We start from the raw sequence: 57,036 nt of genomic DNA on the forward strand, positions 1-57,036 counted from the left end.
GCGCTGCTGGCGGGCACCCGCTATCGCGGCGATTTCGAGGAACGGCTGAAGGCTGTCGTGACCGAGCTTGAGGATCACGAAGATGCGGTCCTGTTCATCGACGAGATCCACACGGTGATCGGCGCCGGGGCGACCTCCGGCGGTGCCATGGACGCCTCCAACCTCCTGAAGCCCGCGCTTCAGGGCGGCAAGCTGCGCTGCATGGGCTCCACCACTTACAAGGAGTTCCGCCAGCACTTCGAAAAGGACCGCGCGCTCAGCCGCCGGTTCCAGAAGATCGACGTGAACGAACCCTCCGTGGATGATACGGTGAAGATCCTCCAGGGCCTCAAGCCCTATTTCGAGGAACACCACAACATCCGCTACACCGCCGACGCGATCAAGACGGCGGTGGAGCTTTCCGCGCGCTACATCAACGACCGCAAGCTGCCCGACAAGGCCATCGACGTGATCGACGAGGCAGGCGCAGCCCAGCACCTGGTCGCGGAAAGCAAGCGCCGCAAGACCATCGGCACCAAGGAGATCGAGGCCGTCGTCGCCAAGATCGCCCGCATCCCCCCGAAGAACGTCACCAAGGACGATGCGGAGGTGCTCAAGGATCTGGAACGCACCCTCAAGCGCGTTGTCTTCGGTCAGGACATGGCGATCGAAAGCCTGTCCTCGGCAATCAAGCTGGCCCGTGCCGGCCTGCGCGAACCGGAAAAGCCGATCGGCAACTATCTCTTCGCCGGTCCGACCGGTGTCGGGAAAACCGAGGTCGCCAAGCAACTGGCCGACAGCCTCGGCGTGGAGCTGCTGCGCTTCGACATGTCCGAGTATATGGAGAAACACGCGGTCTCCCGCCTCATCGGCGCGCCTCCGGGCTATGTCGGCTTCGATCAGGGCGGTCTTCTGACCGACGGCGTCGACCAGCACCCGCATTGCGTGCTCCTGCTGGACGAGATCGAGAAGGCGCACCCGGACGTCTACAACATCCTGTTGCAGGTAATGGATAACGGCCAGCTGACCGACCATAACGGCCGGACGGTGAACTTCCGCAACGTGGTCCTGATCATGACCTCCAACGCGGGCGCGTCGGAACAGGCCAAGGCCGCCATCGGTTTCGGCCGCGACCGCCGCGAGGGCGAGGATACCGCCGCGATCGAGCGGACCTTCACCCCGGAATTCCGCAACCGTCTGGATGCGGTCATCTCCTTCGCGCCGCTCGGCAAGGACGTCATCCTGCAGGTCGTCGAAAAGTTCGTGCTGCAACTCGAAGCGCAGCTGATGGATCGCAACGTGACCATCGAACTGACCCGCCCGGCCGCGGAATGGCTCGCCGACAAGGGCTACGACGACAAGATGGGCGCACGCCCCCTGGGCCGCGTGATCCAGGAGAACATCAAGAAGCCGCTGGCGGAGGAACTGCTGTTTGGCAAACTCTCCAAGGGCGGGCTGGTCAAGGTTGGCGTCAAGGACGGCAAGATCGATCTGCGGATCGAAGGGCCGGATACCCCGCGCCTGTCCAGCAAGAAGCCACCGCTTCTGACCGCGGACTGATGACGAAACAGATCAACAGGGCGGGGCTGGTCCCCGCCCTTTTGCTGTCAGCACTTCCCCTGCCCAGTCAGGCAGAGCCAAGCCTCGCCCTGCCGATCGACTGCATCCCGGGCGAGACCTGCTATATCCAGAACTACATGGACCGCGATCCCGGGCCAGGCGCACGGGATTACACCTGCGCCGGGCTCAGCTACGACGGCCACAAGGGCACGGATTTTGCCCTACCCTCCCTCACTGCGATGATCGACGGCGTCGAGGTCCGCGCCGCCGCCGCCGGGACAGTGCGCGGCGTTCGCGACGGCATGATCGACCGCTTCTATACACCTGCCGAGGACGAAAGGATCGACGGTCGCGACTGCGGCAATGGGGTGGTTCTGGATCACGGGGATGGCTGGGAAAGCCAGTATTGCCATATGCGCCAGGGCTCGCTGCGCGTCTCCTCGGGACAAAGGGTCGAGGCAGGCACCCCGCTTGGTCTTGTCGGCCTCTCCGGCCGCAGCCAGTTCCCGCATCTCCACATCTCTCTCCGCCACAAGGGGCAGCCGGTCGATCCGTTCACGCCCCGGGCAGACGCCACCACCTGCGGCACCGGGGATGGGGCCACGCTCTGGGCCGATGTCCTGCCCTATCAGCCGGGCGCCGTCCTCTCCGCCGGGTTCGCGACCGAGGTGCCGGAATATGATGCGGTCAAGGCCGGTACGGCCGCGGCTCTGGAGATACCGCGCGACGCCCCCGCTCTGATCCTCTGGGGCTTTGCCTTCGGCGGGCAGACCGGGGACAGGATGACACTGATCGTGGACGGGCCCGAAGGCCGGGTCTTCGACGCCGACCCGGTGCTGGAGAAGGATCAGGCGATGTTCTTCCGTGCCGGGGGCAAGCGGTTGCGCACGCCACTGACGGCGGGGCTGTATTCCGGCACGGTGCTGCTGACCCGGGACGGCAGGGAAATCTCCCGCAAGACAGTTGAAATCGACATCCGATAGCGCCCCTCGGCAGGCGTTACCGTTCGGTGAATTTCAACTCGATCCGCCGGTTCGCCGCCCGCGCCTCCGGCGTATCGCCGGTTGCGATAGGCTGGTACTGACCGAACCCGTTCGCCGCCAGACGACCAGGCGGGAAGCCCAGGAAATCCGTCATGTAGCGCACGACCGACAGGGCGCGGCCCTGGCTCAGCTCCCAATTGTCGCGGAACTCCCCCTGACCGGACAGCGGCACGTCATCCGTATGCCCGTCCACCCGCAGCACCCAGTCGATCTCGTCCGGGATCTCGTCCGCCAGGGTGCGCAGCGTGGCCGCAATCGACGCGATCTGCGCCCGGCCCGCGTCCGACAGATCGGCAGACCCGGGATCGAAGAGCACTTCGGAGGAGAAGACGAAGCGGTCACCGACGATCTGCACCCCCTGCTGCCCGGCGAAGACATCGCGCAGCTGGCCAAAGAACTCCGACTTGTACTTCTGCAGCTGCTCGGCTTCGGCCTCCAACCGCTTGCGCTCCGCTTCCTCCAGTTGACGCCGCCGCCGTTCCTCTGCCGCCTTCTGCGCCAGCGCCTGGTTCAGATCGGAGCCAAGGGTCTGAATCTGCACCTGGTTCACCGCATCGCGGGCCTTGTAGTCGTCCAGCAGGGCCTGAAGTCGGGTCAACTGTGTCCGCATCTGCGCAATCTGCTGGTTCAGCAGCGCAGTCTGACGCTGCGCCGCTGCCGACACCGCCTGTTCATCTTCTAACTGACGGTTTGCCTGGCTCAGAAGCGCCGCGCGTTGCTCTGCCTCTGACAGGCTGTCCTCCAGGGAGCGCTCCGCCTCCAGCTTGGCCGCCAGCGCCGCCGCAAGGCGCCGTTTCAGTTCATCGCGGTCCACAGCCTCCGCATCACGGGTGGAAAGGGCCGCCTCCAGCCGCTCACGCAGCGAGGCGCTTTCCTGCTCCGCCGCCTCCCGCTCCGCCGCGCGCTCCTCGGCGGCGCGCGCCATCCGGGCTTCCAGCGCCGCGATCCGCTGCTCCAGCCCGCTGATCGCCGCCGCATCCGCTTCAGCTTTGCTGCGGCTTTCCTCCAGTTGCGCCTGCAGGGTCGCCTTGTCGGCGCGCAGATCCTCGGCCTCGGCCTCCACGCCCCGCGCTGCGGTCAGGCGCTCCTGCAGCGTCAGACGGTCGGATTCAGCCTCGGCCAAGGAGGCTTCCAATACCGTCACCCGCGCCAAAGCCGCCTCCAGATCCCCCGCCCGGCTGTCCAGATCTCCTTCCAGCTGCGCCACCTGTTCCCGCAGGAAAGCCTCGACGGAGGAGGCCTCTTCGGTCCGCGCCAGCGCCGCTGCCAGACGCAGGTCCAGATCTTCCTCGGCCTTCTCGGCCGCCGCCAACAGGGTCAGCGTTTCTTCGGCCTTCCGGCGCTGCTCCTCCAGCGCCAAGGTCATCGCGGTCAGCTCTGCATCCGCCGATTTCAGCTTCTCGCGCAGGGCTTCCGCCGCTGCCGCCTCCGCCAGCCGGGCCTGCTCTTCCTCGCTCAGCGAGGTTTCCAGCTCGGCCACCCGGTCACTTAGCAACCCGCGCTCCGCCGCGCCCTCCTCGGCCTGACGTTCCAGATCGGCGATCATCGCCTCCAGCGCCTCACGCCGCGCAGCTGCCAGACGGGCCTCTTCAACTCCGGCGTCGATCTCTTCCCGCGCCTGCGACAGGGCCAGTTGCAAGGCATCGCGATCCGACACCAGGGTATCCCGCTCCGCCGTCATCGCTTCCAGATCAGCCCGGGTCTCGGTCTGCTGCGCGAGCAGGGCGGTGACCTGTGCCTCGAAATCGGTGATCCGGGCCTGCGCCGCCTGCAGGGCTTCGTCCTGCTCTGCCCGCGCGATCGTCAGCGTGTCGATCAAAGACGCCTGCGCCGCGATTTCCGCCTGCGCGGCGTCGATGTCCGCCCGTGCCGCCTCTAGCGACCGGTTGCGTTCGCCCAATTCCTCATCCAGCCGGTCCGCCCGGTCCTGCGCCAGACCGAGCGCGCGGGACAGTTGCGACATCTCCACCGTCAGCTGGTCCAGCTCGGTCTCCTGGCCAGAGATGGTTTCACGCAGGATGAACTGCACCACCATGAAGATGGTCAGCACGAAGGTCAGCACCATCAGCAGGCCGGTGACCGCGTCCACATAGCCCGGCCAGATCGAGCCTTCGAACCGATTGCCCTTGCGCCGGGAGAGGGGCATGGATCAGCCCTCCTGCTCCGGCGGCGCGCCACGCATCCGGCGGACCATGGATTGTCCGCCGGACAAGCCGCCCGAACCGCCGCCCGCCGAAATCGCCCGGCCAAGCGCGGCGAGATCGGCGCGCAGTTCCGCCATGGTTTCCTGCCGACCGGCCGAGACCTCCTCCAGCAGGCGCAGCAGTTGCACGTCGATCGACCGCAGGCGCATCCGGCTTTCGGCGTCGATGCTTTCCTCCTGCGACAGGTCGTGCTGCATCTGCTTGACCAGCGCCTCTTGCCCCTGTGCCACGCGCATCATGGTTTCGTTCAGCGGCCCCTGATCACCCATCCGGTAGGCCAACCGCTCCATCGTATCCAGGACATTGGCCAACTTCTCGTCCAGCATCCCCCGGCTCAGATCCGACTGGGCAAAGGTGATCTGCAATGCCTCGATCTGGTCATTCATCGCTTCGACAATGCCGGACAGGACGTGGATATCAGTTCCGCCTTCGCCCTCGCCGGTCGACAGACCGAGGCGTGTGATCGACGACAGCCATTCCTCCAGTTCGCGGTAAAACCGGTTCTGGCCATGGCCGGCAAAAAGCTCCAGCAGACCCACGACCAGCGACCCCGTCAGCCCGAGAAGCGAGGAGCCGAAGGCCACGCCCATCCCGCCCAACTGGCTTTCCAGCCCGGTCATCAGCCGGTTGAAGACATCCAGTGTCTCCTCGCCCTCCTGTGGCGTCAGGCTGCGGATTGTGTCCACCACCGCCGGAATGGTCGTGGCAAGCCCGTAGAACGTCCCCAGAAGGCCCAGGAAAATCAGCAGGTTGACCAGATATCGGGTGATCTCCCGCGCTTCCTCGATCCGGGTCGCGACGGATTCCAGGATTGACGAGGACGAGGCCGACGACAGCTGCATCCGCTTGGACCGCGACCGCAACAGCGTTGCCAGCGGCGCCAGCAACTGCGGCGCGCGTCGCCCTTCGGCTTCGACCGTTCCGCGCGCGAAAGCCTCGATCCAGCGGACGGAGGCGACAAGCTGCGCCACCTGCCAGAAACAGCCGACGAGACCCGCCAGAAAGACAAAGCCGATCAGCCCGTTGAGGTAAGGGTTGGCCTCGAAAATGGGCAAGACACTGGGCGCCACAAAGACACCGGCCGTCACAGCCAGACCCAAAGCGATCAGCATCAGGATCACCTGGCGGACAGGTTGCGAAAACTGTGGCTCGGCCTCGCGGTCCGGCTGGTCCATTCGGACGGCTCCCGACACTTGGTTTGTAGGCGTCAGGCTAAGATGTTTAACATCTCAAGCCAAGCGATTATCCACAATGCGACGGACCATCCCGGAAAGCTGGTCCAGTTCCGCGTCGCCGATCCCCAGCTCTGCCAGATGGGACGCCGTCTGCCACAGGTAATCGCGGTTCGGGCCCTTGCCGCCAATGGCGCGGGCAATGATCTCCGCCTGGGTTTCGAGGCTCAGATCGCCGCAATACTGACGATGCTCGCGGTCGACCACATAGGCCAGCGCCTCCACCCGCCGACCGTCGGCCAGGCTCAGCGGCAGAACCTCTTCGCGGTAGGCCGAGGACACCAGTTCCCGCTCCCGCAGGGCCGCCAGGATCGGCGCTTCGCCCTCCGCCGGCAGTTTCAGCGCCATGCCCCGGCAGGCCACGCCCTGCGCGGCATCCAGCGCCAGGACCAGCCCCGGCTCCTCCTCGCTGCCGCGATGGTGGATCGAGGACATGCAAAACGCCCGCCGATACCCGCTCAGCGTGGCCAAAACGCGTTCGGCGGGGTTGAATTCCGGGTTCCAGACAAGTGATCCATATGCGAAGACCCATGTCGTCATGGCTCTGGTCCTTTCCTTTGCCCGCCCTATAACGAGCGTGCACGGACATCAAAAGGGGCTGCGTTTGAAACGTCTGTTTTTCATCGTGATTGCTGTTGCGCTGCTATGGTCCGGCTACTGGATCATCGGGGCCAGCGGCGTGAAATCCGGCCTCACCGCCTGGTTCGACGCCCGCCGGGCCGAAGGCTGGGTGGCGGAATACGACGACCTGGCCGTGCAGGGCTATCCCAACCGCTTTGACGCCACCTGGACGAACATGACCCTGGCCGATCCGGACACCGGCATCGCCTGGACCCTGCCGCGGTTCCAGCTTCTCGCCCTGTCTTACCAGCCCAACCATGTCATCGCCGCCTGGCCGTCCGAGATGCAGGTGGCCACCCCGCTCGACAAGCTGGACATCACCTCCGACCGGCTGCGCGCCTCCCTCCGCCTCAACCCCGGGACGGCGCTGGAGTTGGAGCGCATGGTCCTGGAAGGCCACGACATCGCCTTCAGCGGCGCTGACACCGGCAGCCTGGAAGAGCTGCACCTGGCTGCCGAACGGACGGGCGAGGCCAGCTATCGCCTGGGCCTCGACGGCCGCAACCTGTCGCCCCCCGCCCCGCTTCTGCAGGCCTGGCTGGGCAATCAGGCCCTGCCGGAAACGCTCCAGATGGCCCGGCTGGATGCCACGGTGGTCTTTGATCGGCCTTGGGATATCACCGCGCTCGAAGACAGCCGACCGCAACCTGTCGGCATCGACCTGACGAACATGCGGGCCGAATGGGGCGTGATGGAGCTTCAGGCCAAGGGCCGGGTGGAGATCGACGCACGCGGCCGACCCTCCGGCAAGGTGTCATTGCAGGCCGTGCACTGGCAGGACCTGCTGGAGATCGCCCGTGCCTCGGGCGCGCTGACCGACAGCGCCGCGGCGGCCACCCGCACGGTGCTGGATCTGGCGGCGAAATCGGCTGGCAACCCCAACTCCATCGACGTGGAACTGACCTTCGAAGACGGCCTGACCTATATCGGTTTTGTTCCGATCGGCCCGGCCCCCTACATCTACCTGCAATAGGCCCCCGGGCCTACTTGCAGTAGGTGCCCGACCGGTAGCGCGCCGTGTCAAAGTGGAAGTGATCGCGGTGAAAGCGGTTGGCATTGGGCCCCAGCACGGTTCCGAAGGGCCCGCAGGCCGCGCCATGCATGCTGCGCAGCGCCTTGGAGTGTTTCGACCCGCTCCAATCCTCCAGCACGGAAACCTTGGCCCCGTCGCGCAGCGTGAACCCGGCGATATCTATCGCCCGTCCCTTGCCGTGCTCGGAAATCCGCGCGCCCTTCTGATTGTTCCGCGTCCTGCAGGCGTAATGCGCGACGACGCGGATCTGGCTGACCCCGCCGCCGCGCCGCACCGCCGGTTTCAGGCCTCGGTCCACCCAATTCTTGAGCGCCCTGGCCGTCGTGCAATCCATGACCGCATGGGTCGACAAGGCAACTCCGCTGACCGAACGGACCCTGACGGCATTGTCGATCCCGCAGCCGCTGATTTTGCCCGGCACCCGACCGATGGAGACCCCCTGAATGGCATCATCACCACAGATGGCGCCCTTGGCACGTGCGGCGGCATTGGCGCGGGCCTGCCGTTCGACCTCAGTGCCGCGCGCCTTGGGCCGCAGCGCCCCCAGCAACCGAAGTGTCTTGCGCGGGGGTTCCTCCGGCGTGACACCATAGCTTTCGGGCCGGGCGGGCACATCGGAGGGGCGCACCACCTCGCCCACAACGCCCGCAGCGGGTGACGAAGCCTCCCCCCGCGCGACAGGGCGCAGCGAAGATTTCGGCGGCTCTGCCACGGCCTGGCCTGTCAGGACCAAACACAGGACGAGGACCGCCGCCCCTCTCACCGGGTGCCCTTGACCCGGCCGAAGTCCGGCGCATCCGTATCCTGCCCGGCTTCGATAATGCCGCGCCGGATCGCGCGGGTCCGGGTGAAATAGTCGAACAGCTGCTCCCCATCACCCGTCCGAATCGCCCGCTGCAGCGCGAACAGCTCCTCCGTGAAGCGCCCGAGGATCTCCAGCGTCGCATCCTTGTTGGTCAGGAAGACATCCCGCCACATCGTCGGATCGGAGGCCGCGATCCGGGTGAAATCCCGGAACCCGGCGGCGGAATACTTGATGACCTCGCTGTCGGTCACCCGGCGCAGGTCATCCGCCACACCGACCATCGTATAGGCGATGAGGTGCGGCGTATGCGACGTGACGGCAAGAACCAGATCATGGTGGTCGGGATCCATCACCTCCACATAGGCGCCCGTCCCTTCCCAGAGCGCGCGCAGCCTCTGCAAAGCCTCCGGTGCGGGCTCTGCAGGGGGCACGATCAGCAGCCAGCGGTTGTTGAAGAGTTCCGCAAATCCGCTTTCGGGGCCGGAATGCTCTGTCCCGGCCAGCGGGTGCGCAGGGATAAAATGCACGCCCTCAGGGATATGCGGCGCCACGGCCTCGATCACCGCGCGCTTGACCGACCCGACATCCGACACCGTCGCACCCGGCTTCAGATGCGGCGCCATTTCCGCCGCCACCGCCCCCATGGCCCCCACGGGCACACAGAGAACGACCAGATCGGCCCCCTGGACAGCTTCGGCCACGCTATCGCAGACCCGGTCACACAGGCCGATCCGCCGGGCAGTGTCACGCGTCGCCTCGGACCGGGCATATCCGGTAACCTCGCCCGCCAGTCCGGACCGCTTCATCGCCCAGTACATCGACGATGCGATCAGACCCAGCCCGATCAGCGCAACACGATCATAGACATGGCTCATCGCGCGCCCTCCTTGAAGCGACCAATGGCATGGGCCACCTGCCGACAGGCGCTTTCATCGCCGATGGTGATGCGCAGGCAATGCGCCAGCCCATAACCCGCCGTCTGCCGCACGATCAGCCCCTGGGATTTCAGATAGGCGTCGCAGGCCTGGGCCTCATCCGCATCGGCAAACCGCGCCAGGATGAAATTCGCGCAGGAGGTATCCGAGGGCACCCCATGTTCCGCCAGCGCTTCGGCCAGCCAGGCGCGCAGACGCGAATTGGCCTCCCGCGTGCGGGTCACATGCGCCTGATCCTTCATCGCAGCCTCGGCCACCGCAAGCTGGGTATTCGACAGGTTGAAGGGCTGACGGACACGGTTCAGCACGTCGATGATCTCCTGCTGGGCATAGCCCCATCCGATCCGCAGCCCACCCAATCCGTAGATCTTGGAAAAGGTCCGCGTCATCACGACATTCGGCTGACGATCCACCAGCCGCGCCCCGCCATCATAGCCTTCGACAAATTCGGCATAGGCCCCGTCCAGAACCAGAATGCACTGCTCCGGCAGACCCGACGCAAGCCGCGCCACCGCATTGCCGCCGATCATCGTGCCTGTCGGATTGGCCGGGTTGGCAATAAAGACGATGCGCGTCTTGTCGGTGCAGGCGTCCAGGATCGCATCCACATCCACGACCCGCTCCCGCTCCGCCACCTTGACTGGGGTTGCGCCGACCATCTTGGCGATGATCGGATACATTGAAAACCCGTGCTCGGTATAGATCACTTCGTCCCCAGGTCCGACATAGGCCTGGGCCACCAGGGTCAGGATCTCGTCCGACCCGACCCCGCAGATGATCCGCGCCGGGTCCAGCCCGTGCTGGGCGCCGATCGCCTCCCGCAGCTCCGCGTGGTCGGTGGAGGGATAGCGATGCAGGTCATAGACGGCGCGGCCATAGGCCTCGCGCGCGGCTTCGCCGGCGCCATAGGGGTTCTCGTTCGACGAGAGTTTCACCACCTCGCCCACGCCCTCGACCTTGGACGCCCCACCTACGTAGAGCTCGATATCCATGATCCCGGGCTGCGGCCTGATCTGATCGGTCATGTCGGTCACACCTCTATCCACGGGCCCTCATAGCTTGGCACGCGGGCCAAGACCAGAGCGCCCTGCGCCGCAGCCCTAACTGTGGCGCGGGCGCGCATTTGTCCGGTGTGCGCGCAAAAATGTCCCCCACTCGACGGACAGACAGGCGATCCCCCGCGAAACTCCCCCTATCCAAAACAAAGGAGACCCGGATGTACCTCGCCCTCGTAGACTTCCCCGTCACGGACCGGGACGCCGCCGCAACGATCCTGGCCCGCGATTGTGCCCAGGCCCGTGCCATGCCCGGCAACCTTGACTACCGCGCCCTGACCGATGCCGAAAACACTGATCGGGTGGTGATCCTGCACCGCTGGACCGACAAGGCGGGTTTTGACGCCTATGCCGCCTCCGACCTCTTCAAGGAGATGGGTGGCGCGCTGCGCGCCCTGATGTCCGGACCACCGGTCAGCCTGCGCCTGCGCGCCGAGGAGGACGCCACCATCACTGGCTGAGCCGACGCTGGACCAATGGCCCACGCGCGGTAGACTGACCGCGCGAACCCGGACGAAATTCGACGCCCATGACCGATCTGCCCCCACATGGCCCGAAGGCCATCGTGATCCACGGCGACTTTCCGGCCGGGGGGCCGATCCCCTTTTCCGACGACCGGCACTATTTGCTCTATGCCCGCGGCGGCCTGCTGAAACTGGAGGCCGAAGGCCGACGGTGGAGCCTGCCGCCCGCCCGCGCGGCCCTGATCGCCGCCGGTCAGCCCGTGACCTTCTGGTTGCCTGGCCCGGTGACCGCCCTCTCGGTCCTCTTCGACACCGGCTGGACCACCGCGCCGGACGACCCGTTGGCGGTCTTCGACCTCTCCCCCCTCGCCCGCGCGCTGCTGGACGAACTGCGCTCCTGCACCGAGGGCCCGCGCGACGATCACGACCTGAGACTTTTCGAAACCCTCTATCACACGATCCTGCGGCTGGCCCGCGCCCCGTCCCCAGCCTCGCGACCGACAGGGGAGAGCGATCTGGTGCGCCATGCCCTGGACCGGACCGAAGCGACCCTGGCCGAAGCACCCACCTTCGCCAATCTGGCGCAGCACCTGAATGTGACCGAACGCACCCTCGCCCGCCGCATTCACGCCGAAACCGGCATGACGTGGAGCGCGAACCTCCGCCTGATGCGTATCCTCTGCGCCATTGAGGGTCTGGTCACCACGCGCGACAGCGTCACCGACATCGCCTTTGCGACCGGCTACACCTCCCTCTCGGCCTTCAACGCCGCCTTTCGCGATCTGGTCGGGCTGACCCCGACCGAATACCGCGATAGTCTGCGCAACTGACCTTCAGGCCAGCCGTTCCAGCACGTTGCGAAAGGCCCAGGGATTGTCCTCGTCCAGATCTTCGGGGAACTGGGTCTGCCGGTCGGTCAGCGGCGTCCAGTCGGTGTAGTGCCCCTCCACCGGGCCGAGGTAGGGGGTCTGCACCTCCAGGCACCGCTTGTGGTCCATCTCATCCGTCTCGACGATCCCGGCCTGGGGGTTCTCCAGCGCCCAGACCATGCCCGCCAGAACCGCCGAGGTCACCTGAAGCCCGGTCGCGTTCTGATCCGGCGCAAGCTCCTTCGTCTCATCATTCGACAGGCGCGACCCGTACCAGAGCGCGTTCTTATCATGCCCGTAGAGCAGCACGCCCAACTCGTCGATGCCGCCCGGCTCGATCTCGTTCACATCCAGAATGTAATGAACATCCTGGATCTGGTTGGACCCGAACATCTCGTGCAGGGACAACACCGCATCGTCGCAGGGGTGGTAAGCGTAGTGGCAGGTCGGGCGGAACTCCGGCGCCTCCGCCGCGCCGACGGTGTAGTAATCGGCAATCGAAATTGCCTCGTTATGGGTCACCAGAAAGCCGAACTGCGGCCCTGGCGTGGGGCACCATGTCCGCACCCGGGTCGCGGCACCGGGCTGTTCCAGCCAGATCGCCGCCTGGCAGCCCTCGTCATGCGAATGCGCGTTCTCCGGCATCCACGACTCCGCCGTGCCCCAACCCAGCTCCGCCGGCTGGAACCCTTCGGCGATGAAGCCCTCGACCGACCAGGTGTTGACGAAATGCCCCGGCTGGCGCGGTTCGGTGCGCACCTGCGTGTCCCGCTCGGCGATATGCACGCCCTTGACGCCCAACTGCTGCATCAACGCGGCCCAGTCCTCGCGGCTCTTCGGGTCGGCCTCCACCCCGGTGTCCCGCGCCAGCATCAGCAGCGCATCCTTGACGAACCAGGACACCATCCCGGGGTTGGCCCCACAGCAGGAAACCGCGGTCGTGCCGCCCGGATTGGCCACCTTTTCGTCGCGCACCCTTTGCCGCAGGGCATAATTCGTGCGATCGGCATTGTCGTCGGTGCCGAAGTAATACCCCGCCCAGGGCTCGACCACCGTGTCGATATAGAGCACCCCCTGCTCGCGACAGAACCGCATCAGGTCGAGCGAGGACGTGTCGACCGACAGGTTGACGACGAACCCCGTGCCCGGCTCGAACAGCCCGCCCAGCAGATCGCGGTAATTGTCCGGCGTCAGCGCCTCCGCCACATGCCGATACCCGGTTTTCGCAATATCCCCGGACAGCGCCTCGTTCGGCTCGACGATCACCAGCTTCTCGCGGTCGAAGTCGAAGTGACGTTCGATCAACGGCAGCGTGCCGCGCCCGATCGAGCCGAAACCGATCAGGATGATGGGGCCGTCGATACGGGCGTAAACGGGATGGGTCATGAGGCTCTCCTGTCTGGCGGCGTCGGGGGTGAAGCATAGGGCCCCACGCGGGCGCGTCCATGCAACCTTTGGCCGCCGGGGGCAAGGGAAAGTGTCCCCGCACCCACGCACCTTTCTTTTTGCCCCAAATATCCCCGCCGGAGGCAGACCTGCCGCATGGCAGGTCTCGAATGAAAAAGGCCGCACCCTGCGGCGCGGCCTCCTGTCCCTCTCGCTGATCTGTAAGATCAGTTCTGAGCGTAGTATTCGATCACGAGGTTCGGTTCCATCATGACCGGATAGGGCACATCGGACAGACCCGGGGTCCGCACGAAGGTCGCGGTCATCTTGGAGTGGTCGACCTCGAGGTAGTCGGGAACGTCGCGCTCCGGCAGCTGCGCCGCTTCGAGAACCAGCGCCATCTGCTTGGACTTCTCACGGACCTCGATCACGTCACCCTCTTTCACGCGGTAGGAGGGGATGTTGACGCGCTTGCCGTTCACCAGGACGTGGCCGTGGTTCACGAACTGACGCGCGGCAAAGACGGTCGGAACGAACTTGGCGCGGTAGACGACGGCGTCGAGACGACGCTCCAGCAGGCCGATCAGGTTCTCGCCGGTGTCACCCTTCACGCGGGCGGCGTCGCCGTAGATGCGCTTGAACTGCTTTTCGGTCAGGTCGCCGTAGTAGCCTTTCAGCTTCTGCTTGGCGCGCAGCTGCAGGCCGAAGTCGGACATTTTGCCCTTGCGGCGCTGGCCGTGCTGGCCGGGGCCGTATTCACGACGGTTGACCGGGGATTTCGGACGACCCCAGATGTTTTCGCCCATCCGGCGGTCGATTTTGTACTTGGCAGACGTGCGTTTGGTCACGGTCTGATCTCCTTTCTACTTTGGCTCCTCGACTTTTCCGAAAACCGGTTCCCACTTTTCGGGTCTCGGACGCCTCTGCGACGCCTTCGATCTCCGTCTCGCGGGCCCGGGCCGGATCAGCCTCGGACTGAAAGGGCGTTGTCCTTTGGCACGCGACCCGGATCATGTCCCGGCCTTGTCCCGACAGGCATCCCCTTGCGGGGGCCACCAACACCAATGAAGACCCCGCCGGGAAGGCGGGGATGGACGGCTTATACAGATCGCCGGAGGGGAGTCAACAGGCCGGTCTGCTGGCTGCATGCGGGCGCTTCCCCCTAGGCCCTACACGGCCAGCGCCGCAGCAAAATTCGCGACAGAAGACGCCCTGCAGCCGCTCAGGCCGCGTCATGCCGCATGATCGCCGCCTCGGGCCTGGACAGGTTGCGACGCGCGAAATCGCCATAGGCCATCGGGTCGACGGCCAAATCCGGAATGCCGCCAAGCAGCCGTGCGCGATCGTTCTCCGTCAGCGCCGAGAGGGCCGCATTGGCCGGGTGAAAGCTTTCGCATTCGACGCTGTTGGCCCAGATCACCTGATGCGTTTCCAGCAACAGATGTACATAGACCACTTCCTTCAACCGCATGTCCTGGCGCACCGACCCGCCGTCGATCAGATCGCGGGCCATGACCAGCACTTCGGGCGTGTTGAACAGCGCCTGCGCCACCCGCCCCTTGACCACCAGCCGATGTTCCGGAGAGACCAGCAGCGTCGCATCCGGACGGTCGAGGCCGAAGGCACCCGCCCTGATCCGGATCGGCCGCAGCTCCGGCGTGGTGTAGAGACGCGCGCCGGACATGCGCCGCGCCCCGGTCCAGAGGATTTCCTGCGGACCGTTGTCCTTGGTCAGGACCTTGTCGCCTTCGCGCAGTTCCTCCACCGGCACAGCGCCATAGGGCGTTGCGATGCGGGTTCCGGGGGTGAAACAGATGACCCCGCCCCCGGGCTTTCCCGGCGCGATAAGCGCCGTCAGGTCGGAGACCTGCACGATCCAGTAGTCCCGCCCCGCCGGGGGCAACTCATCGACGAACATGATCAGCGGGGCCGCGCCCGCCACCGTGATGATCGTCGCGGAATAGCTCTTGCGCCCATCCGTCAGGACAAATCCACCATCCACCAGCGGATCATCCAAATCGGTCGTGTGCTGAAGTCCGGGACCAGGCGCCTTGCCCTGATCCAGTGCTGCCCCAACAAGGCGTCGCACGATGCGTGCCGCCCTGCGCCGAATGTTGCGTTCCGTCTCTGCCTGGTCGAGCATCAGCACATCGTTCGGACCGTCCACCCGGACGGCCTCGCCGCGCCAGGACCAGACGGCCCCGATGCGAAGTGCCGAAAGCCGGGGGGCGGTCAGCCCATCCAGCTCTGCCTGCGACCAGGAGATGACAAACGTGCCTTTGAAGCCCGTGCCCATGCCTGTTCTCTGCCTTCCCCGCTTTGCGGGTGTTCTCGTCTTCTGACTGGTCGGCCTTATACGACCGATCCTATTGCAGAGAGGTTATCAGACTCCGGCCAATTGCGGAAGCCCGGCTCGCCAGACGCTCAGAACCGGACCTGAAGGCGAAGCGCGCCGACCAGCTGGCCTTCGCTCTGTCCGACAAATTCTGGACCCAGCCAGGTCAGCCCGTAGAAACCGGCCCATTTTTTGCCCTGCCAATGAATCCCTCCGCGCAGCCGGTAGCGCGCCTCCGTCAGCGTATTGGTCGCGGCGGGCAGATGCAGGCTTTCCCAGACCTTGGCGACATCGGCCCCGACGACGAGGCTCATCCCCTGGTCCCGTCGCGTGATGGTCCGGTAGCGATGCCCGGTGACCGGATCGCGCACCAGCAGCTCCCCCCGCCCGACGGGACCGAAGGACAGGTCGAAGCCGATACGAGCCAGGTCCTCGACCCCCACGCGCAGCTCGGCATAGGGGCGCAGCACCGCCGCGCCCAGACCGAGCTCCCGCCCGATCTCGAAGACGCCGGAGCCATGCACCCCGTTCGGGGTCTGCGCCGCCGCCACGGCAGGATGCAGCATGTGATCGAACCGTGTGATCCGATGCAGGAACATCTGGAAATCCGACAGCCCCGTCTGCGGCCCGGTGATCACCGCATCCGCGCCAAGCGCCATCTGCCAGCCACCCCGGTCGAAATGTGTATGCAGACCAAGCGAGAGAGCCTGCGAATAGGGCCGGTCCATGGCCCAGGGCAGGTCCAGTCGGACTGGCGCGATGACTTCGCCCAGGATGCGGAATTCGAGGATCTGGCCGGGCATGGCGGGCAAGCGCCCGGTCCACTCCGGCCCGAAGACATAGCTGGCGGCGACGGATCCCGTGCGCCAGCGGTCGATCCGGTCGCCAAAAAGGTCATTGACCGTCAGCCGCCCATGGCCGATCCGCGACCAGCCTTCAGCCTGGACAGATGCGGCGGTCAGGGTCAGCAGCAGGGCAAGGAACAGGCGGCGCATGGCGGGTCCGGATCAGGAGGTCTGCCCCGGAATACTCCCCCGCCCGCCCCGCGCCAAGGCCGCCCGCATCACTGGCGGGCGAGTGTCGCAATTCCGCTTCAGCCAAATTCGCGCGGGGCGTCGGCGGGCGGCAGGATGCGGAAGGTGTTGAGCGTCAGCGAAACGAACCCGTAATAGCCGATCAGCGCCACCAGATCGACCAGACGGTCCTTGCCGATGGTGTCGATTGTGCTTTGGTAGAGTTCATCACTGACCTGTCGTTCCATCGCCGCCTCGTAGGCGAAGCGATGGACAGCGCGTTCCTCGTCATCGGCATAGGGCGGTTCCGCGCCGGTGCGGATGGCCTCCACCACCTCTTCCGACAGCCCCCCTTTGATCGCCAGCGGCTTGTGCGCGTACCACTCGAATTCCGAGCCCCAAACCTTGGCTGTCGTGATGATCGCCAACTCCGTCAGCTTTGGCCCGAGCGTGGTCGAGAACCGCAGGTAGCTGCCCAGCTTTTCGGTCGCCTGGGCCAATTCGGCCCGGTGGAGCCATAAGGCGAGCGGGCCAACCACCCGCCCCCGCGGGCTGGCGACAAAGGCGTCATGCGCCTTCTGCTGCTCGGGGGTGTAATTCTTGGGGTCAGGCGGCAGAAGCCGTTGTGCGGGCCAGTCGGTCATCGTTTCCTCCCTGAAAGATGCGCCGAGCATGCATCCGCACCGCCCGCCAGTCAACCGACCGGTAAGTTAATTGTCTGGCCAGTCACATGTCGCGATGATGCAGCACCCGCCCGATCACGTTCATCAGCAGCTGTGCCGCCAGGATCGAGGTCACACCGGCCGGATCGTGATCCGGGGCGACCTCCACCAGATCGAGCCCGACGATCTCTCCGCGCTGCGCAAGCCCGTCGATCAATTCCAGCACCTCGTAATAGAGGAACCCGCCATGGCTGGGCGTGCCCGTCCCCGGCGCGATGGAGGGATCGAAGGCGTCGATGTCGATGGTCAGGTAATACCGTTCTCCCGCAGGAATACGCGCCAGCAGCCCCTCGACCCCCAGCACCCGCGCTTGCCGGACCGACAGGATATCCGACCCCATCCCGCGCGCGGCCTCATACCCGTCCCTGGCGGTGGAGGAGACATTGCGGATGCCGATCTGGGTCAACCCGGTCACCCAGGGCTTCTCTGCCGCCCGCCGCATCGGGTTGCCGTGGCCATAGCGGACCCCGTGGCGTTCATCGACGAAATCCAGATGCGCGTCGATCTGGATCAGGTGGAACGGCTCTTCGCCGTCAAACGCGTTGATACAGGGGATATTCACCGAATGATCGCCGCCCAGCACCACCGGCAGGGCGCCGGAGGCCAGTATCTTGCGCACCCCGAGTTCGATGTTCTCGTGGCTTTTCACCGTGTCCGTATGGACGATGTCCGCGTCCCCGATATCGACGATGGTGACGTGATCCGGATCGAGATAGGTCACGTCATCCTCATGGTCATAAGCCCCCGCGTGACCGAAGGAAAACAAGGTCGAGGCCTCGCGTATCGCCCTCGGACCCATCCTCGCGCCGGAGCGCCACTGGCTCCCCATATCCAGCGGTGCGCCCAGAACCGCCACATCTGCGTCGATCGTATCCCAATCCTCGACATAGGGGTATTTGCCAAAGGTGCAGATCCCCACAAAGGGCAGATTGAGCCGCCCGCCGTCATAGCCGTGTTTCATATACCGTCCCCTTTTCGGGGCATTAGGGCATAAATTCAGAGGTTTGTCCTGTGTTGTCATAACTCGCGCGCCTGCGGACGCCCGCCCCGGTCCACACCACGTCATCCCCGGACTTGATCCGGGGACCTCCCGCCACTCGTGGCCTAAGATGCCCCATGTCACGCCCGATGACGACAGGACACCAACGTCGATGACCCGCTTTCCAAGCGACCCCCTTCCCAACCCCGCCAGATCCCCTAAGTTGTCCCCGACAGAACAGGAGACATCATGAGCGGACTTCTCGCCCTTCTCGACGACGTGGCAGCCATCGCAAAAGTGGCTGCCGCCTCGGTGGATGATGTGATGGGGCAGGCGGTCAAAGCCTCCACCAAGGCCGCGGGCGCGGTCATCGACGACGCCGCTGTGACGCCGAAGTACCTGCACGGCTTCGAAGCCAGCCGCGAATTGCCCATTGTCTGGAGGATCGCCCGCGGGTCGCTTTTCAACAAGATCGTCATCCTGTTGCCGATTGCGCTGTTGTTGTCGACCTTCCTGCCGATCCTTATCTATCCGCTGCTGATGCTGGGCGGCTGCTACCTGTGTTTCGAGGGGGCGGAGAAGGTCTGGCACGTCCTGTCGCCCAAACACCATGACCAGGCGGAGGCGGTCGCAAAGAAGGTCGTCGAGGGCGCGCACCTCGAGGAACAAAAGATCAAGGGCGCGATCAAGACCGATTTCATCCTCTCGGCGGAGATCATGACGATCGTCCTTTCCGCATTGCCCGAAGGCCAGCCGATCTGGCTGGAGGCCGCAGCGCTTGGCGTGGCCGGTATCCTCATCACCCTCGCCGTCTACGGTGCCGTGGCGCTGATCGTGAAGATGGATGACCTCGGCCTTGCCATGGCCGATCACGGGCGGTTCGGCCTGACGCGCAAACTCGGCCTCTGGATCGTGCAGGGCATGCCATATTTCATGCAGCTCCTCATCATCGTCGGCACCGCCGCGATGATCTGGGTCGGCGGGTCTATCCTCGTTCATGGGCTGCACGAACTGGGCTGGCACCTGCCCTATGACGCAATTCACGACATCGCGGTCGGCCTCGCCAATGGCGCCGGAGAGATGGCCGGCGCAGTGGAATGGACGGTGACTGCATTCCTGGATGGTGTGCTGGGCCTCGCCGTCGGGGCGGCGCTGATCCCGCTGGTGTCCGCTGCGAAGGGTATGTTTGGCGGCAAGACCTCCGGCGCGCATTGATGCGCCCTACCCTTGGGCGACTCCAGCGATGCCTTCAGCCGAGCTCGGGGAGCGGGACATAGAGAAAGAGCCGCAGGCGACGTGCGCTGCGGCTCTTTCTGATTTGGATGGCTGGCTGGCGATTGCTGGCTTGCTATCTGCATTCGACTTAGGCAATCCGTCGGTCGAGGTCAACAGAAATCGCAACAAAATCAATTAGTTGATTGATTTTGTCAGGCTTTCCGAAAGCCCCCGCATGGTCGATGCCGTCCCGGTCAGTCGATAGAGCCGACCGGGACAAAGACCTCAGGCGATTTCAAGGAGTTCCACGTCGAAGGTCAGCGCCTTTCCGGCCAGCGGATGGTTCGCATCCAGGACGATCTCGGTCTCTGTCACCTCGGCCACAGTGACGTTCAGCGCCTGACCGTCCTGGGTCTGCACCTGCAGCTGCGTGCCCGGGTCGGTCGGAATATCGTCGGGCACGCTGGCGCGGTCCACCGCCTGCATCCGGGCGGGGTCGTGGTCGCCATAAGCCTCCGCCGGTTCGACACGCACGGTGCGCGTTTCGCCGACGGCCATGCCGTTCAGCCCGGCCTCGAGACCGGGAATGATTTGCCCCGCCCCCAGTTCGAAGGTCAGCGGATCGCGCCCCTCCGAACTGTCAAAAACGGAGCCGTCGTCCAGCGTCCCTTTGTAGTGAATATGCAGGGTATCGCCCGGCTTTGCCTGGGTCATGACGATTGTCCTTTCGGGAGAGGGTGAGTTTGTCGAGGCCGCGTCTCACGCGGGTGGCTCGCTCGAATGGGACTCAGGCTCACAAATCTGGACCCAAATGTAAACCGTTCCGCCGGAACGCCCCTCGGGACCGCTGCGTCAACGGTCGTTTTCTCGGCGGTGTTAACCCCCGGACCTAACCAGCGCTGCGCAGAATCTCCTGCAGCTCGCCCTGGTCCAACGGCACAGGATTTGCCCGAGTAGACGAGGCGGAAAGCCCCCGTTGCCCAATCTCCGCCATCCCGTCGGAAGGAACGCCGAGGGCACCCAAGCCGGGCAGATCATGGTCGTCGACGAAGGCGCGCAGTGCCTGCACGCCGTCCCCCGGACTTTCCCCGAACCCGTCGGACAACCAGTGATCGACCTGTCGAAACCGCGCGGTGTCCAGTCCCTGCCGCTGCGCCACCGCTGCATTCACCTTCAAGGCCGGGGCCAGCAATCGCCCGCAGATCGCCCCATGCGCCCCACCATACCCCCCGATGACGGAGGCCAGCCCATGCACCACGCCCAGTCCCGAATTCGCCAAGGCGACCCCGCTCAGGTAACTCGCCCGGGCCATGACCTCCCGCGCCTTGGGATCTTCCGACCGCATCAACGTGACCAGCGCCGTGATAGCCCCCGGTATCGTCACGGCGGTCAACGCGTCGGTGAGCGGGTTTGCGCGGTTGCACAGATAGCTTTCGATCAGCTGCGTGATCGCATCCAGCCCGGTGGCCAGGGTCAGCGCCCTCGGGCATCCGTCGGACAACGCCGGGTCGACGATGGCGAGGTCCGGCACCAGCCGGGGATCGCGCAGGCTGATCTTCGCCTGCCGCTCCGGCACGCCGATGACGGCATTCCGTGTGGCCTCCGCCCCGGTGCCTGCGGTTGTCGGGATCGCGACAAAGGGAACGGGGGCCTCCAGCCTCGCCGGGGCCTGATCGCCAAGCTCCAGGTAATCCGCCGGATCGCCTGGACTGGTGCAGAGCCCGGCCACCGCCTTTCCCAGGTCGATCACCGAGCCGCCGCCGACAGCCACGACGCAGTCCGCCCTGTGGGCCCGCGCCACCGACACCCCCTGGCGCACCGAGGCAAGATCAGGCTCACCCTGCGACCGTAGGACCTCCACCGCGCAGCCTGATGTGCTCAAGGCAGAGGTCAGATCCTCCGCCCAGCCCACGGAGCCGCCGCGCACCAGCAACAACCGGCGCCCGAACTCCGGGATCATCTCAACCGCCCTGCCCCGACAGTCACGGCCAAAGATAGTGCGCGCCGGGGCGGTCAGCCCGAAATCGCTCACGCCCATCAAGGGTCAGAACCGCATCGTCGCATCGACCGCGCGTTCCCAGGCGCCGGTTTTCCGGTCCCGCACCTCCTCGGTCATTGCCGGTTCAAAACTGCGGTCCAGCGCCCATTGCGCCGCGAACTCCGCCTGGGCGGGATAGAGCCCGGCCCGCTGACCGGCCAGCCAGGCTGCGCCCATGGCCGTCGTCTCCAGCACCTTGGGCCGATCCACCCGGGCACCGATGATGTCCGACAGGAACTGCATGGCGAAGTCCGACGCGCTCATCCCGCCATCGACCCGCAGTACCGCATCACCCGTACCCCCCATATCCGCCTGCATCGCCGTCAGCAGATCGCGGGTCTGGAACCCGACACTTTCCAGCGCCGCACGGGCCAGTTCCTCCGGACCGGAGTTGCGGGTCAGGCCAAAGATCGCCCCCCGGCAATCCGCATTCCAATAGGGCGCGCCCAAGCCGGTAAAGGCGGGGACCAGCACGACGCCCTGCGAGGCATCGGCCTGCTCCGCCAGCGGTTGCGTCTCCTTCGCCTCGCGGATGATCTTCAGCCCGTCGCGCAGCCATTGCACGACGGCCCCGGCGATAAAGATCGACCCTTCCAGCGCATAGGTCGGCTTGCCGTCCAACTGATAGGCAATCGTTGTCAACAGGCGGTTCTGCGACCGGACCATCTGATCGCCGGTGTTGAGCAGGGCAAAACACCCGGTCCCATAGGTCGATTTCATCATCCCCGGCTGGAAACAGGCCTGCCCGACCGTCGCCGCCTGCTGGTCCCCCGCTATCCCGAGGATCGGGATCGGCCGACCAAAGAGGTCGGAACGCGTCTCGCCAAAATCGGCTGCGCTGTCGCGAACCTCCGGCAACAGCGACATGGGGATGTTGAGCCGGGCGCATATCTCGTCGGACCAGCAGCCGTTGCGAATGTCATAAAGCATGGTGCGCGCGGCATTGGTGGCGTCGGTCACATGGACCCGTCCGCCCGTCAGGTTCCAGACCAGCCAGCTGTCCACGGTGCCGAAGGCCAGCTCACCCGCCTCGGCCCGGTCCCGTGCGCCCTCCGCGTTATCGAGGATCCAGGCCAGCTTGGTGCCCGAGAAATAGGGATCCAGCAGCAGGCCTGTGCGTTCGGTCACGACCTCCTCGAACCCGTCCGCCTTGAGCGTCTTGCACAGGTCGGAGGTCCGCCGGTCCTGCCAGACGATGGCATTGTATAGCGGCTTGCCCGTCTTGCGGTCCCAGACCAGCGTCGTTTCGCGCTGATTGGTGATGCCGATGGCGGCGATGGCCGAGGCATCCAGCCCCGCCTTCTCGATCGCCGCGCGGCAGGTCGCCGCCGTCGTCGACCAGAGGTCCGCGGGATCGTGCTCCACCCATCCACTATCTGGAAAATGCTGGTCAAATTCGGCCTGCGCCGATGCGATGGTCGTGAGGGATTGGTCGAACAGGATCGCCCGGGTCGAGGTCGTCCCCTGATCTATCGCCAGAACATGTGTCATCTGAATGTGCCTCCGTCGGAGCGGTCATCCTCGGGCCTGACCCGAGGATCTGCAAGGCACGAGGTCCCCGAGCAAACCCGGGACATGACAGAGTGGGAAATCGGAAAGGCCGGGGCCCCGCAAGGCCCCGGCCGGTCAAAGGCTTACTGCCAGGACTTGATCAGCTCATCATAGCTGACCGTCTTGGGCTCTTCGTCCTCGTTCTCAAGCTTGGGATAGGGCGCACCGGGCTGGGACAGCCAGTACTCCGGATCCCGCTCTTCGTTGAGCTTGGGACCGATGTCGCCCTGAATGCCCGCACGTTCCAGACGCTCAAGCACCCGCTCCTGATCCGCGCAGAGCGCATCGAGAGCTTCCTGCGGGGACTTCGCACCGGACATCGCGTCGCCGATGTTCTGCCACCACAGCTGCGCCAGCTTGGGGTAGTCCGGAACGTTGGTGCCGGTCGGCGACCAGGCCACACGCGCCGGGGAGCGGTAGAACTCCACCAGACCGCCCAGCTTGTCCGCACGCTCGGTAAAGCTGTCATGCTGCACCGTGGACTCGCGAATGAAGGTCAGACCGACGTGGGATTTCTTCACGTCCACGGTCTTGGAGGTGACGAACTGCGCATAGAGCCACGCGGCCTTGGCGCGATCCACCGGGGTGGATTTCATCAGCGTCCAGGACCCCGCGTCCTGATAACCGACCTTCTGGCCTTCCTTCCAGTAGACGCCATGCGGCGAGGGGGCCATGCGCCATTTCGGCGTGCCGTCCTCGTTCATCACGGGCAGGCCGGGCTTCACCGTGTCGGCGGTAAAGGCCGTGTACCAGAACATCTGCTGCGCGATATTGCCCTGCGCAGGGATCGGACCCGCTTCGGAGAAGGTCATGCCCGCGGCAGCCGGGGGCGTGTACTTCTCCAGCCACTCGATCGCCTTGGTCACGGCATAGACCGCGGCCGGGGCGTTGGTGGCACCACCACGTGCGACACAGGACCCGACAGGCTGGGAGTTCTCGTTCACACGGATTCCCCATTCGTCGACAGGCAGGCCGTTCGGCTCACCCACGTCGCCCATGCCGGCCATGGACATCCACGCATCGGTGTAGCGCCAGCCAAGCGAGGGGTCCTTCTTGCCGTAGTCCATGTTGCCGAAGACTTCGCCCTCGACACCCATATGGCTCAGGTCGCGACCGGTGAAGAACTCGGCGATGTCCTCATAGGCCGTCCAGTTGACCGGAACACCCAGGTCGTACCCATAAGCTTCCTTAAAGTCAGCCTGGTTCTTCTCGTCGTTGAACCAGTCGTAGCGGAACCAGTAAAGGTTCGCGAACTGCTGCGTCGGAAGCTGATAGACCTTGTCATCCGGCCCGGTGGTGAAGCTGAGGCCGATGAAGTCGTCCAGATCCAGCGTCGGCAGCGTCACATCCGCGCCTTCGCCCGCCATCCAGTCGGTCAGGTTGCGCACCTGCTGATAGCGCCAGTGCGTCCCGATCAGGTCGGAGTCGTTGATGTAACCGTCGTAGATATTCTCGCCCGACTGCATCTGCGTCTGAAGCTTTTCGACCACGTCCCCTTCGCCGATCAGGTCATGGGTGACCTGGATGCCGGTGATCGCGGTGAAAGCCGGCGCCAGCACCTGGCTTTCGTATTCATGGGTGGTGATGGTCTCCGAGACCACCTTGATCTCCATCCCCTCGAACGGCTTGGCTGCGTCCACGAAGAACTGCATTTCCGCTTCCTGATCCGCGCGGGACAGGGACGACATATCCCCGATCTCGGCGTCCAGAAACTGCTTCGCAGCCTCCATGTCTGCCCAGGCCGGTGCGGCCAGGGCAAGCGCAGCCAACATGGCTGTCGTGTTACTTAAACTGATCCTCATAGTTTTCCTCCCTTAGAAACTGAGGCGCCCCGGCGGTTGATCCCCCGGAACAATAATGGGCTACACCCAGCGGAAAACCGCAGCCGCGTAGACCAGACAAACAGCGAGCGCCCACCACTGTGCGGCCCCCGCCAATCCGAGCCAGGCCAGGTTGATGAAGGCCGAGCCAAGAAGCGTGATGAAGAGACGATCCCCCCGCGTCGTCTCGATCCCCAGAACACCGGTGCGCGGCGTTTCGGGGTACCGGATCGCCAACACCGTGAAGGTGATCAGAAGCGCGGCGATGACCATGAAGAAGATTGCGGTCGGCCAGGTCCATGCCATCCATGCCATGTCAGAGGGTCCTCCGGTTCGAAATGCAGATGTCGCGTCGGCTCATCACACCCTCCCCAGGGCGAAGCCCTTGGCGATGTAGTTCCGCACGAAATAGATCACGAGCGCGCCCGGCACGATCGTCAGGATGCCCGCCGCGGCCAGAACGCCCCAGTCGATCCCCGATGCCCCCTGCGTCCGCGTCATGATCGCCGCGATCGGCTTGGCATCCACCGTCGTCAGCGTCCGCGACAGCAGCAGCTCCACCCAGGAGAACATGAAGCAGAAGAAGGCCGCGACCCCGATGCCCGACGCGATCAGCGGCATGAAGATCTTCACGAAGAACGTCCCGAAGCTGTAACCGTCGATATAGGCGGTCTCGTCGATTTCCTTTGGCACGCCGCGCATGAACCCTTCGAGGATCCAGACCGCCAAAGGCACGTTGAACAGGCAATGCGCCAAAGCGACGGCGATATGCGTGTCAAAGAGCCCGACCGAGGAATAGAGCTGAAAGAACGGCAGGGCGAAGACCGCAGGCGGGGCCATGCGATTGGTCAGCAGCCAGAAGAACAGGTGCTTGTCACCCAAAAAGTGATAGCGCGAAAAGGCATAGGCCGCCGGCAGCGCCACCGCCAGGCTGATCACCGTGTTCATCACCACGTAGATCAGCGAATTCACATAGCCCAGATACCAGGCCGGATCGGTCAGGATCGTCGCGTAGTTGTCGAGTGTCAGATTACGCGGGAACAGGGTGAATTCGTTCAGGATCTCCGTGTTGGTCTTCAGGCTCATGTTGAGCAGCCAGTAGATCGGCAGCAGCAGGAAGAGCAGATAAAGCACCATCACCACGGCCCGGGAATTGACCTTTGGCAGGCTCAGGCCGCGTGATGTGCTCTGGCTGGCGGTTGCGTCGGCCATCTTTCAGCCCTCCCGCTTATCGAGGTTGGTCATCACGGTGTAGAACACCCAGCTGATGAGCAGGATCACGAGGAAATACATGATCGAAAACGCCGCCGCCGGGCCCAGGTCGAACTGGCCGAGCGCCATCTTGACTAGGTCGATGGACAGCAGCGTCGTCGCATTGCCCGGCCCGCCGCCGGTGACCACGAAGGGCTCTGTGTAGATCATGAAACTGTCCATGAAGCGCAGCAGGATCGCGATCATCAGGACCCCGGCCATCTTGGGCAGCTCGATATAGCGGAACACCTTCCAACGGCTCGCCTGGTCGATCTTCGCGGCCTGGTAATAGGCATCCGGGATCGACTTGAGACCCGCGTAGGCCAGCAGCGCGACCAGCGAGGTCCAGTGCCAGACGTCCATCGTCACGATGGTGATCCAGGCGGCGACGGTGTCCTGCGTATAGTTGTAGTTCACGCCAAGCGCATCCAGCGTGTACCCAAGCAGCCCGATGTCGACCCGGCCAAAGATCTGCCAGATCGTGCCGACCACATTCCACGGGATCAGCAGCGGCAGCGACATCAGCACCAGACACAGGCTGGCCCAACCGCCCCGTTTCGGCATGTTCAGCGCGACAAAGACCCCAAGCGGCACCTCGATCGCAAGAATGATGGCCGAGAACATCAGCTGCCGCCCAAGGGCATCCCACATCCGTTCTGAGGCCAGCATCTCCTCGAACCATTCCAGCCCGGCCCAGAAGAACTGGTTGTTCCCGAAGGTGTCCTGGACCGAGTAGTTGACCACGGTCATCAACGGGATTACCGCCGAAAAGGCCACCAGTAGCAGAACCGGAAGCACCAGGAACCAGGCTTTCTGATTGACGGTCTTTTCCATCACGCAGCCTCCCCCTTCACGCGCCAGTCGTTGGCGTAGACATTCACATGCGCGGTATCGAAGGTGACCCGGGTCATGTCCGCGCTGATCGGCTCGTCCTCGCCTGCGATGATGTTGATGTCATGGCCGAAGAAATCGGCCCGGATGATCTTGTGCCGACCGACATCCTCCACCCGCCGCACCTTCACCGGCAGCCCGTCGGACTGCGACAGCCGGGCGTATTCCGGCCTCACCCCGATCTCGACCTTGCCGTCGAGCGGCCCGTAGCCCTGGGCCAGATCGACGTAGGAGCCGTTGATATAAGCCCGGGCGCCATCCACCTTGGCCGGGATCACATTCATCCCCGGAGAGCCGATGAAATAGCCGACAAAAGTATGCTCCGGCCGCTCGAACAGCTCTTCCGGCGTGCCGATCTGCACCACACGCCCGTCGTACATGACCACCACTTTGTCGGCGAAGGTCAGCGCCTCTGTCTGGTCGTGGGTGACGTAGATCATCGTGTGACCAAAGTCGTGGTGCAGCTTCTTCAACTGCGTCCGCAACTCCCACTTCATATGCGGGTCGATCACCGTCAGCGGTTCGTCGAAGAGCAGAGCATTCACATCCTTGCGCACCATGCCCCGGCCCAGGCTGATCTTCTGCTTGGCATCGGCGGTCAGCCCGCGCGCCTTGCGGTTCAGCATGTCTTCCATGCCGATCATCCGGGCGATTTCTTGAACGCGCTCCGCGACATAGCTCTCGTCCCGGCCACGGTTGCGCAGCGGAAAGGCCAGGTTATCGCGCACCGTCATCGTGTCGTAGACCACCGGAAACTGGAACACCTGCGCGATATTGCGCGCCGCCGTCGGCGCCTGGGTCACGTCCTCGCCGTTAAACAAGATGCGCCCCTGCGAGGGTGCCAGCAGGCCGGAGATGATGTTCAGCAGGGTGGATTTCCCACAACCGGAGGCGCCGAGCAACGCATAGGCCGCGCCGTCCTCCCAATCGTGGTTCAGCTCCTTGAGCGCATAGTCCTCCTCGGATGCCGGGTTCGGCAGATAGGAATGCGCCAGGTTGTCCAGGGTGATCTTGGCCATCGTTCCCTCCCTCAGGCCGCCAGCGCATAGGCGGCGGGTGCAACCAGCCTGCCGTCTTCGCTGAAAATGTAGACATGGCGCGGCTCCAGCCAGACGCTCTGTTCCGCCCCGAGGGTCAGGTCCTGAACCCCGTGGATCAGCCCGACCCAACGCTCGCCGTGGTGATCCAGATGCACGAAGGTTTCCGACCCCGTCAGCTCGGTCACGACAAGCGTCGTCCGGAACTCCATCGCATCCGCCGCATGGCGGCCGATTTCCAGGTGGTTGGGCCGGAACCCCGCCATGTAGCGGCCATCCGGCAAATCCGCGATATTGCCCGTCGCCGCCGCGCTCTGCCCCTTGCCGAACATGATGCGGTTGCCGGTCTTCGAGATCTGCAGGAAGTTCATCGGCGGATCCGAGAAGACCCGCGCCGTGGTCGCATCCACCGGTTGACGATAGACCGCGGGCGTCGGCCCGAACTGGGTGATCCGCCCTTCCCAGAGGGTGGCGACATTGCCGCCAAGCAACAGCGCCTCCTCCGGTTCGGTTGTGGCATAGACAAAGATCGACCCCGAGGCCTCGAAGATCTTCGGGATCTCGATGCGCAGCTCCTCGCGCAGCTTGTAGTCCAGGTTGGCCAGCGGTTCGTCCAGCAGGACCAGCCCGGCGTTCTTGACCAGAGCCCGCGCCAGCGCGCAGCGCTGCTGCTGACCACCCGACAGTTCCAGCGGCTTGCGGTCCAGCATAGGGGTCAGCTTCATCAACTCGGCCGTCTCGCGGACGCGGCGGTCCAGCTCCGCCCGGCCGACACCCATCAACTTCAGCGGCGAGGCGATATTGTCGTAGACCGACATCGACGGGTAGTTGATGAACTGCTGATAGACCATGGCCACTTTGCGATCCTGCACCCGCTGGCCGGTCACATCTGCCCCGTTCCACATGATCCGGCCTGACGCAGGCGCATCTAGCCCCGCCATCAACCGCATCAGAGAGGTCTTGCCCGACAGGGTCGGTCCGAGCAGCACGTTCATCGTGCCCTTCTCCAGCGTCAGATCCGTCGTATGGATATGGGTCTGCCCCTCCACGATCTTCGACACGCCCTGCAATTCCAAGGTCATGGGGTCATCCTCCTCATTCCGCCGCCGCAGCCGCATCACGGCGACAGCGCGCCATCCATTCGTCCAGCGCCCGAACCTGATCCGCATCCAGCCGCAGGCCCAGTTTGGTCCGCCGCCAGATCACATCCTCGGCCGTTCGCGCAAATTCATGCGTCATCAGCCAGGCGACCTCCGCTTCCGTCAGGGTCGCACCAAAATCCTGCCCCAGATCTGCGGCACTGGCCGCATCGCCCAGGATAATCGCCGCCTGCGTCCCATAGGCGCGCACCAACCGTTGCGCCCAGAAATCGGTGAGGAAGGGATAATCCCGCTGCAACCCGGTGATCAGATCGGCGACCCCGCTGACAGGGAAATCCCCGCCCGGCAGCGCAGCACCCTCGGTCCAGGCCTCCCCCGCCTTGCCAAGCTGCACGGCGATCTTCACCAGCGCGCTTTCGGCCAGCCGCCGGTAGGTGGTGATCTTGCCGCCGAAGACGTTCAGCATCGGCGCTCCGGCACTCGTGTCGACCTTCAGCGTGTAATCCCGCGTCGCCGCCGTGGCGCTGGTCGAGCCGTCATCATGCAGGGGGCGCACGCCGGAAAAGGTCCAGACGATGTCATCCCGGGTCACCGGACGTTCGAAGTACTGATTGGCGAAGGACAGCAGGTAATCCTGTTCCGCCTCCGTGCAGACCGGTTTGACCGAGGGATCTTCGTGATCCTCGTCTGTCGTCCCGATCAGGGTGAAATCGGTCTCGTAGGGGATGGCAAAGATGATCCGACCGTCGGTGCCCTGAAAGAAATAGCACTTGTCGTGATCGTAGAGCCGCCGGGTCACGATGTGACTGCCCCGGACCAGCCGCACCCCCTCGCGCGAGTTCAGGCGCACCTTGGTCTGCAGGACATCTCCAACCCAGGGGCCACCCGCATTGACCAGCATCCGCGCATGATGCGTCTGCATCTCGCCGGTTTCGGTATTGCGCGTTTCGATCCGCCACAGCCCGTTTTCCGAAACCGCCCCGGTCATCTCCGTCCGGGTCAGAACCCGAGCGCCTCGGGCCACCGCATCCTGTGCATTCAGGACGACGAGCCGCGAATCCTCGACCCAACAGTCGCTATATTCATACGCCTTGGTGAAGTGGGGCTTCAGCGGGGCGCCCTCGGGTGCCGTCGTCAGATCGACGGTCGAGGTCGGCGGCAGGATCTTGCGCCCGCCCAGGTGGTCATACAGGAACAGCCCCAATCGGATCAGCCAGGCGGGTCGACGCCCCTTCATCCAGGGCATGACCAAGCTTAGGAGGTTCGACGTCGGCGTATTCGCCTCGAACCTCATATCCTTATGATATGGAAGAACAAATCGCATCGGCCAGCTGATATGCGGCATCGCGCTCAACAGCACTTCCCGCTCGACCAGCGCCTCACGCACCAGACGAAATTCGAAGTATTCGAGATAGCGCAGACCGCCATGGAAAAGCTTTGTCGCGGCCGAGGAGGTCGCAGAGGCCAGGTCGTTCATCTCTGCCAGCGTCACCGACAGCCCACGCCCTGCAGCGTCACGGGCAATACCGCATCCGTTGATGCCGCCCCCGATGACGAAAAGGTCCGTCACAGCACTGTCAGCCGGTTGATCCACGCGTGTCTCCTCCAGACGCGTAACTCCGACACGTTATGGCAATTGCCGCCAAACCTCGCAAGGAGATTATTTTCGTTTTCTTTCCTTTTTGGTGTTTTGCAGTTCTTTCAAGTGATTGGCCCGACCGATATCGGTCAAAACTCCTCGAAATCCGGTCATATTCCGACTTTTCGATTGCGTTTCTGCGCGTTTCTGCGGCTTGTTAGGGTGATCCCACCCCGCACTGCGAGCTCATGCAGAAAGGCCGCCGCATGTCCCAGACCTTCCGTCATCCTGAAATCCTGGAAATCGTCCGCCGCGACGGAAAGGTGACGGTCGAAGGGCTGGCCTCGCATTTCGGCGTCACATTGCAGACCATCCGACGCGACCTGACCGACCTGGCCGAGGCCGGACGGCTGGAACGTGTCCACGGCGGCGCGGTCCTGCCCTCCGGCACCACCAACATCGGGTATGAGGAACGCCGGTCCCTCAACCCCGAGGCCAAGCGCGCCATCGCCCGCGCCTGTTCGGCCGAAATCCCGGACAATATCTCGCTCTTCCTCAACATCGGCACCTCGACGGAGGCCGTGGCCGAAGAACTGCTGCACCACGAGAACCTCATGGTCGTAACCAACAACATGAACGTGGCGAATATTCTGGCGAACAATCCGGGCTGCGAGATCATTGTGACAGGCGGCCTGCTGCGACGCTCTGACGGCGGCCTTGTCGGCAACCTGGCCGCCGAAACGATCCGCCAGTTCAAATTCGACCTGGCTGTCATCGGTTGTTCGGCCCTGGACCGCGACGGCGACCTGCTGGACTTCGACATTCAAGAGGTCAGCGTCAGCCAGACAATCCTGCGCCAGTCCCGCACGACCTTCCTGGTCTCCGACCACACCAAGTTCTCCCGCGGGGCCCCGGTGCGCATCGCCTCCCTCGCCGATATCGACGCCTTCTTCACCGACAAGCCCCTGCCCGCCGACCTGGAGAAGACCTGCGAAGGTTGGGGCACGCGCGTGATCGCCACCGGGTAATTGCGCCAGGCCGCAACCTACTGTGACGACAAGCTAATTTTGGCCATCACGAAACCGTAACCCATTGTTTTTGCTGAAAGCGCCCTCGTCTCCGGCGGCAAAAACGGCCATTTGACAAGCTTACTTTGGCTACCGGATTTCTTGCGCTGCAGCCTTCCAGCCAAACAAAAAAAATCGGCCGCCCCAAGGGACGGCCGACCAATCATGTTGCATGTGGTCAGATATGTCTACACGCGGAAGCGCTCCGGCAGATCGCTACGTCGGAAAATCCGCACACCGATGTCCGACTTCAGCAACATCGGCTTCGCGCCTGCCGCCTTCATCTCCGTCTTCAGGTCTTTCTCGCCCAGGCTTGACGCTGCCGCGATTGGCAGACGCGCAACAACGGAGGAACACATGCTGCGCCGACTACCCACAAAGACCCTGTCCGTCGACCCTCAACTCGCTGCCGTTAGGGCGCATTGTGCCGAGCACGGAGACGCTCTGTGCAACGCTGCCGCGCTGATCGACGGCGATGCCGGAAAAGCTCGCGTGCTGCGGCTCATGTCCGAGCTGCGAAACGCATCACGCCTCGATCGGACGACCCGTCTCCGGCTGGTCGACCTGCACAGGCTGCTTTCACTCGACCCGGTCATCGATGCGTTCGAACCCGACCTCTCGTCCTGGGTTCTCCTCGACCCTGCCAGTCCGGAGGTGGAGAAGCTCTGTCTTGTCACTGACCGGCTTTACGATCTTCTCGTCGAGGTCGGCGAACTGGACGATGCCCGGGATGCCCGAGCGCTCGCCCTCCAGGTCAACGATGCAGCCTGAAATAGCAGATCGACAGGACACGGCCGACCGCTCGCCACATCCCAGCAACGAGACGAGGACACAGCCATGAAATACTTCGACCAAATGACAAACAAGGAACTATGCACGCGCATTCTACGAGGGCTCGACGTCCTGCACGATCAGGTTCAGCGCAATGATGCGGAGCTGGGCGCGACCGACCTCGATACGGTTCTGCGAGCGCTATCCGCTTTGCGCCGCAACGGACCGCTGTCCGAGGCGGCGGCCAAGGAAATCGGATGCATCGAAGACCTTCTCGACCAGGCCATCACGCAGGAAACCCTTGGCCTCCGAAACGTCTTCGACGGCACGGACGACCCGGAACTCGGAGCCGTCGGTCGTGTCTGCTCTGTCCCTGTTCTTTCTGAAACGGGCGCTGCTCGCGACAGGCTGCAGCGGGGCTTCCGGCAGATCCTCGCGATGCGAGACCTACTGGCAGCCAGGATCGATGCCGCCCTCATTATGAACGGCACCAAGGCCGCGTGAGGCTACCAGACCGACTGATGTGAGGGCGCGCCGCCACTCATGCAAAACTCGAAGGCCGCGGGGATACTCGCGGCCTTCTTGCTTTCGGCGGATGCAGACTGGCACGCAAAGATGCTTTCCGATCGGAGAACGGCCCCGACGCCGGATCGCATACCAGAAAATCACAAAACTTCGGATATCGGTTTGCGTAGAGTTCTTTGCGGACCCATGTTCCAGTCAGTGGCGTTCCGGCTCGAGAATTGCTTCGGCGCCTCCGCAATAACGGATTTTGGAGAGGTCTTCCCCAATAGCCGTCGTTAACTTGTGAAATGGCCGTTTTCCCCGGAAGATGGCCAAAATTAGCTTGTCATCATATGACCGCCCCGCCCTCAGACCCTCACCCGCATTTCGAATGGCCACAGGACGAACAGGTCATGCAGCCCTCGATCATCTGCATCGAATACTGACCGCAGGAAGGGCAGGCCTTGCCACGCCCGCCGCCTTCAAGCCCCACAACCTTGGCGGTCGGGTCGCTCTTCAGCCCGGCGCCCTCACCCTCGATGAATCCGATGGAGATCAGATGCGTCTCGATCACACCGCCGATGGCAGCAAGGATCGAGGGAATATACTTACCCTTCATCCAGGCCCCGCCGCGCGGATCGAAAACGGCCTTGAGCTCTTCGACCACAAACGACACATCGCCGCCACGCCGGAACACGGCCGAAATCATGCGGGTCAGCGCCACGGTCCAGGCGAAATGCTCCATGTTCTTCGAATTGATGAAGACCTCAAAGGGTCTTCGCCGACCACCGACGATAATGTCGTTGATCGTCAGATAGATGGCATGTTCGCTGTCGGGCCACTTGAGCTTGTAGGTATTGCCTTCCAGCGTCTGCGGCCGGTCCAGCGGTTCCTGCATGTAGACCACGTCGCCATGCGGCTGGAGCGGCTCGGCGTCGGTCGAGGCGAGGGTTTCGGGGGCGGTGCCCGCTTCGCCAAATTGTAGCCAACCGGGCGATACATTGAGGGCCGTGGCCAATGCATCAAGATTGCGCATCGTATCTGATCTGCCGTTCTCAGCATTGGACACCGCTGCTTTGGTAATACCCACCTTCGCGGCCAGTTCTTCCTGAGAGAGGCCTGCATTCTTCCGTGCCTCTTTTAGTCGGGACGCGAAAGTGCCCGGCTTCTCTTCCGCCACCGAAAGCACCGACCCCGTCACATCGTTCGGCCGATAGGTGGTGCAGCCTTTGCAGCCCGTTTCATAGGCCTCCATGTAGACGTCCTTGAACGCCTCGAAGGAGATGTCCTCCGGGCAGTTGATCGTCTTGGAGATCGACGAGTCGACCCATTTCTGCGCCGCCGCCTGCATCTTCACATGCTCCAGCGGAGCAAGCGTCTGGGCGTTGACGAAATACTCCGGCAGGGGGGCGTCGCCCTTCAGTTCCTTCCACATCTGCACCGCGTAATCGACGACCTTTTCCTCGGTCCGCGACCCGTCCTTCTGCAGCACCTTGCGGGTGTATTCATAGGCAAAGACCGGCTCGATCCCCGAAGACACGTTGCCCGCGTAGAGCGAGATCGTCCCCGTCGGCGCAATCGAGGTCAGCAGCGCGTTGCGGATGCCATGTTCGGCTACCGCCGCGCGGACATCCTCGTCCATCGCCTGCATCGTCCCCGATGCGAGGAAGGCGTCCCGGTCAAAGAGCGGAAATGCCCCCTTTTCCTTCGCCAGCTCGACGGAGGCGAGATAGGCAGCGCGGGCGATGGCGCGCATCCAGTCTTCGGTCTGGGTCGCGGCCTCGTCGGAGCCATAGCGCAGGCCGAGCATCAGCAGCGCGTCGGCCAGGCCGGTGACGCCGAGGCCGATGCGGCGCTTGGCCTCGGCTTCGCGCGCCTGCGCCTCAAGCGGGAATTTCGAGGCGTCGACGGTGTTGTCCATCATCCGGATCGCCACGCGCACCAACCTGTCCAGCGCCTCGGGGTCCAGTTGCGCGGCGTCGGTGAAGGGATCCGTCACCAGCCGCGCAAGGTTCACTGAGCCCAGCAGACAGGCACCATAGGGCGGCAAGGGTTGCTCGCCACAAGGGTTCGTCGCCGCAATCGTCTCGCAATAGCTCAGGTTGTTGGCCTTGTTGATCCGGTCGATGAAGATCACACCCGGCTCGGCGTAATCATAGGTCGCCTGCATGATCCGGTTCCACAGATCGCGCGCCTGAAGGGTGTGATAGACCTTTCCGTCAAACACCAGTTCCCACGGGCCGTCGGCCTTGACCGCCTCCATGAACGGGTCGGTGACGAGGACGGACATGTTGAACATGCGCAGGCGGGCCGGGTCGGACTTCGCGCCGATGAAATCCTCGATATCCGGGTGATCGCAACGCATCGTCGCCATCATCGCGCCACGCCGCGACCCGGCGGACATGATGGTGCGGCACATGGCGTCCCAGACATCCATGAAGGACAAAGGCCCGGAGGCATCCGCCGCCACGCCGGAAACCGCCGCGCCCTTGGGCCGGATGGTCGAGAAATCATAGCCGATGCCGCCGCCCTGCTGCATGGTCAGCGCGGCTTCTTTCAGCATGTCAAAGATGCCGCCCATGTTGTCGGGGATCGTGCCCATGACGAAGCAGTTGAAGAGCGTGACCTTGCGCCCAGTGCCGGCCCCGGCGGTGATCCGCCCGGCGGGGAGAAACTTGAAGTCCTCCAGCGCGGTATAGAAGGTCTCTTCCCACGCCGCCTTGTCCTCTTCGACATCGGCCAGGGCACGGGCAATCCGTCGCCAGCTGTCCTCGACTGAACGGTCGACGGCGGTGCCATCGGCCTCTTTCAGCCGGTATTTCATGTCCCAGACCTGTTCGGCGATCGGGGCGGCAAAACGGGTCATGTCGGAATCACCTTTGCTAGCGACGGGCGAATGCCCATCATACACTGTGTGGTGGTTTGGGCCAGCCCCGGAACACATCAGGCTTGCCTCTCGGGCCATTCAAGCTACACTACTGATAGGCAAAGCGCAACACCCAACATCTATATGTAGTGGCTCGATGACCAAGCATATCAACCTGATCAAACTCTCCGTCGGGACGGAATCCGTCGACACATTGCGCGCCTGGCAGCAGACCCGCATGGCCCAGGCCGAAGACGGGCTGCCTCGCCATGTCACCCGCATGTTCCCCAAACGCGTGGACGAAATTCTGAACGGCGGCTCGATCTACTGGGTCATCAAGGGCGTCATCCAGTGCCGCCAGCGCATTCTGCGCCTCGACGAGGTCGACCGCGGCGACGGCATCCGCCGCTGCGCCATCGTCCTCGACCCGGAGCTGCACCCGACCGCCGCCTCACCCCGCCGCCCCTTCCAGGGCTGGCGATACCTCAAACCCGAGGACAGCCCGCCGGACCTGCCCAAGACCCGTCAGAACGAAGATACCCTGCCCGCAGATCTGAGCCAGGCGCTGGCGGAAATCGGCGTGCTCTGACCGGGGCCTCCTCTGGGCTCTATTACTTGTGGCCGAGCCAGCCGGGCACAACCTAGTCCATGGCGTCCACTCTCAGTCCAGACCCAGCCGTTCCAGCAGTTCAGCCAGAACCTTGCGATCCGCCTCGCTCACCTCTGCCCGGCGCGAGCGGTAGAGCGTCGCCTGCGACCGCAGGATCGGCTCCTCGCTCAGGATCTTCAGATGGTTCGCGCGCAGGGTCTCGCCGGTCGAGGTAATATCGGCAATCGCCTCCGCCGTCTCGTTCTTCACCGTGCCCTCTGTCGCGCCTTGGCTATCCACCAGCTGATAATCCGCCACACCGTGATCGCGCAGGTAATCCCGCACCAGCCGGTGGTATTTCGTGGCGATCCGCAGCCGGAACCCGTGGCGCGCCCGAAAGGCCGCCGCCGCCGCATCCAGATCGTCCAGCACGTCCACATCGACCCAGGCCATCGGCACGGCGAGAATCAGATCCGCATGACCGAAGCCAAGCGGCGCCAGCTCCGCAACCCGCTGATCCCAGCCCGCCAGCTTCTCGCGGATCAGATCCGTCCCGGTCACACCCAGATGGATCCGCCCCGCCGCCAGTTCGCGCGGGATCTCCCCGGCGGACAGAAGGACAAGCTCCACACCCTCGATCCCGTCAACCCGGCCGGCATACTCCCGGTCCGATCCCGCCCGGCCCAGGGTGATCCCGTGCCGACCGAACCAGTCGAAGGTCTTTTCCATCAGCCGACCCTTGGAGGGCACGCCCAACTTCACGCTCATGCCCCGCCCTCCAGTTCGACAACCAGCCCGGGCCGCACCACGCCCCCGACCGCCGGAATGCCCTCCGGTCGCCCAGCCCGGCGCCCCAGCACCCGGGTCAGCGCATCATAGCGTCCGCCCGAGGCGACGGGCGGCAGATCCGGCCGCGTCTCGGCGTAAAGGCCGAAGACGAAACCGTCATAATATTCCATATGCGTCCGCCCATAGGCCGCCTCGAAATCCAGCCGCGATGTATCAACACCACGCGCCGTCAGGGCTGCGGACCTCGCCGCAAGACGGTCGACCGCGGTCGAGATTGACGGCATGTCGATGGCAATGTCGCGCAGCTGTTCCAGCGCATGGGGCAGGGTTTCCCGCACCGAGAGGATCGCGTCGATCAGCGCCATCTGCCGGTCCGAAATCGGCGGCACCGCCGCATCCGCCCGCAGCGCGTCGATCCGCGCTTCCACCTCGGCGCGCCGACGCAGGCCGATCTCCGGCCCGGCAGTGGCGAAGGGATCCTCCGCCTCCAGCAGGGCCACTCGCGACACCGGCGGTGCTGCCCGGCCGGAGAACCGATCCAGCAGCGCCTTGAACCGGCGCGGTCGCCAGATGTGCCGCATCAGCGCGGCCTTGCGCGTCTCGCTCGTATCCAGCCCGCCAACGGCCGCCATCAGGATACCGATATCCCCGGTCGCCGCCCGCAGGTCGAGCCCCTCTGTCGCCGCCAAAACCAGCGAGAACACCTCCGCATCCGCCGCCGCCGGGTCCGATCCGTCAAATATCTCGACCCCGACCTGCAGGTATTCATTGGCCCGGGCCTCATCCTCCTCCTGTCGGCGAAAGACCTCGCCCGCATAGGTATAGCGCGCCGGTTCCGCCCCTCCGGCCATATGCATCTCGACCACGGGCACAGTGAAATCGGGCCGCATCATCTGCTCGCCGCGCAGCGCGTCGGAGGTGACATAGGCCCGCGCCCGGATGTCCTCGCCATATAGGTCCAGCAGCGTCTCGGCGGGCAGCAGGATCGGGCATTCCACAGGCGCCGCGCCGGCCCCCTCAAACCCCGCGCGCAGCCGCGCGGCGCAGGCCTTCACCTCCGCGCGCAGCTCGGGCGAGTGCCCCCGCCAGAGCGGCATCAGCCATCCCCTTTCAGAAGTTTCTGAATATGCGGAACCAACTGATCCCGCGGAATTTCCGCTTGGGAGGGGCGTTCCTTCCACTCTTCCAGCGTGGCATTTTCGGCGATCTTCTTGCCCAGGATCAAATCCTTGACCTGCACGACTTTGCGATCGTGTTCATCCGCACCCTCGATCACGGCGGCGGGCGAATTGCGCTTGTCAGCATACTTCAGCTGATTGCCGAAGTTCTTCGGATTGCCCAGATAAACCTCCGCCCGGATACCCGCGCTCCGCAGTTCCGCCACCATCGCCTGATAATCCGCCATCCGGTCGCGATCCATGACGGTGACGACGACGGGCCCCTCGGCCTCCCCCCCGGCCCGCCCCTTCTCGCGCAGCGCGGCGAGCAGCCTGTCGACGCCGATTGAAACGCCCACGGCCGGCATTGTCTGCCCGGTGAACCGCGCGACGAGGTCATCATAGCGCCCGCCGCCCGCGACCGAGCCGAACTGCCGCTTGCGCCCCTTGTCGTCGAGGATTTCAAAGGTCAACTCTGCCTCGAAAACGGGGCCGGTATAGTAGCCAAGGCCGCGGACGACAGAGGGATCAATCTCGATCCGATCCGCGCTATATCCCCCAGCCTCCAGCAACGCGGCGATCTGTTCCAGCTCCTCCACGCCTTCGGCGCCGATCTGGCTCTCGCCGATGGCCGCGCGCAGATTGGCCAGTGTTTCCGCCGCCGTAGCCCCCTTGGACGTGAGGAAGGCGATGACCGGTTGCGCCTGTTCCGGCGCCAGACCGACGCCGTCGATATAGGCGCCAGAGGCGTCCAGCCGCCCCTTGCCTAGCAACTCCCGCACCCCGGCCTCGCCGACCTTGTCGAACTTATCGATCGTGCGCAGAACATCGGCCTGCTGACCGTCGTCCGAGACGCCCATAGCCTCCAACACCCCGTTCAGCACCTTCCGGTTGTTCACCCGCACCAGGTAATCCCCGCGCGGAATGCCGACCTCTTCCAGACAATCCGCCAGCATCGCGCAGATCTCCGCATCCGCCGCAACCGAGGCCGTTCCAACCGTATCCGCATCGCATTGATAAAACTGACGATACCGCCCCGGCCCCGGCTTCTCATTCCGCCAGACCGGCCCCATGGCATAACGCCGGTAAGGCGTCGGCAGGTCGTTGCGATGCTGCGCATAGACCCGGGCCAGCGGGGCCGTCAGGTCATAGCGCAGCGCCAGCCAGTCGCCCTTGCCGCCCTCGTCGTCTTCCTGCCAGGCAAAGACGCCCTCGTTCGGGCGATCCACATCGGGAAGGAACTTGCCCAGCGCCTCGACCGTCTCCACGCCGGAGCTTTCCAGTGCGTCGAAACCATAGCGATGATAGACCCCGGCGATGCGCTGCAGCATCTCCGTCCGCTCGGTCACCTCTGTGCCGAAATAATCGCGAAACCCCTTGGGCGTTTCCGCCTTGGGGCGCGGGGCTTTTTTCTGCTTCGCCATGTCGGAACCTCTGCGGCCATGCTCGCGGCGCGGTCTAGCCCATGCCCCCCCGCGCGGCAAGAGCCGGGGACGTGCGCGACCGTGCCCCGACCTTGCGCGACCGTGCCCCGGCCTTGCGCCGGGGCCCCGACCCGATCAAGACTGATGCAAGGACCCGGCGCATCGCCGGACACATATGGACCAAGCTGATGACCGAACATGAAGAACGCCTCGCCTATCTCGAACGGTCTGTGGACGACCTGTCAGAAACCGTGGCGCGCCAGGACAAGGAAATCGCCCTGCTGACCCGCCGCGTCCAGATGCTGATGGAGCGCGAAGCGGAACGTGAGGCGAGCCAGGAAGGCGGGGTCGTCATGGGCGACGAACGTCCGCCACATTACTGAGATCGAAGCGCAACTCAGGGCGGCTCAGAACTCCTCCACCGTCAGCACGCCCTCCAGGCTCTTGATCGCGCCCTTGATCTGCGGGGTGACCGGGAAATCCGATCCCGCGTCGATCTCCACCTCGCCGGGCAGGTCATCGCCCATGACGCAGAAACTGATCGGCCCGCGCGCCACCCGCTGCGCCGCTTTGGATGCGTTTTCAAGAACCTCGGCCACCATCGCGATGGCCTCCGGCGCCTCGACAAAGATCTTCAGCCCAACGCCCCCGGCATCCGCCACAATGGTGTCCAAGGGCGCGATCCCCCGCGCCAATAACTTGAGCTGATCGCTCTCCATCGTGGCCTCGACGGTGATCACCACCATCGACCCGGCATCCAGGTGATCGCGGCTGGCTTCGAGCGTGTCAGAAAAGACTGTACACTCATAAGCCCCGGTCCTGTCAGAGGCCTGCACAAAGGCAAAGCGGTTCCCACGCGCCGATTTACGCTCCTGTCGGCCCGAGACAATCCCGGCGATCTTGGCCACCAGCGGACCGCCCTGCGCCAGCTGTGCAACCTCATCCAGGGTTTTGACATCCTTGCGTTTCAGCGGCCCGACATAGTCATCCAGCGGATGGCCCGAGAGGTAGAAACCTATCGCCTTGAACTCCTCCGCCAACCGTTCGGCGGGCAGCCAGTCTTGCACGGGCGACAGGCGCGGTTCCGGCAGATCCTCCCCCGCGTCACCGAAGAGGGAGACCTGGTTGGATTGCTTCTGCTCCCAGATCGCCGCGGAATATTGCACCAGCGCATCGAGGGATTCGAACACGCGTCGACGGTTGGCATCCAGCACGTCAAAGGCCCCGGCACGGGCCATCATCTCCAACGGCCGTTTGCCGACCTTTTTCAATTCCACCCGCCGCGCGAAGTCATAGAGGTTTACGAAGGGCCGGTCCGTGCCCCGGACCTGATCCGGGGCCTCCTTGCCGCCGGTCCGCCCCTCTACCACCAAACGCATCGCGTCCAACCCGACGTTCTTGAGCGCGCCGAGCGCGTAGACCAGCGCCCCATCCACCACCTTGAACGACGCATCCGACCGGTTCACGCAGGGCGGCACGTAGGGCAGGTCAAGCTGCTTCTTCACCTCTTCGAAATAGACGGCGAGCTTTTCCGTCAGGTGGATATCGCAGTTCATGACGCCTGCCATGAACTCCACCGGGTGGTTCGCTTTCAGCCAGGCCGTCTGGTAGGAGACCACCGCATAGGCCGCCGCATGGGATTTGTTGAAACCGTAGTTTGCAAACTTTTCCAAAAGGTCGAAAACTTCCGAAGCCTTCTTCTTCTCAACCCCCTTCTCGCCCGCGCCCTTCTCGAACTTCGGGCGTTCGGCGTCCATCGCCTCCTTGATCTTCTTGCCCATGGCGCGGCGCAGCAGGTCAGCACCGCCAAGCGTATAGCCCGCCATTTCCTGCGCGATCTGCATCACCTGCTCCTGGTAGACGATAATACCCTGAGTTTCCTCGAGGATATGGTCGATCAGGGGGTGCACGGACTCGATCTGACGCAGCCCGTTCTTGACCTCGCAATAGGTCGGAATATTCTCCATCGGACCGGGACGATAAAGCGCCACAAGCGCCACGATATCCTCGATACAGGTCGGCTTCATCCGCTTGAGCGCATCCATCATGCCCGAGCTTTCAACCTGGAACACGGCCACGGTCTTGGCCGAGGAATAGAGGTCGTAGGTCTTCTGATCGTCCAGCGGGATGGCGTTGATCTGGTTCTCCGCCCCTTCGAAGGGTTCATAGATTTCAGAACCATCCGACGCGATGTGCAAGTCCCGCCCACCGGCGTGGATCTGTTCGATGGCATTCTGAATGACCGTCAGCGTTTTCAGCCCGAGGAAATCGAACTTCACCAGCCCGGCCTGTTCGACCCATTTCATGTTGAATTGCGTGGCGGGCATGTCTGACCGTGGATCCTGATAGAGCGGCACCAGCCGGTCCAGCGGCCGGTCCCCGATCACCACACCCGCGGCGTGAGTGGACGCGTTCCGCAACAGCCCCTCGACCTGCATGCCATATTGCAGCAGCCGGTCGACGACCTCCTCGCTCTTGGCCTCGGCGCGCAGACGTTCCTCTTGCGCCAGCGCCTGTTCGATGCTGACCGGCTTCACCCCCTCCACCGGGATCATCTTCGACAGTCGGTCGACCTGCCCGTAGGGCATCTGCAGCACCCGACCGATGTCGCGTACCGCGGCCTTGGACAGCAGCGCACCGAAGGTGATGATCTGGCCCACCTTGTCGCGGCCGTATTTCTCCTGCACGTAGCGGATCACCTCTTCGCGGCGGTCCATGCAGAAGTCGATGTCGAAGTCGGGCATCGACACTCGTTCCGGGTTCAAAAACCGTTCGAACAGAAGGGAATAGCGCAACGGATCAAGGTCTGTGATCGTCAGCGCATAGGCCACCAGCGAGCCCGCACCGGACCCCCGGCCCGGCCCGACGGGAATGTCGTGATCCTTGGCCCACTGGATAAAATCCGCAACGATCAGGAAGTAGCCGGGAAAGCCCATCCCCTCGATGATGCCCAGCTCGAAATCCAGCCTCTCCTGGTACTCCTCCGGCGTGACCGCATGGGGGATGACGGCCAGACGCGCCTGAAGCCCCTCGTTCGCCATTCGGCGCAACTCGGCGACCTCGTCATCGGCAAACCTCGGCAGGATCGGGTCGCGGCGATAGGCCATGAAGGCGCAGCGTTTCGCGATCTCAACCGTGTTTTCAATCGCTTCTGGAAGGTCTGCAAATAGTGTCGCCATCTCTTCTGGCGACTTGAAATAATGCTGTGGCGTCAGGCGGCGGCGCGGTTCCTGTTGGTCGACATAGGCGCCCTCGGCGATGCAGATCAGCGCATCATGTGCCTCGTACATCTCCTCCTTGGGGAAGTAGACATCGTTGGTCGCGACCAGCGGCAGCTCCATCGCATAGGCCATTTCGACAAAACCACGTTCGGTCACGCGCTCCGCCTCGGGCAGGCCCTTGTCGCCGGGGTGGCGCTGCAGCTCCACATAGAGCCGGTCGCCATAGATCGCCTTCAGCCGCTCCATCAGCGCCTGCGCCGCCGGGCGCTGTCCCGCCTGCAGCAGCATCCCGACCGGGCCAAGCGCCCCGCCGGAAAGGCAGATCAGCCCGGCGGAAAATTCCTCCAGTTCCGCCAGCGTGACCTGCGGCATCTGCCCGCCCTTGTCGACGTAGAGACAGGAGGACAACCGCATGAGGTTCTCGTACCCCTGCTCACTCTGCGCCAGTAGGACAAGGGGCGCGGGCGGCTTGGGCTTTTCGCCGGGCTGCGTCGCCAGATAGGTCACATCGACCTGACAGCCCATGATCGGCTGGATCCCTTCCCCGCTGGCAGCCACGGAAAATTCCAGCGCGCAGAACATGGAATTCGTGTCGGTCACGGCGACCGCGGGCATATCCGCAGCCTTGCACAGACCGGGGAGTTTCTTCAGCCGAAGCGCCCCCTCAAGGAGCGAATATTCGGTATGGGTGCGGAGGTGGATGAATCGGGGGTCAATGCTCATGACGCGAAGCTAGCGTGGTTTGACGGGACACGGAACACCGGTTGAACTCTCTGGCCTTTGCGCCGATCTTTCGGGGCAGGTTGAGACGAGATCCCATGGCACCCGAGCCCCTCCTTCCCGAGATCCTGCCGCATGGGCAGGACGGCATCGCCCTCCGGCTGGGCCTGACCCCGCAGGAGGCCACGGTCGGTGCGGTTCTGAAACTGCGCGCCGCGCTGGACGCCGCTGACCTGCCGGGGGTGGAAGAGATCGCCGGATCGCTCACCTCGGTCTTCCTGCGCTTCGACCCCGACCGCGTTACCCGGGAAGAGATCGCCGCAGCCGCAGAAGCTACGGCCAAAGGGAGCGATCTCGCCACTGCCACCCTGCCCGATCCCAAACGGCGCTGGACGATCCCGGTGGTCATCGGTGGCGAACACGGCCCGCAATTCGCCGAAATGGCCGAGGCCACGGGCCTGTCGCAGGACGCGGCCCGCAAGGCCCTGCTGGAGGCGCGGTTGCGTGTGCTGGCCATCGGGTTTGCCCCCGGCCTGCCCTACATGGGCCTCCTGCCGCCGGAATGGGACGTCCCCCGCCTGCCTGAGATCACGCCGAACGTGCCTCGCGGGGCGCTGGTCGCGGCGGTGCGACAGGTAATCATCTTCACAAATAACACGCCGACTGGGTGGCGCCACATCGGCCAGACCGCCTTTCGCGGGTTCGACACGGGCCGCGACCCGGCGACACTGCTGAAGGCCGGCGATGAAATCCGGCTGGAGGCCATGACGCCCGCGGATCTGGAAGGGCTGGACCGGGACAACGCCGATGGCCGCGGCGGCGCGCGGTGCGAGGAGGTCGGATGAGCACCCTCACTCTGCATCGCTGCGGCCCCGGCATCGCCGTGCAGGACATGGGCCGCCCGAACCGCCTGGCCGAGGGGCTGTCGCGCGGCGGCGCTGCCGACCGGCTGGCCATGCTGGAGGCCGCGGCGCTTCTGGGCCTGCCCAGCCCGGTCGCGGGGCTGGAGATGGCCATGCTGGGGTGCGAGGTTTCGGTGACCGAGCCGACCCGGATTGCCCTGACCGGGGCCACCATGCAGGCCAGCCTCAACGGCGATCCGGTCGCCTGGAACACCAGCCTCCTCCTCGCCCCCGGCGACCGTCTGACCATCGGCGCGGCGCGGGCGGGGGTCTATGGCTATCTCACCCCGGCAGGCGGTATCCAGACCGCCGCGCTGATCGGATCGGTGGCCACCCATCTGACCGCCGGGATCGGCCGCCTGCTGACGCAGGGCGACACCCTGCCGATTGGCAAGGACCCTAACCCCGACGCCCCGGCGATGACCCTGACACCGGAGGCGCGGCTGACCGGCGGCACCCTGCGCGTCATGCCCGGGCCGCAATCCAGCCTCTTCGACGACCCCACCCGGCAAAGGTTCTACGACACCGCCTTCACCCGCTCCCGCACCGGCAACCGTCAGGGGGTGCGGCTGGATTTCGATGACGCGCCCTTTGCCAGTGGCACCGGCAACCTCGCCTCCGACACGATCCAGCCGGGTGACATCCAGATGACTGGCGACGGCACGCCCTATGTGCTGCTCAGCGAATGCCAGACCATGGGCGGCTATCCCCGGATCGGTACTGTCATCCCGCAGGACCTTCCCTGCGTGGCCCAGGCCACACCGGGAACATCGCTGAAGTTCCAAGAGCTGACGCTGGAGGAGGCCGATGCCCTCTGGCGATCCGAAGCCGACACACTGAAGGCGCTGCGCAAACAGGTCGCGCCGCTGCGGCGCGATCCCCATGACATCCCCGATCTGCTGTCCTATCAACTGATCGGCGGGGTGATCCGCGGCGACGAAACGGAGGGGTGAGACATGGCCACGACGGTCGATCTGAACGCGGATATGGGCGAAAGCTTCGGTCCCTGGACCATGGGCCATGACGCGGCGGTTCTGGACATCGTGACCTCCGCCAATATCGCCTGCGGTTTCCATGCGGGCGACCCGAACGTGATGGCGCGGACGATGCGAATGGCACTGGAGCGTGGCGTGGGCCTGGGCGCGCATCCCGGCTTTGCCGACCTGCAGGGTTTCGGACGGCGGCGGATCAAGCTGTCGTCGGAGGAGCTGGGCAACTTGGTCGCCTACCAACTCGGCGCGGCGCAGGCGATGGCCCGCGCGGCGGGCGGGCAGCTGCGTCATCTGAAGCTTCACGGCGCCATGTCCAACATGGCCTCCGAAGATATCGAGATGGCCCGGATCTGCTATGCCGCCGCCGAAAAGGTGCAGCCCGGCATCGTCATCATGACCCTGGCCGGCACCGCGCAGGAGGCTGCCGCGGAGGACCTGGGCCTGGCCCGCGCGGGCGAGATTTTCGCCGACCGCGCCTATAATGACGACGCCACCCTGGTGGACCGATCCCTGCCCGGCGCGGTGATCCATGACGCCGAATTGGCCGGTCCGCGCATCGCCGAGATGGTCAAGGAGGGTGCAATCATCACCGAAACCGGCAAACGCATCCCGACCCGGATCGACACCATATGTTGCCATGGCGACACCCCGGAAGCCATTGAAATCGCACGATCTGTTCGCGACAGCCTTAGCCGCGCCGGGATCACTCTGCGGCCTCTCTGACGCCTCAATTGCGGGCATTTTCCCGCAAGGTGTCGCTAGAAATTTCAGCAAAAGCTTGCCAACTCGGCGCCGAGTCGCTTTGCTGTACGCCGGAAGACCGCCCAATTCTACGCCGCATCGAAGAGGGCAGAACGGTCCAACAGGGGTAAGGCGGCGGACAACTGAAAATGACAATCTCCTTTCACCTGAACGGAGACCGTGTGGACCTCTCCCCCGAGGTCGCGCCAACCACGACCCTTCTGCAATACCTGCGGGAGACCGCAGGGCTCACCGGCACAAAGGAAGGCTGCAACGAGGGCGACTGCGGGGCCTGCACGGTCATGGTGACCGACGCGAACGGCCCCCGCGCCCTGAACGCCTGCATCCTGTTCCTCCCACAACTGCACGGAAAATCCGTGCGCACGGTTGAAGGCATGTCCTCGCCCGAGGGCGAGATGCATCCCGTGCAGCAGGCCATGGTCGCCGAACACGGCAGCCAATGCGGCTTCTGCACCCCCGGCTTCATCGCCTCCATGGTCACCGGCCATGCGCGCGGCGAGACCAACCACGACGACATCCTGGCCGGCAACCTCTGCCGCTGCACCGGCTACGCGCCGATCGTGCGGGCGGCCAAGGCGGTTGAGGACGCAGAGGTCCCGGACTGGATCCGGGACTCCGTCCCACAGGTGGAGGCCGTGGCCATCGCCCCCGAGACGTCCGACGAGCTGGCCGCGTGGTACGACGCCCATCCCGAAGGCACGCTGATCGCCGGCGCCACGGACGTTGGCCTCTGGGTGACCAAGCAGCTGCGCGACCTGCCCGAGGTCGCCTTCCTGAACCGCTGCGCCGACCTCAAGCAGATAGAGGATCAGGGCGACACCCTGCACGTCGGCGCAGCCGTGACGATGGCAGAGCTGTTGCCGGTTCTGGCCCCGATCTACCCCGGCTACGCCGAGATGGTGCGCCGCTATGCCTCTGAACAGATCCGGCAGGCGGCGACGATTGGCGGCAATATCGCCAATGGCTCCCCGATCGGGGACAATCCCCCGGCCCTGATCGCACTGGGCGCAACCCTGCATCTGCGCAAGGGCGACACGCGACGGGACCTTCCGCTGGAAAATTTCTTCATCGACTACGGCAAGCAGGATCGCGCGCCCGGCGAATTCGTCGAGGCGGTGACGATCCCCAAACGGGCAGACCGGCTGGCCTGCTACAAGCTGTCGAAACGCTTCGATCAGGACATTTCGGCCGTTCTGGGGTGCTTCAACCTGACGATGGCCGATGGCGTGGTGGCCGAGGCCCGGATTGCCTTCGGCGGCATGGCGGGCATCCCGAAACGCGCCGCGCATGTGGAGGCGGCCCTGATCGGCCAGCCCTTCGACGAGGCCGCGCTGGAGCGCGCCGCCCCGGAATGGGCGAAGGATTTCTCGCCGATGTCGGATATGCGCGCCTCTGCCGACTACCGGCTGGCGAGCGCGCGGAACATGTTGCGACGCTACTGGCTTGAGGGCCAGGGGACGTCGGTGAATGTCCGGGAGGTGCGCGCATGAGCATGGGCAAACCCCTCCCCCACGACACGGCGCCGCTGCATGTCACCGGCGCGGCGCGATACGTGGATGACATCCCCGCCCCGACCGGAACGCTGCACCTCGCCTTCGGTTTGTCTCCGGTCGCCCGCGGCGTGCTGAACGGCGTCGATCTGGCAGCAGTCCGGGCCGCGCCCGGCGTGATCGACGTGCTGACTGCAGCCGACTTGCCGCATCACAACGACGTCTCCCCCTCGCCGGAGCCGGAGCCGATGCTGGCCACCGACCGCGTGCATTTCGTCGGCCAGCCGGTGTTTCTGGTCATCGCGACCTCGCATCTGGCCGCGCGCAAAGCCGCCCGGCTGGGCACATTCGACATCACCGAGGAAACGCCGATCCTGACGGTGGATCAGGCGCTGGAGGCCGACAGCCGCTTTGAAGGCGGGCCGGTGGTCTGGGCCAAGGGCGATGCCGCCACCGCCATAGCGGGCGCTGCGCATAGCGTCGAAGGCAGCATGGAGATCGGCGGCCAGGAGCATTTCTACCTCGAAGGCCAGGCCGCCCTGGCCCTGCCGCAGGATGGCGGAGAGGTCGTTGTTCAATCCTCCACCCAGCACCCGACGGAGATCCAGCACAAGGTGGCCGAAGCACTTGGCCTGCCGATGCATGCCGTACGGGTGGAGATGCGCCGCATGGGCGGCGGCTTTGGCGGCAAGGAAAGCCAGGGCAATGCGCTGGCGGTTTCCTGCGCCGTGGCGGCGATCCGGACGGGCAAGCCCTGCCGGATGCGTTATGACCGCGACGACGACATGGTCATCACCGGCAAGCGCCACGACCTCCGGATCGACTATCGCGCAGGCTTCGACGACAGCGGTCGGCTGCTTGGCGTCGAGTTCCGCCACCTGATGCGCTGCGGCTGGTCGCAGGATCTGTCGCTGCCGGTGGCGGACCGGGCGATGCTGCATTCCGACAACGCCTATCTGCTGGATCACGTGAGGATCGAGAGCCACCGGTTGAAGACCAACACCTGCTCCGCCACGGCCTTCCGCGGTTTCGGCGGACCGCAGGGGATGGTCGGGATCGAGCGGGTCGTGGATCACGTGGCCCACGCCCTGGGCAAGGACCCGCTGGAGGTCCGACGGGTGAATTATTACGCCGATGCACCTGCGGATGGCGCGGACGGGGGGCCATCTGCCCCCCCGCGTCATTCCGATGGAATGCCGATCCCCCCCGAAAGTATTTCCAACCAGAAGAAGCAGGCGGATCTCACCTCGCGCGGCGGGCCGGACGAGTTGGACCGCAAGGTGATCGCCCCCTCGGGCGGGCAGACGACGCCCTATGGCATGCCGGTCGAGGACTTCGTGCTGAACGCCATGACGGACCGGCTGGCGGAACAATGTGACTACGCCGGACGACGGGCGCGAGTAGCGGAGTGGAACGCGGACCAACCCGTGCTGAAGCGCGGGATCGCGCTGACGCCGGTGAAGTTCGGGATCTCCTTCACCCTGACCCATCTGAACCAGGCGGGCGCGTTGGTGCATGTTTACCAGGACGGCTCTGTTCAGGTGAACCATGGCGGGACCGAGATGGGGCAAGGGCTCTATCAGAAGGTCGCGCAGGTGGCGGCGGGCACGTTCGGTGTCGGCATGGAGGTGGTGAAGGTCACCGCGACCGACACTGGCAAGGTGCCCAACACCTCGGCCACGGCGGCCTCTTCGGGGTCGGACCTGAACGGCATGGCGGTGAAGATCGCCTGCGACACGATCCGGGATCGCATGGCCGCCTGTCTGGGTGAATTGCACCAGGTGCCCGCCGAAACGGTCGTCTTCCAGGATGGCGAGGTGACGGTCGGTGGTGAAGTGCTGAGCTTTGCTCGCGCCGCGCAGCTGACTTACGAAAGCCGCGTTTCGCTCTCGGCAACCGGGTTCTACAAGACCCCCGGCCTGGCCTGGGACAGGCTGCGCGGCCATGGCACGCCTTTCTTCTACTTCGCCCACGGGGCCGCCTGTACCGAGGTGGTGATCGACACGCTGACCGGCGAATACCGGATCCTGCGGACCGACATCCTGCATGACGTCGGCCGGTCCCTGAACCCGGCCCTCGACATAGGGCAGATCGAGGGCGGCTATGTGCAGGGCGCGGGCTGGCTGACGACAGAGGAACTGGTCTGGGACGACAAGGGGCGGCTGCGGACCCACGCCCCCTCCACCTACAAGATCCCGGCTTGCTCGGATCGGCCGGAGGTCTTCAACGTCGCCCTCTGGGACGGCGAGAACCGGGCGCAGACGATCTATCGGTCCAAGGCCGTGGGTGAGCCGCCCTTCATGCTGGGGATTTCAGCCTTGATGGCCCTGTCGGATGCGGTGGCCGCCTGTGGCGCGGGCTACCCGGCGCTGGACGCGCCCGCCACGCCGGAACGGGTGCTGGCCGCAGTGGAAAGGGTGCGCCATGGTTGATCTGGGCGCATTGGAGAAAGCACTGGCGCGACATGGTCGCGTTGTTCGAGTGGTTGTTGCGCAGGTCCGCGGTTCGGCCCCGCGGGAGGTCGGCGCGTCGATGCTGGTCTCTGCCGACGGGTTGGTCGACGGAACCATCGGCGGCGGCGCGTTGGAGCTTGAGGCGGAAACCACCGCCCGCCAACTGGCCGCAGGGCGCGTGGACCGGCGGGCGCTCGGCCCCGATCTGGGCCAGTGCTGTGGCGGCGCGGTGGTGCTGGCCTATGATGTGGTGGAGACCCTGCCGGAGGTGCAGGACGGTGTGATCCTGCGCAGGATCGACGGTGCGGCGGAGATGCCGCTGTCCGTCCGGCGGGAACTGTCGCGGTTGCGCAATGGCGATGCCCTGGCGCGGACACAGCTGATCGACGGTTGGCTGATCGACCCGGTCGACCGCCCGACGATAGACCTCTGGGTCTGGGGGGCGGGCCATGTGGGACGCGCCATCGTCGCCACCGTCGCCCCCCTGCCGGATGTATCAGTGACCTGGGTCGACACCGGACCGGAACGGTTCCCCGACCAGGTGCCGCAAGGCGTGACCACGATCCCCGCGAAAGAGCCGGAGCGGCTGGTGACCCATGCGCCCGACACGGCCCATCATCTGGTCCTGACTTATTCCCACGCGCTGGACCTCGCGCTTTGCGATGCCCTGCTGCGGCGCGGTTTTGCCAGTGCCGGTGTCATCGGGTCGAAAAGCAAATGGGCCCGGTTCCGCAATCGCCTGGCTGCCATGGGTCATTCAACTGCCCGGATTGACAGCATTTCCTGCCCGATCGGCGATCCTGCCCTGGGCAAACACCCGCAAGAGATTGCCGTCGGCACCGCCGCGCGGCTACTAAGGGAAACGCAGGCGCGCCAAGACGCCGCAAGGGACATGACAGGGTGACGGAACCACTTCTTTCGATCCGCGGGCTGACCAAGGCCTATCCGGGCGTTGTCGCGAATGACGACGTCTCCTTCGACATTCTGCCGGGCGAGGTTCATGCCCTTCTGGGCGAGAATGGCGCGGGCAAATCGACCATGGTCAAGATGATCTATGGTCTGGTCAAACCCGATAGCGGTGAAATGCTGATCCGCGGCGGCGCCTATGCCCCGGCGGAGCCGCAGGCCGCCCGGGCCGCAGGCGTCGCGATGGTCTTTCAGCACTTCTCGCTTTTCGATGCGCTGACCGTGGCGGAAAACATCGCCCTCGGCATGGCCGACCCGCCCAGGATGAGCGATCTGGCCGCCCGCATTCGCGACGTGTCCGAACAATACGGCCTGCCGCTGGACCCCTGGCGTGTGGTCGGCGATCTTTCGGCCGGAGAACGCCAGCGGGTGGAAATCATCCGCTGCCTTCTGCAGAACCCCAAGCTGCTGATCATGGACGAACCGACCTCCGTGCTGACACCGCAGGAAGTGGAGATCCTCTTCGAGACGCTGAAAAAGCTCAAAGCCGAAGGGACCTCGATCCTCTATATCTCTCACAAGCTTGAAGAAATCCGCGCCCTTTGCGACGAGGCGACGATCCTGCGACTGGGCAAGAAGGTCGCCACCTGCACCCCGCGCGACACCACCGCGCGGGAGATGGCAGAGCTGATGGTGGGCGCGGAACTGCACACGCCCTCACGCGACTACAACGAACCGGGCGCGGTGCGGCTGGCGCTGGCGGGGCTCACTGTCTCCTCGCCCAGCCAGTTCGGCACGTCGCTGAAAGGTATCACGCTGGAGGTCCGCGCGGGCGAGGTTCTGGGCCTGGCCGGGGTGGCCGGCAACGGACAGGACGAACTACTGGGCGCGCTCTCGGGCGAGCTACGCGCGGCGCCGGGCATGGTGGTGCTTGACGGGGCGGAGATCGGGGCAAAGGGCCCCGGCGACCGCCGCCGCATGGGCCTGCTGACCGCGCCGGAAGAGCGCCTGGGCCATGCCGCCGCCCCGGACATGAGCCTGACGGAAAACGCCGCGCTGACCGCCGTGGACCGGCGCGGGATCGGGCGCAACGGCTTCCTCGACTGGGCCAAGGCCCGGGGCTTCGCCAGGGAGATCATCGCCCGGTTTGACGTCCGCACACCGGGAACCGAAAACGCGGCGCGGTCGCTGTCCGGCGGAAACCTGCAGAAATTCGTCATCGGGCGCGAGGTCATGCAGGACCCGCAGGTTCTGGTTGTGAACCAGCCGACCTGGGGCGTGGATGCCGCCGCGGCTGCGGTGATCCGCCAGGCTCTGCTGGACCTGGCGGCGGGCGGCGCGGCGGTGATCGTGATCAGCCAGGATCTGGACGAATTGATGGAGGTCTCCGACCGGTTTGCGGCCCTGAACGAGGGGCGGCTGTCGGACATCCGGCCCGCCAAAGGGCTGACCGTTGACGAGATCGGGTTGATGATGGGCGGCGCCCACGACATGGAGGTAGCCCATGCGTGAGCTGTGGCGCATTTGGCCAAGGGCGGAGGCCTTCGGCACGTCTATTTCGGGCAAGATCAAGCTGGGCATCCCAGCCCGGGGGGTCGGCGCATGATCCGGCTGGAAAAACGGCGGCAGCCCTCCAAGGTCTTTGCCTATGCCACCCCGGTCATGGCGGTGATCGCCACGATGATCTTCGGCGGCCTGGTCTTCGCGCTTCTGGGCAAGGATCCCGTGATTGCGATCCGGACGATCTTCTACGATCCGCTTTTTGGCGAACATGCCTTCTACTACCGGCCGCAATTGCTGGTGAAGGGCGGGCCGCTGATCCTGATCGCCATCGGGCTGAGCCTTGGTTTCCGCGCAGGCATCTGGAACATCGGAGCGGAGGGGCAATACATCCTCGGCGCGCTTGGCGGCGCGGCGGTGGCGCTTGCCTTCTACCCGCTGGACGCCTGGTTCATCTTCCCGCTAATGGTTCTGGCCGGCGGCCTGGCAGGCTGGGCCTGGGCGATGATCCCGGGGCTGCTCAAGGTGAAATTCGGCACGAACGAGATCCTCGTGTCGCTGATGCTGGTCTATGTGGCCGAACAACTGCTGGCCTCGATGTCGCTTGGCCTGCTGAAAAACCCCGAAGGCTTCGGCTTCCCCGGTTCGCGCAACCTGCAGCAATACCCTTCGGCGCACAACGGCGACATCATTGCCAATACCGGGATGCATTGGGGCGTGGCGGCGGCCTTCATTGCCGTGATCTTCGCCTATGTCCTGCTGACGCGCCATCAACTGGGCTATCACATCCGCCTGACCGGCGAGGCCCCGCGCGCCGCGCGTTTCGCCGGCGTGTCCCCCGCACGACTGATCCTCTTCTGCCTCGGCACCTCCGGCGCGCTGGCCGGGCTGGCAGGCATGTTCGAGGTCGCGGGACCGGCCGGACAGGTCAGCGTCGATTTCAACTCCGGCTACGGGTTCACCGCGATCATCGTCGCCTTCCTGGGCCGTCTGCACCCGATCGGCATCCTTCTGGCCGGGCTGCTGATGGCCCTCACCTATATCGGCGGAGAGATCACACAATCCTCCATGGGGCTGCCCGCCGCGGCAATCCAGGTGTTTCAGGGGATGCTGCTCTTTTTCCTCCTCGCGGTGGACGTGCTCACCAATTATCGCCTGCGCTTCGGCGCGCGGGCCTCGGCGTAAGGGGCGACCATGGACTTCCTGCTTGCAAATCCCGCGCTGATGATCGCCTCTATCATGGTGGCCGCAACCCCGATCCTGCTGGCCTCGATCGGAGAGCTGGTGGCCGAACGCTCGGGCGTGCTGAACCTCGGCGTCGAGGGCATGATGATCACCGGGGCCATCTGCGGCTTTGCCGCCGCCGTCGGAACGGAAAGCCCGCTTGTCGGGTTCCTCGCCGCCGCCGCGGGGGGCGCGCTGCTGAGCCTCCTCTTCGCCATCCTCACCCAGTTCGCCCTGGCCAACCAGGTGGCCTCCGGCCTGTCTCTGACCCTTTTCGGGCTGGGGCTTTCGTCGCTGATCGGCCAGGCCTATGGCGGGCTGAAACCGCCACGCTCCTACCGGCTGGATATTCCTGGCCTGTCGGACCTGCCCTTCTTCGGCAAGGCCTTCTTCCAGCATGACCTGATGGTCTATGTCTCGCTTTTGCTGGTGCTCGCCGTCTGGGCCTTTCTGAAATTCACCCGCGCCGGGCTGATCCTGCGCGCCGTGGGCGAAAACCACGACGCCGCCCATGCGCTTGGCTACAAGGTCGTGCTGATCCGCATCGCCGCCATCGCCTTCGGCGGCGCCTGCGCCGGGTTGGGCGGGGCCTATCTCTCGCTCGTCCGGGTCCCGCAATGGACCGACGGGATGACGGCGGGCGCGGGGTGGATCGCGCTGGCGATCGTCGTCTTCGCCTCCTGGAAACCCTGGCGCGCGCTTCTGGGCGCCTATCTCTTTGGCGGCATCACCGTGCTGCAGCTGAACATGCAGGCGGCGGGGGTGAACGTGCCCGTGCAGCTTCTCTCCATGTCGCCTTACATCATCACCATTCTCGTTCTCGTCGTCATTTCCGCCCGGTCGGGCGGGGCTGGCGCCGCGCCGGCTTCGCTCGGGCGGATCTTCCATGCTACGCAATGACGACGGACCACCAACCGGGCTCAAGACCCGAAAAACACTCAACTGAAAGGGAGAAATCCATGAAACGCAGAACGCTTCTCGCCTCCGCCGCGGCCCTCGCCATGGCCGCAGGCGCGGCCTTTGCCCAGGACGTGCCGAAGATCGGCTTTGTCTATGTCGGCCCGGTCAACGACGGCGGCTGGTCCCAGCACCACCACGAATCCGCAATGAAGATGAAAGAGCACTTCGGCGACAAGATCGAACTGGTCGAACAGGCCTCCGTGCCCGAAGGGGCCGATGCCGAACGCGTGCTGACCCAGATGGCGCTTGGCGGTGCCGATCTGATCTTCACCACCTCTTTCGGCTACATGGACCCGACCATCAACGTCGCGGCCAAGTTCCCGGATGTGAAATTTGAACACGCCACCGGCTACAAGACCGCCGACAACGTCAGCGCCTATTCCGCCCGCTTCTACGAGGGCCGCGCGATCGAAGGGTTTCTGGCAGGACACGTGACCAAGACGAACAAGATCGGCTACATCGGCTCCTTCCCGATCCCCGAGGTGATCCGTGGCATCAACTCCTCCTTCATCCACGCCAAGAAGGTGAACCCGGATGTCGAAATTTCCGTGGTCTGGGTGTCCACCTGGTTCGACCCGGCGAAAGAGGCGGACGCCACACAGGCCCTGCTCGATCAGGGGGTCGACGTGGTGCTGGCCCACACCGATTCCACGGCACCGCTTGCCGTGCTGAAGGAAAAGGGCGGCCTGGGCTTTGGCCAGGCGGCGGACATGTACGAATACGCGCCGGAGCCCCGTATCTCCTCCATCATCGACGAATGGGCGCCCTATTACATCGAACGCGTCCAGGCCGTGCTGGACGGCACTTGGGAAAGCCACAATACCTGGCAGGGCATTGGTGACGGTATGGTCGGCATCGGCGAGATCACCGGCCCGGTCCCGGCGGACGTGAAAGCCGAGGCCGAAAAGATGATCGAGGACATCGCCTCCGGCGCCTACCACCCCTTCACCGGCCCGCTGAACAAGCAGGACGGATCTGCCTGGCTGGCGGATGGCGAAGTGGCGGATGACGGCACGCTGGCCGGTATGAACTTCTACGTCGAAGGCGTGTCTGGCGAGATCCCGCAGTAAGCGGATCGGCCGGAGACCAAGGGGGGCGGTTGCTGCGGTACCGCCCCTTTTTCGTCCCTGACCTGCCCCGAAAGGCATTCATTGCCACGCCCGCCCCTTTTGCCTAGCCTGCGTCGGACCCGACAAATCGGAGCATGTCATGACCGCGTACATCATCGGCCGAATGCAGATCCACAGCCGCGACTGGATGGATGCTTACTTCGCGGAGATCCCCGGCGTGGTCGCGGCCCATTCCGGCCGCTTCCTCGTTCGTGGCGGCGACCCGGAACGCATGGAAGGCGCGGACGCGCTGCCCGACGCGGCCTTCATCATCGAATTCCCCGATCGCGACCATGCCCGCGCCTTCTGGTCCTCTGACGACTTCCAGCGATTGGCCACCCTGCGCCGGTCCGGATCGACCCTTGATGCGATGCTGGTCGACAAACTCGCCTGACCCGCAGGACCCGCCATGTGCTCTCATCACCTTCCCCCGACCGCCAATGTCGCCACCGATGCCGGGAACGGCCGCCTGGTGTTGCCCGCCGCCGAGCGCAACAAGGACGCCATCGCGTCGCTGGTCGCCTGGCTGCTCGAAGGGAGCTCGGCGACACAGGCTCTGGAAATCGCCTCTGGCTCCGGTCAGCACGTCCTGGAGCACGCGCGCCGCAACCCCGGCGTCACATGGCAGCCCACGGATGTGGATCCGGCCCGCCTCGCCTCGATCGACGCCTATGCGGCCGGAGCCGCCCTGCCGAACATCCGCCCTGCCGTCATGCTGGATGCCACACGGCCCGGCTGGTCCGCGACCCATGGCGCGAAGGACCTCATCCTCCTCGTCAATCTCCTCCACCTCATCAGCGCCGACGAAACCGCCACCCTGATCGCCGAGGCCGCCCTCGCCCTCGCCCCGCAGGGCCAATTCCTGATCTACGGCCCGTTCATGCGCGGCGGAAGGCTGACCTCCGACGGCGAC

50 protein-coding genes (2 of these 50 running past the window's edge) are annotated in these 57,036 nt (G+C 64.8%); 23 read left to right on the forward strand and 27 right to left on the reverse strand.

The features are described 5' to 3' along the window. Both clpA and ACFC2Y_RS10215 read left to right on the forward strand, forming a co-directional pair. Positions 1 to 1,539, forward strand: partial view of an ATP-dependent Clp protease ATP-binding subunit ClpA gene (gene clpA / locus ACFC2Y_RS10210; protein WP_375174593.1) — the 3' portion only. It extends 795 nt beyond the left edge of the window; the window shows 1,539 of its 2,334 coding nt (coding positions 796-2,334); its start codon lies beyond the left edge, outside the window; it ends in the stop codon at positions 1,537 to 1,539. Continuing rightward, on the forward strand, positions 1,539 to 2,522 hold the full coding sequence (locus ACFC2Y_RS10215; RefSeq protein ID WP_375174592.1) for a M23 family metallopeptidase: 984 nt from the start codon (positions 1,539 to 1,541) through the stop codon (positions 2,520 to 2,522). The genes clpA and ACFC2Y_RS10215 overlap by 1 nt, the downstream gene beginning before the upstream one ends. A gap of 16 nt (positions 2,523 to 2,538) precedes the next feature. Here ACFC2Y_RS10215 and ACFC2Y_RS10220 read toward each other — a convergent pair whose 3' ends face one another. From ACFC2Y_RS10220 to ACFC2Y_RS10230, 3 genes are read right to left on the reverse strand one after another with little or no spacing between them, the layout of a single operon-like run. Continuing rightward, the gene (locus ACFC2Y_RS10220; RefSeq protein ID WP_375174591.1) at positions 2,539 to 4,728 is read right to left on the reverse strand and encodes a peptidoglycan -binding protein; all 2,190 of its coding nucleotides are present in this window, start codon (positions 4,726 to 4,728) and stop codon (positions 2,539 to 2,541) included. A gap of 3 nt (positions 4,729 to 4,731) precedes the next feature. Beyond that, positions 4,732 to 5,961 (reverse strand): biopolymer transporter ExbB, encoded by a 1,230-nt coding sequence (locus ACFC2Y_RS10225; RefSeq protein WP_375174590.1) that lies wholly within the window; start codon positions 5,959 to 5,961, stop codon positions 4,732 to 4,734. A gap of 54 nt (positions 5,962 to 6,015) precedes the next feature. Beyond that, positions 6,016 to 6,558, reverse strand: coding sequence for a gamma-glutamylcyclotransferase (locus ACFC2Y_RS10230; protein WP_375174589.1), 543 nt, complete (start codon positions 6,556 to 6,558; stop codon positions 6,016 to 6,018). A gap of 64 nt (positions 6,559 to 6,622) precedes the next feature. On the opposite strand from ACFC2Y_RS10230, the gene ACFC2Y_RS10235 reads away from it, so the two are divergent. Continuing rightward, positions 6,623 to 7,612 (forward strand): DUF2125 domain-containing protein, encoded by a 990-nt coding sequence (locus ACFC2Y_RS10235; RefSeq protein WP_375174588.1) that lies wholly within the window; start codon positions 6,623 to 6,625, stop codon positions 7,610 to 7,612. Between the two features lie 10 nt (positions 7,613 to 7,622). Here the strand turns inward: ACFC2Y_RS10235 and ACFC2Y_RS10240 are convergent, their stop codons facing one another. From ACFC2Y_RS10240 to hisC, 3 genes are read right to left on the reverse strand one after another with little or no spacing between them, the layout of a single operon-like run. After that, positions 7,623 to 8,384 (reverse strand): extensin family protein, encoded by a 762-nt coding sequence (locus ACFC2Y_RS10240; RefSeq protein WP_375174587.1) that lies wholly within the window; start codon positions 8,382 to 8,384, stop codon positions 7,623 to 7,625. 47 nt (positions 8,385 to 8,431) lie between these two features. Beyond that, positions 8,432 to 9,352 (reverse strand): prephenate/arogenate dehydrogenase family protein, encoded by a 921-nt coding sequence (locus tag ACFC2Y_RS10245; RefSeq protein ID WP_375174586.1) that lies wholly within the window; start codon positions 9,350 to 9,352, stop codon positions 8,432 to 8,434. Continuing rightward, positions 9,349 to 10,437 (reverse strand): histidinol-phosphate transaminase, encoded by a 1,089-nt coding sequence (hisC, locus tag ACFC2Y_RS10250; protein ID WP_375174585.1) that lies wholly within the window; start codon positions 10,435 to 10,437, stop codon positions 9,349 to 9,351. Before hisC ends, ACFC2Y_RS10245 begins: the two co-directional genes overlap by 4 nt. 191 nt (positions 10,438 to 10,628) lie before the next feature. On the opposite strand from hisC, the gene ACFC2Y_RS10255 reads away from it, so the two are divergent. Continuing rightward, positions 10,629 to 10,928 (forward strand): putative quinol monooxygenase, encoded by a 300-nt coding sequence (locus ACFC2Y_RS10255; protein ID WP_375174584.1) that lies wholly within the window; start codon positions 10,629 to 10,631, stop codon positions 10,926 to 10,928. 68 nt (positions 10,929 to 10,996) lie between these two features. Beyond that, the gene (locus tag ACFC2Y_RS10260; protein WP_375174583.1) at positions 10,997 to 11,761 is read left to right on the forward strand and encodes a helix-turn-helix domain-containing protein; all 765 of its coding nucleotides are present in this window, start codon (positions 10,997 to 10,999) and stop codon (positions 11,759 to 11,761) included. Between the two features lie 3 nt (positions 11,762 to 11,764). On the opposite strand, the gene ACFC2Y_RS10265 is transcribed toward ACFC2Y_RS10260, so the two are convergent. The 6 genes from ACFC2Y_RS10265 to ACFC2Y_RS10290 form a co-directional block, all read right to left on the reverse strand. Further along, positions 11,765 to 13,186: a homospermidine synthase gene (locus tag ACFC2Y_RS10265; protein ID WP_375174582.1), complete on the reverse strand. Its 1,422-nt coding sequence runs from the start codon at positions 13,184 to 13,186 to the stop codon at positions 11,765 to 11,767. A gap of 227 nt (positions 13,187 to 13,413) precedes the next feature. Continuing rightward, complete coding sequence (gene rpsD / locus ACFC2Y_RS10270; RefSeq protein WP_375174581.1) at positions 13,414 to 14,034, reverse strand: 30S ribosomal protein S4; 621 nt, start codon at positions 14,032 to 14,034, stop codon at positions 13,414 to 13,416. A gap of 374 nt (positions 14,035 to 14,408) precedes the next feature. After that, a complete protein-coding gene (locus ACFC2Y_RS10275; protein WP_375174580.1) occupies positions 14,409 to 15,482 on the reverse strand; it encodes a Hint domain-containing protein in 1,074 nt (357 codons plus the stop codon). 128 nt (positions 15,483 to 15,610) lie between these two features. Next, a complete protein-coding gene (locus tag ACFC2Y_RS10280; RefSeq protein ID WP_375174579.1) occupies positions 15,611 to 16,516 on the reverse strand; it encodes a DUF2219 domain-containing protein in 906 nt (301 codons plus the stop codon). Between the two features lie 98 nt (positions 16,517 to 16,614). Then, entirely contained in the window at positions 16,615 to 17,178 is a 564-nt protein-coding gene (locus tag ACFC2Y_RS10285) for a carboxymuconolactone decarboxylase family protein (RefSeq protein WP_375174578.1), read from the reverse strand. 82 nt (positions 17,179 to 17,260) lie between these two features. After that, positions 17,261 to 18,217: an agmatinase gene (locus tag ACFC2Y_RS10290; RefSeq protein WP_375174577.1), complete on the reverse strand. Its 957-nt coding sequence runs from the start codon at positions 18,215 to 18,217 to the stop codon at positions 17,261 to 17,263. 267 nt (positions 18,218 to 18,484) lie between these two features. On the opposite strand from ACFC2Y_RS10290, the gene ACFC2Y_RS10295 reads away from it, so the two are divergent. Next, on the forward strand, positions 18,485 to 19,450 hold the full coding sequence (locus tag ACFC2Y_RS10295) for a DUF808 domain-containing protein (RefSeq protein WP_375174576.1): 966 nt from the start codon (positions 18,485 to 18,487) through the stop codon (positions 19,448 to 19,450). Positions 19,451 to 19,735: 285 nt separating this feature from the next. Here ACFC2Y_RS10295 and ACFC2Y_RS10300 read toward each other — a convergent pair whose 3' ends face one another. The 10 genes from ACFC2Y_RS10300 to glpD form a co-directional block, all read right to left on the reverse strand. Beyond that, a complete protein-coding gene (locus ACFC2Y_RS10300; RefSeq protein ID WP_375174575.1) occupies positions 19,736 to 20,164 on the reverse strand; it encodes a peptidylprolyl isomerase in 429 nt (142 codons plus the stop codon). Positions 20,165 to 20,339: 175 nt separating this feature from the next. Then, the gene (locus ACFC2Y_RS10305; RefSeq protein ID WP_375174574.1) at positions 20,340 to 21,488 is read right to left on the reverse strand and encodes an iron-containing alcohol dehydrogenase; all 1,149 of its coding nucleotides are present in this window, start codon (positions 21,486 to 21,488) and stop codon (positions 20,340 to 20,342) included. A gap of 6 nt (positions 21,489 to 21,494) precedes the next feature. Beyond that, positions 21,495 to 22,979, reverse strand: coding sequence for a glycerol kinase GlpK (gene glpK, locus ACFC2Y_RS10310; RefSeq protein WP_375174573.1), 1,485 nt, complete (start codon positions 22,977 to 22,979; stop codon positions 21,495 to 21,497). 143 nt (positions 22,980 to 23,122) lie between these two features. Then, complete coding sequence (locus ACFC2Y_RS10315; protein WP_375174572.1) at positions 23,123 to 24,841, reverse strand: ABC transporter substrate-binding protein; 1,719 nt, start codon at positions 24,839 to 24,841, stop codon at positions 23,123 to 23,125. Positions 24,842 to 24,901: 60 nt separating this feature from the next. Then, a complete protein-coding gene (locus ACFC2Y_RS10320; protein WP_375174571.1) occupies positions 24,902 to 25,174 on the reverse strand; it encodes a DUF2160 domain-containing protein in 273 nt (90 codons plus the stop codon). A 45-nt stretch (positions 25,175 to 25,219) separates the two neighbouring features. Beyond that, entirely contained in the window at positions 25,220 to 26,071 is an 852-nt protein-coding gene (locus ACFC2Y_RS10325; protein ID WP_375174570.1) for a carbohydrate ABC transporter permease, read from the reverse strand. Positions 26,072 to 26,074: 3 nt separating this feature from the next. Next, complete coding sequence (locus tag ACFC2Y_RS10330; protein WP_375174569.1) at positions 26,075 to 26,944, reverse strand: carbohydrate ABC transporter permease; 870 nt, start codon at positions 26,942 to 26,944, stop codon at positions 26,075 to 26,077. Further along, complete coding sequence (locus tag ACFC2Y_RS10335; RefSeq protein ID WP_375174568.1) at positions 26,944 to 28,020, reverse strand: ABC transporter ATP-binding protein; 1,077 nt, start codon at positions 28,018 to 28,020, stop codon at positions 26,944 to 26,946. The genes ACFC2Y_RS10330 and ACFC2Y_RS10335 overlap by 1 nt, the downstream gene beginning before the upstream one ends. An 11-nt stretch (positions 28,021 to 28,031) precedes the next feature. After that, complete coding sequence (locus tag ACFC2Y_RS10340) at positions 28,032 to 29,120, reverse strand: ABC transporter ATP-binding protein (protein WP_375174567.1); 1,089 nt, start codon at positions 29,118 to 29,120, stop codon at positions 28,032 to 28,034. A gap of 13 nt (positions 29,121 to 29,133) precedes the next feature. Beyond that, positions 29,134 to 30,732, reverse strand: coding sequence for a glycerol-3-phosphate dehydrogenase (gene glpD / locus ACFC2Y_RS10345; protein ID WP_375174566.1), 1,599 nt, complete (start codon positions 30,730 to 30,732; stop codon positions 29,134 to 29,136). A gap of 251 nt (positions 30,733 to 30,983) precedes the next feature. Here glpD and ACFC2Y_RS10350 point away from each other — a divergent pair, with 251 nt between their 5' ends. The 3 genes from ACFC2Y_RS10350 (at position 30,984) to ACFC2Y_RS10360 (ending at position 33,059) form a co-directional block, all read left to right on the forward strand. Further along, positions 30,984 to 31,745, forward strand: a complete 762-nt coding sequence (locus tag ACFC2Y_RS10350; protein ID WP_375174565.1) for a DeoR/GlpR family DNA-binding transcription regulator — start codon at positions 30,984 to 30,986, stop codon at positions 31,743 to 31,745. A 279-nt stretch (positions 31,746 to 32,024) separates the two neighbouring features. After that, positions 32,025 to 32,555: a hypothetical protein gene (locus tag ACFC2Y_RS10355; RefSeq protein WP_375174564.1), complete on the forward strand. Its 531-nt coding sequence runs from the start codon at positions 32,025 to 32,027 to the stop codon at positions 32,553 to 32,555. Between the two features lie 66 nt (positions 32,556 to 32,621). Beyond that, complete coding sequence (locus tag ACFC2Y_RS10360; RefSeq protein ID WP_375174563.1) at positions 32,622 to 33,059, forward strand: hypothetical protein; 438 nt, start codon at positions 32,622 to 32,624, stop codon at positions 33,057 to 33,059. Positions 33,060 to 33,435: 376 nt separating this feature from the next. Here the strand turns inward: ACFC2Y_RS10360 and ACFC2Y_RS10365 are convergent, their stop codons facing one another. Beyond that, a complete protein-coding gene (locus ACFC2Y_RS10365; RefSeq protein ID WP_375174562.1) occupies positions 33,436 to 35,925 on the reverse strand; it encodes an adenosylcobalamin-dependent ribonucleoside-diphosphate reductase in 2,490 nt (829 codons plus the stop codon). A 157-nt stretch (positions 35,926 to 36,082) separates the two neighbouring features. On the opposite strand from ACFC2Y_RS10365, the gene ACFC2Y_RS10370 reads away from it, so the two are divergent. Then, the gene (locus ACFC2Y_RS10370; protein ID WP_375174561.1) at positions 36,083 to 36,514 is read left to right on the forward strand and encodes a DUF1489 family protein; all 432 of its coding nucleotides are present in this window, start codon (positions 36,083 to 36,085) and stop codon (positions 36,512 to 36,514) included. A gap of 72 nt (positions 36,515 to 36,586) precedes the next feature. Here the strand turns inward: ACFC2Y_RS10370 and hisG are convergent, their stop codons facing one another. Genes hisG through hisS form a run of 3 tightly spaced genes read right to left on the reverse strand, consistent with a single transcriptional unit; the run spans position 36,587 to position 39,884 of the window. Next, positions 36,587 to 37,282 carry an ATP phosphoribosyltransferase gene (hisG, locus tag ACFC2Y_RS10375; protein WP_375174560.1) on the reverse strand — a complete coding sequence of 232 codons (696 nt, stop codon included), beginning with the start codon at positions 37,280 to 37,282 and terminating at the stop codon, positions 36,587 to 36,589. After that, positions 37,279 to 38,400 carry an ATP phosphoribosyltransferase regulatory subunit gene (locus ACFC2Y_RS10380; protein WP_375174559.1) on the reverse strand — a complete coding sequence of 374 codons (1,122 nt, stop codon included), beginning with the start codon at positions 38,398 to 38,400 and terminating at the stop codon, positions 37,279 to 37,281. The genes hisG and ACFC2Y_RS10380 overlap by 4 nt, the downstream gene beginning before the upstream one ends. Further along, positions 38,400 to 39,884, reverse strand: coding sequence for a histidine--tRNA ligase (hisS, locus tag ACFC2Y_RS10385; RefSeq protein ID WP_375174558.1), 1,485 nt, complete (start codon positions 39,882 to 39,884; stop codon positions 38,400 to 38,402). Before hisS ends, ACFC2Y_RS10380 begins: the two co-directional genes overlap by 1 nt. A 188-nt stretch (positions 39,885 to 40,072) precedes the next feature. Here hisS and ACFC2Y_RS10390 point away from each other — a divergent pair, with 188 nt between their 5' ends. Next, positions 40,073 to 40,267, forward strand: a complete 195-nt coding sequence (locus ACFC2Y_RS10390) for a SlyX family protein (protein WP_375174557.1) — start codon at positions 40,073 to 40,075, stop codon at positions 40,265 to 40,267. A 24-nt stretch (positions 40,268 to 40,291) separates the two neighbouring features. Here ACFC2Y_RS10390 and dnaE read toward each other — a convergent pair whose 3' ends face one another. After that, the gene (gene dnaE, locus ACFC2Y_RS10395; protein WP_375174556.1) at positions 40,292 to 43,828 is read right to left on the reverse strand and encodes a DNA polymerase III subunit alpha; all 3,537 of its coding nucleotides are present in this window, start codon (positions 43,826 to 43,828) and stop codon (positions 40,292 to 40,294) included. A 95-nt stretch (positions 43,829 to 43,923) separates the two neighbouring features. Here dnaE and ACFC2Y_RS10400 point away from each other — a divergent pair, with 95 nt between their 5' ends. The 12 genes from ACFC2Y_RS10400 to ACFC2Y_RS10455 form a co-directional block, all read left to right on the forward strand. After that, the gene (locus ACFC2Y_RS10400) at positions 43,924 to 44,670 is read left to right on the forward strand and encodes an allophanate hydrolase subunit 1 (protein ID WP_375174555.1); all 747 of its coding nucleotides are present in this window, start codon (positions 43,924 to 43,926) and stop codon (positions 44,668 to 44,670) included. Beyond that, positions 44,667 to 45,680: a biotin-dependent carboxyltransferase family protein gene (locus ACFC2Y_RS10405; RefSeq protein ID WP_375174554.1), complete on the forward strand. Its 1,014-nt coding sequence runs from the start codon at positions 44,667 to 44,669 to the stop codon at positions 45,678 to 45,680. Before ACFC2Y_RS10400 ends, ACFC2Y_RS10405 begins: the two co-directional genes overlap by 4 nt. Before the next feature lie 3 nt (positions 45,681 to 45,683). Continuing rightward, a complete protein-coding gene (locus ACFC2Y_RS10410) occupies positions 45,684 to 46,442 on the forward strand; it encodes a LamB/YcsF family protein (RefSeq protein WP_375174553.1) in 759 nt (252 codons plus the stop codon). A gap of 167 nt (positions 46,443 to 46,609) precedes the next feature. Beyond that, a complete protein-coding gene (locus tag ACFC2Y_RS10415) occupies positions 46,610 to 47,971 on the forward strand; it encodes a xanthine dehydrogenase small subunit (RefSeq protein ID WP_375174552.1) in 1,362 nt (453 codons plus the stop codon). Continuing rightward, a complete protein-coding gene (gene xdhB, locus ACFC2Y_RS10420) occupies positions 47,968 to 50,403 on the forward strand; it encodes a xanthine dehydrogenase molybdopterin binding subunit (protein WP_375174551.1) in 2,436 nt (811 codons plus the stop codon). The genes ACFC2Y_RS10415 and xdhB overlap by 4 nt, the downstream gene beginning before the upstream one ends. Then, positions 50,396 to 51,328: a xanthine dehydrogenase accessory protein XdhC gene (xdhC, locus tag ACFC2Y_RS10425; RefSeq protein ID WP_375174550.1), complete on the forward strand. Its 933-nt coding sequence runs from the start codon at positions 50,396 to 50,398 to the stop codon at positions 51,326 to 51,328. The genes xdhB and xdhC overlap by 8 nt, the downstream gene beginning before the upstream one ends. After that, entirely contained in the window at positions 51,325 to 52,842 is a 1,518-nt protein-coding gene (locus ACFC2Y_RS10430; protein WP_375174549.1) for an ABC transporter ATP-binding protein, read from the forward strand. The genes xdhC and ACFC2Y_RS10430 overlap by 4 nt, the downstream gene beginning before the upstream one ends. Before the next feature lie 90 nt (positions 52,843 to 52,932). Beyond that, on the forward strand, positions 52,933 to 54,015 hold the full coding sequence (locus ACFC2Y_RS10435) for an ABC transporter permease (RefSeq protein ID WP_375174548.1): 1,083 nt from the start codon (positions 52,933 to 52,935) through the stop codon (positions 54,013 to 54,015). A 9-nt stretch (positions 54,016 to 54,024) separates the two neighbouring features. After that, entirely contained in the window at positions 54,025 to 54,954 is a 930-nt protein-coding gene (locus tag ACFC2Y_RS10440; protein ID WP_375174547.1) for an ABC transporter permease, read from the forward strand. 59 nt (positions 54,955 to 55,013) lie between these two features. Next, the gene (locus ACFC2Y_RS10445; RefSeq protein ID WP_375174546.1) at positions 55,014 to 56,084 is read left to right on the forward strand and encodes a BMP family ABC transporter substrate-binding protein; all 1,071 of its coding nucleotides are present in this window, start codon (positions 55,014 to 55,016) and stop codon (positions 56,082 to 56,084) included. Between the two features lie 139 nt (positions 56,085 to 56,223). Further along, complete coding sequence (locus ACFC2Y_RS10450) at positions 56,224 to 56,517, forward strand: DUF1330 domain-containing protein (RefSeq protein WP_375174545.1); 294 nt, start codon at positions 56,224 to 56,226, stop codon at positions 56,515 to 56,517. A gap of 15 nt (positions 56,518 to 56,532) precedes the next feature. Next, positions 56,533 to 57,036 carry the 5' portion of a DUF938 domain-containing protein gene (locus ACFC2Y_RS10455; protein ID WP_375174544.1) on the forward strand. Its footprint extends 159 nt past the window's final position, so the window shows 504 of its 663 coding nt (coding positions 1-504); it begins with the start codon at positions 56,533 to 56,535; its stop codon lies off the right edge, out of view.

This window comes from Pseudooceanicola sp. (genome assembly GCF_041987405.1).
Lineage (GTDB): Bacteria > Pseudomonadota > Alphaproteobacteria > Rhodobacterales > Rhodobacteraceae > Pseudooceanicola.

Excerpts from the sequence above, each read along its gene's own strand:
- ACFC2Y_RS10215 (WP_375174592.1), top strand. The coding sequence starts at position 1,539 with ATGACGAAACAGATCAACAGGGCGGGGCTGGTCCCCGCCCTTTTGCTG.
- ACFC2Y_RS10220 (WP_375174591.1), bottom strand. The coding sequence starts at position 4,728 with ATGCCCCTCTCCCGGCGCAAGGGCAATCGGTTCGAAGGCTCGATCTGG.
- ACFC2Y_RS10225 (WP_375174590.1), bottom strand. The coding sequence starts at position 5,961 with ATGGACCAGCCGGACCGCGAGGCCGAGCCACAGTTTTCGCAACCTGTC.
- ACFC2Y_RS10230 (WP_375174589.1), bottom strand. The coding sequence starts at position 6,558 with ATGACGACATGGGTCTTCGCATATGGATCACTTGTCTGGAACCCGGAA.
- ACFC2Y_RS10245 (WP_375174586.1), bottom strand. The coding sequence starts at position 9,352 with ATGAGCCATGTCTATGATCGTGTTGCGCTGATCGGGCTGGGTCTGATC.
- hisC (WP_375174585.1), bottom strand. The coding sequence starts at position 10,437 with ATGACCGATCAGATCAGGCCGCAGCCCGGGATCATGGATATCGAGCTC.
- ACFC2Y_RS10255 (WP_375174584.1), top strand. The coding sequence starts at position 10,629 with ATGTACCTCGCCCTCGTAGACTTCCCCGTCACGGACCGGGACGCCGCC.
- ACFC2Y_RS10260 (WP_375174583.1), top strand. The coding sequence starts at position 10,997 with ATGACCGATCTGCCCCCACATGGCCCGAAGGCCATCGTGATCCACGGC.
- ACFC2Y_RS10265 (WP_375174582.1), bottom strand. The coding sequence starts at position 13,186 with ATGACCCATCCCGTTTACGCCCGTATCGACGGCCCCATCATCCTGATC.
- ACFC2Y_RS10275 (WP_375174580.1), bottom strand. The coding sequence starts at position 15,482 with ATGGGCACGGGCTTCAAAGGCACGTTTGTCATCTCCTGGTCGCAGGCA.
- ACFC2Y_RS10280 (WP_375174579.1), bottom strand. The coding sequence starts at position 16,516 with ATGCGCCGCCTGTTCCTTGCCCTGCTGCTGACCCTGACCGCCGCATCT.
- ACFC2Y_RS10285 (WP_375174578.1), bottom strand. The coding sequence starts at position 17,178 with ATGACCGACTGGCCCGCACAACGGCTTCTGCCGCCTGACCCCAAGAAT.
- ACFC2Y_RS10290 (WP_375174577.1), bottom strand. The coding sequence starts at position 18,217 with ATGAAACACGGCTATGACGGCGGGCGGCTCAATCTGCCCTTTGTGGGG.
- ACFC2Y_RS10295 (WP_375174576.1), top strand. The coding sequence starts at position 18,485 with ATGAGCGGACTTCTCGCCCTTCTCGACGACGTGGCAGCCATCGCAAAA.
- ACFC2Y_RS10300 (WP_375174575.1), bottom strand. The coding sequence starts at position 20,164 with ATGACCCAGGCAAAGCCGGGCGATACCCTGCATATTCACTACAAAGGG.
- ACFC2Y_RS10305 (WP_375174574.1), bottom strand. The coding sequence starts at position 21,488 with ATGGGCGTGAGCGATTTCGGGCTGACCGCCCCGGCGCGCACTATCTTT.
- glpK (WP_375174573.1), bottom strand. The coding sequence starts at position 22,979 with ATGACACATGTTCTGGCGATAGATCAGGGGACGACCTCGACCCGGGCG.
- ACFC2Y_RS10315 (WP_375174572.1), bottom strand. The coding sequence starts at position 24,841 with ATGAGGATCAGTTTAAGTAACACGACAGCCATGTTGGCTGCGCTTGCC.
- ACFC2Y_RS10320 (WP_375174571.1), bottom strand. The coding sequence starts at position 25,174 with ATGGCATGGATGGCATGGACCTGGCCGACCGCAATCTTCTTCATGGTC.
- ACFC2Y_RS10325 (WP_375174570.1), bottom strand. The coding sequence starts at position 26,071 with ATGGCCGACGCAACCGCCAGCCAGAGCACATCACGCGGCCTGAGCCTG.
- ACFC2Y_RS10330 (WP_375174569.1), bottom strand. The coding sequence starts at position 26,944 with ATGGAAAAGACCGTCAATCAGAAAGCCTGGTTCCTGGTGCTTCCGGTT.
- ACFC2Y_RS10335 (WP_375174568.1), bottom strand. The coding sequence starts at position 28,020 with ATGGCCAAGATCACCCTGGACAACCTGGCGCATTCCTATCTGCCGAAC.
- ACFC2Y_RS10340 (WP_375174567.1), bottom strand. The coding sequence starts at position 29,120 with ATGACCTTGGAATTGCAGGGCGTGTCGAAGATCGTGGAGGGGCAGACC.
- ACFC2Y_RS10350 (WP_375174565.1), top strand. The coding sequence starts at position 30,984 with ATGTCCCAGACCTTCCGTCATCCTGAAATCCTGGAAATCGTCCGCCGC.
- ACFC2Y_RS10355 (WP_375174564.1), top strand. The coding sequence starts at position 32,025 with ATGTCCGACTTCAGCAACATCGGCTTCGCGCCTGCCGCCTTCATCTCC.
- ACFC2Y_RS10360 (WP_375174563.1), top strand. The coding sequence starts at position 32,622 with ATGAAATACTTCGACCAAATGACAAACAAGGAACTATGCACGCGCATT.
- ACFC2Y_RS10365 (WP_375174562.1), bottom strand. The coding sequence starts at position 35,925 with ATGACCCGTTTTGCCGCCCCGATCGCCGAACAGGTCTGGGACATGAAA.
- ACFC2Y_RS10370 (WP_375174561.1), top strand. The coding sequence starts at position 36,083 with ATGACCAAGCATATCAACCTGATCAAACTCTCCGTCGGGACGGAATCC.
- hisG (WP_375174560.1), bottom strand. The coding sequence starts at position 37,282 with ATGAGCGTGAAGTTGGGCGTGCCCTCCAAGGGTCGGCTGATGGAAAAG.
- ACFC2Y_RS10380 (WP_375174559.1), bottom strand. The coding sequence starts at position 38,400 with ATGCCGCTCTGGCGGGGGCACTCGCCCGAGCTGCGCGCGGAGGTGAAG.
- hisS (WP_375174558.1), bottom strand. The coding sequence starts at position 39,884 with ATGGCGAAGCAGAAAAAAGCCCCGCGCCCCAAGGCGGAAACGCCCAAG.
- ACFC2Y_RS10390 (WP_375174557.1), top strand. The coding sequence starts at position 40,073 with ATGACCGAACATGAAGAACGCCTCGCCTATCTCGAACGGTCTGTGGAC.
- dnaE (WP_375174556.1), bottom strand. The coding sequence starts at position 43,828 with ATGAGCATTGACCCCCGATTCATCCACCTCCGCACCCATACCGAATAT.
- ACFC2Y_RS10400 (WP_375174555.1), top strand. The coding sequence starts at position 43,924 with ATGGCACCCGAGCCCCTCCTTCCCGAGATCCTGCCGCATGGGCAGGAC.
- ACFC2Y_RS10405 (WP_375174554.1), top strand. The coding sequence starts at position 44,667 with ATGAGCACCCTCACTCTGCATCGCTGCGGCCCCGGCATCGCCGTGCAG.
- ACFC2Y_RS10410 (WP_375174553.1), top strand. The coding sequence starts at position 45,684 with ATGGCCACGACGGTCGATCTGAACGCGGATATGGGCGAAAGCTTCGGT.
- ACFC2Y_RS10415 (WP_375174552.1), top strand. The coding sequence starts at position 46,610 with ATGACAATCTCCTTTCACCTGAACGGAGACCGTGTGGACCTCTCCCCC.
- xdhB (WP_375174551.1), top strand. The coding sequence starts at position 47,968 with ATGAGCATGGGCAAACCCCTCCCCCACGACACGGCGCCGCTGCATGTC.
- xdhC (WP_375174550.1), top strand. The coding sequence starts at position 50,396 with ATGGTTGATCTGGGCGCATTGGAGAAAGCACTGGCGCGACATGGTCGC.
- ACFC2Y_RS10435 (WP_375174548.1), top strand. The coding sequence starts at position 52,933 with ATGATCCGGCTGGAAAAACGGCGGCAGCCCTCCAAGGTCTTTGCCTAT.
- ACFC2Y_RS10440 (WP_375174547.1), top strand. The coding sequence starts at position 54,025 with ATGGACTTCCTGCTTGCAAATCCCGCGCTGATGATCGCCTCTATCATG.
- ACFC2Y_RS10445 (WP_375174546.1), top strand. The coding sequence starts at position 55,014 with ATGAAACGCAGAACGCTTCTCGCCTCCGCCGCGGCCCTCGCCATGGCC.
- ACFC2Y_RS10450 (WP_375174545.1), top strand. The coding sequence starts at position 56,224 with ATGACCGCGTACATCATCGGCCGAATGCAGATCCACAGCCGCGACTGG.